Source organism: Mycobacterium angelicum, from assembly GCF_002086155.1.
GTDB classification, from domain to species: Bacteria; Actinomycetota; Actinomycetes; order Mycobacteriales; family Mycobacteriaceae; genus Mycobacterium; species Mycobacterium angelicum.
On the sequence record NZ_MVHE01000030.1, the window covers coordinates 1 to 57671 of the forward strand.

Genomic DNA, 57671 nt, shown 5'->3' on the forward strand with positions numbered 1-57671 from the left:
CGAAGAGATCCCGCCGTATGTTCACTTTCGATGCCGTGAACACACACTCGATCGCCACAACCGCAAGTTACCGCCAGGAGTATTCAGCGCGCAGCCGTGCGGCCACCACATCGAAGACCTCGCGATTGACGACCGCCCCCTCGCGGCGGATGCTCTCCTCGGGCACGTCGAGCACCCGGTCCAAGCGCACCCAGCTGGGTCGGCCCTCGTAATCCCAATCGCCAGAACCGATTCCGACCCAGTCGCGATCATTGGCGTGGCGGTCCTTGCTGGACACCATCAGGCCGAGCAGGACGCTACGGTCCCGGCCGACGACGAGCACCGGACGGTCCTTGCCGCGGGTCGGGTCGTCTTCGTAGACCACCCACGTCCAGACGATCTCCCCGGGATCGGCGCGGCCGTCGAGATCCGGGGCGTAGACGACCCGTCGCGCCCGCTGTGCGGTCGGGAAACTGGTGCTGGTCACCGGGCGGCCCGCGGTGATCTCGGCGGGTGGCGGCGGCACGGCCGACACCATGATGTTGGCGGTGATCTTGACCGCCTGCTGGATGGTCTTCAGCGTGTTCTGTGTGTTCTGTATTTGACGGACTAGCTTGGGCCCCTCGTTGAATACGAGGTTTTCCGCGAAGCGCTGGAACGTCTTCCACTGAGACTTCCGGGGAGGCGCCATGTTCGCAGCATAACCGCGATCTGCGGAGCGCGATTCGATCGCAAGCGCGGTGCACGGATAGGCTGGACACCCGTAAACCCCCGCTCCAGGAGATTCCCATCAGCAGTTTTGCCGACAAAACCTTCACCCCGCCGGCGCAGATTCGGAATTTCTGCATCATCGCTCACATCGACCACGGCAAGTCGACGCTGGCCGACCGGATGCTGCAGCTGACCGGGGTGGTCGACGAGCGCTCGATGCGGGCCCAGTACCTGGACCGGATGGACATCGAGCGGGAACGCGGCATCACCATCAAAGCCCAGAATGTGCGGCTGCCGTGGCAAGTGAACAACGAAAACTATGTCCTGCACCTCATCGACACGCCCGGCCACGTCGACTTCACCTACGAGGTGTCGCGCGCGCTGGAGGCCTGCGAGGGTGCGGTGCTGCTGGTCGACGCCGCGCAGGGCATCGAGGCGCAGACGCTGGCCAACCTGTACCTGGCGCTGGACCGCGACCTGCACATCATCCCGGTGCTCAACAAGATCGACCTGCCGGCCGCCGACCCGGACCGCTACGCCGGCGAGATCGCCCACATCATCGGCTGTGAGCCCAGCGACGTCCTGCGGGTGTCCGGCAAGACCGGCGAAGGCGTGGCCGATCTGCTCGACCACGTGGTGCAAGAGGTCCCGCCGCCCCAGGGCGACGCCGACGCACCCACCCGGGCGATGATCTTCGACTCGGTGTACGACATCTACCGCGGCGTGGTGACCTATGTCAGGGTGGTCGACGGCGCCATCAAACCGCGCGAGCGCATCGCGATGATGTCCACCGGCGCCACCCACGAACTGCTCGAAGTCGGCATCGTCTCACCCGAACCGAAGGCCAGCGAGGGCCTGGGTGTGGGCGAGGTGGGCTACCTGATCACCGGCGTCAAGGACGTCCGCCAGTCCAAGGTAGGCGACACCGTGACGACGGCGCGGCACGGCGCCAAAGAAGCGCTCACGGGATACCGCGAGCCCAAACCGATGGTCTACTCCGGCTTGTATCCCGTCGACGGCTCGGAGTACCCGAACCTGCGCGACGCCCTGGACAAGTTGCAACTCAACGACGCCGCCCTGACCTACGAGCCGGAAACCTCTGTGGCACTTGGCTTTGGCTTCCGGTGTGGCTTCCTGGGCCTGCTGCACATGGAGATCACCCGCGAACGCCTGGAGCGCGAATTCGACTTGGACTTGATCTCGACCTCACCCAACGTCGTGTACCGGGTTATCAAGGATGACGGCACCGAGAGCATCGTGACCAACCCGTCGGACTGGCCGGAGGGCAAGATCGGCACCGTCTACGAACCCGTCGTCAAGACGACCATCATCGCGCCCAGCGAGTTCATCGGCACCATCATGGAGCTGTGCCAATCGCGGCGCGGCGAGCTGGGCGGCATGGACTACCTGTCGCCGGAGCGCGTCGAGCTGCGCTACACAATGCCGTTGGGCGAGATCATCTTTGACTTCTTCGACTCGCTGAAATCGCGCACCCGCGGCTATGCCAGCCTCGACTATGAAGAGTCCGGCGAGCAGGAGGCCCAGCTGGTCAAGGTCGACATTCTGCTGCAAGGCGAAGCCGTCGACGCCTTCAGTGCGATCATCCACAAAGACGGCGCTTCGGCATACGGCAACAAGATGACCACCAAGCTCAAGGAGCTGATTCCGCGCCAACAGTTCGAGGTGCCGGTGCAGGCCGCCATCGGATCGAAAATCATTGCGCGCGAAAACATCCGGGCAATCCGCAAGGACGTGCTGTCGAAATGCTACGGCGGCGACATCACCCGCAAACGCAAACTTCTGGAGAAGCAGAAGGAAGGCAAGAAGCGGATGAAGACCATCGGGCGGGTTGAGGTGCCGCAGGAAGCGTTCGTCGCGGCATTGTCCACCGAGGCGGCCGGGGACAAGGGCAAGAAGTAGCAATGGCCCGAAAAGCCCCATGGTATGCGGTTTTTCCGCTGTTGATGCTCCTGCTGGCCACCGGCTGCGGCGGCATCGAGGGTAGCGCGCGCCCCGCGCCGGGGCTCAAGCCGCGCCCGCTGATGGGCGAGACCATCAAGCAGGTGCTGCTCGATGACGCCGCTTTGGGCAAGATCCTCAACCAGCGATTCAAAGCCGATGCTCACCTGCCGCCGCGGTTCGGCGGACCGGAGAAGTTGCAGACCGGTTTCGGGGTTATCACCCCGGCCGAGTGTGCCGGCGTTACGACAATGACGGTGCGCAGTGCGTACAGCTCCTACGACGTCAAGAACGTCGCACGCGAATCATGGTGGAACGACGGAGATCCCGCGAAGGTGATCAGTGTGGCAGAGGCCGTGGTCGCCTTGCCGACGGCCACCGATGCCGACGCACTGTTCGCCAAGTTCTCCGATCAGTGGGACGGCTGCAATGGCAAGACCGTGACCGTCGAGGGCGGTGGCCTCAATTTCGCCGACGAGATCAGCGACGTCCGGGTGGCCAATTCTGTTCTCGCAGCGACAGTTTCGGTCCAGCTGTCGGGCTCGTCCACCGGCAAGCGACCAGAAGCGCGAGCCGTCGGCGTCCGGGGAAATTGCCTCGTCGAAGTCGAGATCACCTTCTTCAGCACCCAAAGCCCGTCGGATCAGGGGTCGGGCGATCCGCACACCAGCGCGATCGATATCGCCCACATCATGATGGACAAGATCAGCGCCCTGAGCTGACCGGCTTACACTGGCGCGTTGGCGGGCTGGAACGACCCCGAGCCGTCGGCTTCCTCCTCGGCCCGGATCACGTGCACCAGCGCGTTGATCAGCGCCAGATGGGTGAACGCCTGCGGGAAGTTGCCGAGTTGGCGGCCGGTCCGCGGCTCGATCTCCTCGGCGTACAGGTGCAGCGGACTGGCGAAGGACAGCAACCGCTCGCACAGCCGCTTGGCGCGTTTCACCTCGCCGATCTCGACCAGCGCCGAGACCAGCCAGAACGAGCAGATGGTGAACGTGCCTTCCTCGCCGGTCAGCCCGTCGTCGGTCTCGTGCACCCGATACCGCAGCACCAGGCCTTCCTCGGTGAGCTCGTCGGCGATGGCCAGCACGGTGTTGCGCACCCGCGGATCGTCCGGCGGCAGGAACCGGGTCAGCACCACCAGCAGCAGCGACGCATCGAGCGCGTCATCGCCGTAGCGCTGGGTGAACACCCCGCGGGAGTCGACGCCGTGCTCGAGGATGTCGGCCTTGATCTCCTCGGCGATGGCCCGCCACTGTTGGGCGTAGCTTTTCTCGCCTTGCCGCTCGGCCAGTTTGGCGCCGCGGTCCAGGGCCACCCAGCACATCACCTTCGACGAAGTGAAATGCTGTGGCTCGCCGCGCACCTCCCAGATGCCGCGGTCGGGCCCTCGCCAATGCTTGACCGCCTCTTCCACCTGTTTCTTCAGCACCGGCCACAGGTTCTCCGGAATCTGCTCGCGCGACTTCGCGTGCAGGTAGAACGAGTCCAGCACCGAGCCCCAAATGTCATGCTGCACTTGGTCGTAGGCGCCGTTGCCGATCCGTACCGGCCGCGCGTGGTCGTAGCCGGACAGGTGGTGGAGTTCCTCTTCGACCAGGCTGCGCTCGCCACCCACCCCGTACATCACCTGCAGCGGATGGCGTTCATTGTTGTTCGCACCCGACACGTCGGCGATGAACGCGAAGAAGTCGTCGGCCTCGCGGTCCAGCCCCAGGGTGTACAGCCCCCACAACGCGAAGGTGGAGTCGCGAATCCAGGAGTAGCGGTAGTCCCAGTTACGTTCTCCCTGTGGGGTTTCCGGAAGTGAGGTGGTGCTGGCGGCCAGCAACGCGCCGGTGGGGGAGTACGTCAGCCCCTTCAGCGTCAGCGCGCTGCGCTGCAGATACGCCCGCCAGGGGTGGTCGGGGAAATTGCCGATGTTGATCCACTGCCGCCAGCATTCGGTGGTTTGCCACATCTTGTCCGCGGCTTCTTCGTAGGTCTGCGGTGCCGGATGCTTCGTCCAGCTCAGCGCGACGAACACGTCGTCGCCCTCTTTCATCCGGGTGCGGGCGCGGGCTTCGCGTCCCTCTAAGCCGATGTTGAGGTTGGTGGTCAGCCGCAGCGTGGGGTGTGCGTCGGGCTGCTTGCCGGCCCGCGCGATGGCCTCGCCGTACGCATTGGCCGAGTATTCCCACGTCGCGCCGACGCGGTGATAGTCGAACGCCGGCTCGCAACTCATCATCAGCTCGACGGTGCCGCTCACACAGCGCACCGTGCGCAGCAGGATGTGCTCGGCGTCCCAGTCCATCGGGGTGCGACGGTGTGTCCGCGATCGGCGCTCGATGTCGTGCCATGGCCCCATCACCAGCGCGTCGCGCACGATGAGCCAGCCGGTGGGCGTCTGCCAGGTGGTCTCCATGATCAGGCTGCCCGGGAGGTAGCGCCGCGCCGAGGGCACCGAGACTCCGTAGGGACCCAGCCGGAAATGCCCGGCGCTGCGGTCCAGAATCGCGCCGAACACACTCGGCGAGTCGGGCCTGGGGACGCAAAGCCACTCCACCGAACCGGCCGGGGAGATCAGGCACGTGGTCTCCCAGTCGGACAGGAACGCGTAATCGGCAATGGGCGGAAAGGGATTGCGCAGCGGCGACGTGGGGGTGAAGATCGCCGGTGCGCTCAGATCGAAGGGCGCGGCACGGCTTGCCTCGAACGCGTTAATCGCCGTGGTCTCGGGTTCTTTCGGGGGATCTTCTGCGTGTTGGGCGTCCAGGACCATGCCGCCATCATCATGGTTCGACGTGCCCGGCGTCTACCTCCGTTAACCGAGTGTTACCCGGCGCGCCTGGCGTACCCCGGCGCGTGTTCGGGCAGCGGGCCGATGGCCACCAGGTAGCCGATCATTCGGCGCAGCGCCGGTGTTCGGCTGACCAGTTTGATGGCGGGGACCGGCATATCCTCGGTGCCGGTATCGGCACCGGCCACCGCCACGGCAACCACCCTGGCGTGAATCATCCGTTGTACCGCCTGCAGCAGCGCCGTGGGCGCCCAGCGGCGCGCCTGCACCCGCGCCAGCCGCCGCTTGGAGACCGCGCCACGGCGCAGCGGTTCGGCGAGCAGACGCGCGGCGGCTACCGCATCGGCCACCGCGAGGTTGATGCCGACACCGCCCACCGGCGACATCGCATGGGCCGCGTCGCCGATGCACAGCGCGCCATCGGTATACCAGCGACGCAGCCGATTCAGTTGCACGTCAAGCAATTTCACGTCGTCGAAGGAACTCAGCGCGTCAACCCGGTCGGCGAGCCAGGGCACCATGTTCACCAGCGCGCGGTGCAGCGCCGCGATCCCCTCGGACCGCAATCGCGTGTCGGTTCCCTTGGGAATGATGTAGGCGATCTGGTAGTAATCACCGCGGTCGATCATGATCGCTCCGTGCCCGGCCCGGAAAGTGCCGGCCAGGCCGCTCGGATCACCGGAATAGCGGGGCAGCCGGAACCACCACACGTCCATCGGCGCGCCGAAGGCCTGTGGTACCAGCCCCAGCGCCGAGCGCACCGTCGACCCGCGGCCGTCACAGGCCACGGTCAGCAACGCCCGCATCTGTTTGTCATCGCCGTCCGCGTCGCGGTACGTAACGGCGACAACGCGGTCGCGGTCGGGCCCCGAACCGCGCAGCACTCCCGTCGCCTCCGTGCTGCGCAGCAGCCGGAAGGTGGGCTCCGCCTCGGCGCTGGCAGCCAGCAACTCCAGGAAGTCCCACTGCGGCACCAGCGCGATGTGTTGATGTGCGCCCGGCAGGCGACTCAGGTCGAGGTTTACCGGCTGGCCTTGCAGCTCCATCCGGATGGTGTCGATGAGACGGTGCGGCAGCTGGGCGAACCGCGTGCCCAGGCCGAGTTCGTCCAGCAGACGCAGCGTGCTCGCGTGCACGGTGTCGCCGCGGAAGTCCCGCAGAAAGTCGGCGTGCTTTTCCATCACCGTGACTTCAACGCCCGCGCGGGCTAACAGCAGCCCCAGCATCATGCCCGCCGGTCCGCCCCCGACGATGAGACACGTGGTTTCGTCGCTTGCGCCAGGCACCAGCCGATCTTGGCATATTGGTCTGCCGGTGCCGCGGCTGATCGAGGCGAATAGGGTGAGGCCGGTGAACGGGTTCCTGAATTGGTGGGACAGCGTCGAGCTGTGGCTTTCCGGCCTGCCCTTCGTGCTGCAGGCGCTGGCGGTGATGCCGGTGGTGCTGGCCCTGGCCTACTTCACGGCGGCGCTGCTGGACGCACTGCTGGGAAAGGGAATCCGGCTGATGCGCCGTGCCCGCCACTCCGATGAGGCATCGGGGTGATCCCCAATGACCAAGATGCCTAAATCACGCGTCACGCTGGTTCTCGTTGCGCTCGTTGTGCTGGTCATCGTCACCTGGGTTGCGACGCACTGAGACGCCGCTCGAGGTGACAGCACGGCCAACTCTGTTAGGCTTCGCGCCATGCACTCAGCAGCCCATGCAATGCAGCGCGATGCTGTCGCGCTCGGCTGCGCTATCGAGGTCGCGGTGTTGTGCGCCGTGGCCGACGTGCACTGTTGTCGCTGACTCCAAACCCGTGCGCGGTCTGGTGTGGAGTTGGGGCAATTCCCCAGTTGTCATCGACGCCCTCCGACGCCTCTCCGGAGCCACGGGACTAGCCAAAACCACAGGTCCCGCACTGGAAGGTAGCCAATGTCACCCCCCAGGAGCACACCGCGCTGGCGGCATATCCTGGCGCTCCCCCTAATCGCCGGGGTCATCGCGGCGTGCAGCGGCGGCCCCAGCGACGTCGTCGGCAGCGGTGGTTCCGGCAACGCGCACACCAGCATCACCCTGGTTGCCTACTCGGCTCCGGAGCCAGGCTGGAGCAAGGTGATTCCGGCGTTCAGCGCGTCCGAAGAGGGCAAGGGTGTGCAGGTCATCACCTCCTACGGCGCCTCCGGTGACCAATCCCGCGGCGTTGCCGACGGCAAGCCGGCCGATCTGGTGAACTTCTCGGTCGAACCCGACGTCACTCGGTTGGTCAAGTCCGGCAAGGTCGCCAAGGACTGGGACACCGACGCCACCAAGGGGATCCCGTTCGGATCGGTGGTGACCCTGGTGGTGCGCAAGGGCAACCCGAAGAACATCAAGGACTGGGACGACCTGCTGCGGCCGGGCGTGGAGGTGATCACGCCCAGCCCGCTGAGCTCGGGCTCGGCGAAATGGAATCTGCTGGCCCCGTATGCCGTCGAGAGCGAAGGCGGCAGGAATGGCCAGGCGGGTATCGACTTCGTCAGCCGATTGGTGCGCGAACACGTCAAGATGCGCCCGGCATCAGGACGTGAAGCCACCGATGTCTTCGTCCAGGGCAGCGGCGACGTGCTGATCAGCTACGAGAACGAGGCGATCGCCACCGAGCGGGCCGGCAAGCCGGTCGAACACATCACGCCGCCACAGACGTTCAAGATCGAAAATCCGCTGGCGGTGATCAACACCAGCGGCCACCTCAACGTCGCGATCGCATTCAAGAACTTCCAGTACACCGCCCAGGCCCAGTCGTTGTGGGCCCAAGCCGGCTTCCGGCCGGTAGATCCCGCGATCGCCGCCCAGTTCCGCGATCAGTTCCCGGTGCCGCTCAAACTGTGGACCATCACCGACCTGGGGGGTTGGAGCAAGGTCGATCCGCAGCTGTTCGACAAGAGCACCGGCAGCATCACCAAGATCTATACGCAGGCCACCGGATGACGACGTCGATAAGCCGTGACTCCGAGGCGATCGGGCCCGCCTTGGACCAGCCCGGTGAAAGCCGGCCACGCTTTTCCCGCACCATCTCCTTGCGCGTCGGGATGGCCACGCTGTGGCTTTCGGTGATCGTGCTGCTGCCGCTGGCGGCCATCGCCTGGCAGTCGGTCGACGGCGGCTGGCAGGCCTTCCGGCTGGCGGTCACCTCACACGCGGCACTGGAGTCGTTGCGGGTCACGCTGACCATTTCCGCCGGAGTCACCGTGATCAACACGGTCTTCGGGCTGCTGATCGCCTGGGTTCTGGTGCGCGACGACTTTGTGGGCAAACGGCTGGTCGATGCCATCATCGACCTGCCGTTCGCGTTGCCCACGATTGTCGCCAGCCTGGTGATGCTGGCCCTGTACGGGACCAACAGCCCGGTGGGCCTACATCTGCAGCACACCGAGTGGGGTGTGGGGGTGGCGCTGGCGTTCGTCACGCTGCCGTTCGTGGTCCGTGCCGTGCAACCGGTGCTGCTGGAAATCGATCGGGAGACCGAGGAAGCCGCGGCGTCGCTGGGCGCCAACGGCCCGAAGATCTTCACCTCTGTCGTCTTGCCCTCGTTGACACCGGCGTTGTTGTCCGGCGCCGGGCTGGCATTCTCGCGCGCCATCGGCGAGTTCGGATCGGTCGTACTGATCGGTGGTGCGGTGCCGGGCAAGACCGAAGTCTCCTCGCAGTGGATCCGCACCCTGATCGAGAATGACGACCGTACCGGTGCCGCCGCGATATCGATTGTGCTGCTTTCGATTTCGTTCGTGGTGCTGCTGGTGCTGCGCGTCGTCGGCGCGCGGGCGGCCAAGCGCGAGGAGCTGGCCGCGTGACGACGTCGCCGAAAGTTCGCTACCTGCTCCGGTATACCGCGCTGGCGTACGTCTTTGTGCTGCTGATCGTCCCGGTGGCGCTGATCCTGTGGCGCACCTTCCAGCCGGGGTTGGGTCAGTTCTATGCCTGGGTGAGCACACCGGCGGCGATATCCGCGCTGAATCTTTCGCTCCTGGTGGTGGCCATCGTGGTGCCGCTGAATGTGATCTTCGGTATCCCGACCGCGTTGGTGTTGGCGCGCAACAGGTTTCGGGGCAAGGGCATTCTGCAGGCGGTCATCGATCTGCCGTTCGCGGTGTCGCCGGTCATCGTGGGTGTGGCGCTGATCGTCCTCTGGGGATCGGCCGGGGCGCTGGGATTCGTCGAGAAGGATCTCGGGTTCAAGATCATCTTCGGTCTGCCCGGCATCGTGCTGGCCAGTATCTTCGTCACCCTGCCGTTTGTGGTGCGCGAGGTCGAACCGGTCCTGCATGAGTTGGGAACCGACCAGGAGCAGGCGGCGTCCACGTTGGGCGCCGGCTGGTGGCAGACCTTCTGGCGGATCACGCTGCCGTCCATCCGCTGGGGTTTGACTTACGGAATCGTGCTGACAATCGCGCGTACTCTCGGCGAATACGGGGCAGTCATCATGGTGTCGTCCAACCTGCCGGGGGAATCGCAGACGCTCACATTGCTGGTCTCAGATCGCTACAACCGCGGTGCTGAGTATGGCGCGTACGCGCTGTCGACACTGCTCATGGCTGTGGCGGTGGTGGTTTTGATCGTCCAGGTGATCCTGGACGTCCGCCGGGCACGAGCGGCCAACCAGGCCTGACAAGGAGACCGTGACATGACCGCCGCAACCGACCGCAGCAAACCGGGCGACCACGCGATCACCGTGCGCGACGCCAACAAGCGTTACGGCGATTTCGTCGCGCTGGACGAGGTGAATTTCGTGGTTCCCGCCGGGTCGCTGACGGCGCTGCTGGGCCCGAGTGGTTCGGGCAAGTCGACGTTGCTGCGCACCATCGCCGGACTCGACCAGCCCGACACCGGAACCATCACGATCAACGGTCGCGATGTCACCCGGGTGCCACCGCAACGCCGCGGCATTGGTTTCGTGTTTCAGCACTACGCGGCGTTCAAGCACTTGACGGTCCGCGACAATGTTGCGTTCGGGCTGAAGATTCGCAAGCGGCCCAAGGCCGAGATCAAGCAGAAGGTGGACAACCTACTGGAAGTGGTGGGGCTCAGCGGTTTTCAGAACCGCTATCCCAATCAACTGTCCGGCGGGCAGCGTCAGCGGATGGCGCTGGCCCGGGCACTGGCCGTCGACCCCGAAGTGCTGTTGCTGGACGAGCCGTTCGGTGCGCTGGACGCCAAGGTTCGCGAGGATTTGCGCGCCTGGCTGCGCCGCCTGCATGACGAGGTGAACGTCACCACGGTGCTGGTCACCCACGACCAGGCCGAGGCGCTGGATGTGGCCGACCGGATCGCCGTGCTCAACAAGGGACGGATCGAGCAGGTCGGGTCGCCCAGCGACGTCTACGACACCCCGGCCAACGCCTTCGTGATGTCCTTCCTCGGCGCGGTGTCCACCCTGAACGGTGCCCTGGTCCGTCCGCACGACATCCGGGTGGGCCGCAACCCGGCGATGGCCGTTGCCGGCGGTGACGGCTCCGCGGAATCGATCGGGGTGGTACGCGCCACCGTCGACCGGGTGGTGCTGTTGGGTTTCGAGGTGCGGGTGGAACTGACCAGCGCGGCCAGCGGCGCGCCGTTCACCGCCCAGATCACCCGCGGCGACGCCGAGGCGCTGGCCCTGAAAGAGGGCGACACCGTCTACGTCCGTGCTACCCGGGTGCCGCCCGTCAGCGACGATGTTGTGGTGACCGGCGACGAAAGCACGTTGACGCGCGCGTAGGGCGGCTACGGCACGGTGAAGACCAGCGCCACCGCGACGACGACGAACAGCAGCACGAAGACGCCGACCGCGATGAGGCTGATCACCGCCAGTGGAGTCATTCGCCGCTTGGGGCGTGGTTGTTGCTCGGAGAGGCCGGATGTCTGCGCCGAGTCCGGGGGAGTGGAGCCCGGTGGTACGCCGCTGCCGGGCTCGAGGCCCGGCGTTCTCGACGGGTCGGGATCCGGGGGCAGTGCGGTCATGGCTTGGCGGGTACCCCGTCGGGCGCATGTCACACGCTAGGCCGCGATACGCTGCGCCGTCGCCTCATCGAAGCGGTCCAGGACGGTCTCGGCCACCAACCGGTGCGCCCCCAGTGGTGCCGCCATCGGGATGCCGGCGCCGTCGGCGAACCGCTGCACTCGATCGGGCAGCTGCCCAGGTGCCAGGAACCACGGGGCGATAACCACCCGGCGGGCGCCGCGCCTGCGCAACCGATGCACGGCGTCGGCTAGTGAGGGTTCCGGACGGGTGGCGAAGGCCGTCGTCGCGGCCGTCCACCGGGTGCCGTCCAACAGCTTTGGCGCTACCTCTGCGGTGCATGCGTTAGCGGCTGCGTTGGATGATCCGATGGCCACCACGAGCACACCGAGCTGATCGTCTAGCCGGGAAACCCCGAGTTCGGTCACCCGCTGACGCAGCACCGATATCAGTCGGTCGTCCTCGCCGAGCACGGCGGCCTGCCAGACGTCGACGCCACGCTCGGCGGCCCCGCATTCGGTGATCTGGCGGGGAATGTCGATGCGGGCATGGTAGGCATTGGCCAACAGGAACGGGGTCACCACCGCCGCGCCGGACAGCCGGGGCAGCACGTCGACCAGGCTCGGAGAGTTCTTCTCGCAGAACGCAACTCGCACATCCAGGCCCGGGCGCAGCCGCGCCACGTGTTGCGCGACGGCCCTCGCGTTGGCCGCCGATCGGGGGTCCGCACTTCCGTGCGCGGTCAGAACCAGGGAGGTCACGAGGCGTGCAACCCACATTCGGTCTTGGCCAGCCCCTGCCAGCGTCCACTGCGTGGATCGGCGCCCTCGACGGGTTTGGCCGTGCACGGGGCACAGCCAATCGACGGATAGCCTTCGTGCACAAGAGGATTGACCAACACATCGTGCTCGGTGATGTAGTCCTGCATGTCCTCGTCCGACCATGCCGCCAGCGGGTTGATCTTCACCAGCTTGAACGCGTCGTCGAAACTGATCAGCGGGGCGTTGGCACGGGTGGGCGCCTCCACCCGGCGCAACCCGGTCACCCACGCCGAATACCCGCGCAGTGCCTTGCCCAGCGGGACGACCTTGCGCAGCCGGCAGCATTCGCCCGGATCGCGGGAGAACAGGTCTTTGCCCAGCAGTTCGTCCTGCTCGGCAACCGTGTTCTCCGGTGTGACGTTGACAATCCTGATGTCGTAGACGGATTCGATCGCATCCCGGGTGCCGATCGTTTCCACGAAGTGGTAGCCGGTGTCCAGAAACATCACCGGTACGCCGGGGCGCACCTTGGCCGCTAGGTCCACCAGCACGCCGTCCTGCATGTTGGAGGCCACCACGTAGTTACACGTCGCCCAGCCGCGGGGTCCGTTGACGCCGCCGAAGGTTTCCTCGGTCCACTGCAGCAGCTCGGTGGCGCTGGCTCCGTCGAGTTCTGCCGCGCCGCGCGCGGCGAGGTCCCGCAGCTCGGCTTCGGTCAGTCTGGTCGCCTCGCTCATCGCAAGTCGTCCTCCTCGGCGCGAATCGCCCACTGCGCGAAGCGTTCACCCTCGTTACGGTGCTTGAGGAAGTTGCGGGTGACCCGGTCGATGTAGTCGCCGAGCTCGTCGCTGGTGACCTTGTGCTGGCGCAGTTTTCGGCCGAAACCGCTGTCCAGGCCAAGGCTGCCGCCTAGATGTACCTGGAAGCCCTCGACGGATCCGCCTTCGCCGTCGTCGACCATCTGGCCCTTGAACCCGATGTCGGCGACCTGAATTCGGGCGCACGAGTTCGGGCAGCCGTTGATGTTGACGGTGACCGGAACGGCGAGCTGCGAGTTGATGTCGTCGAGCCGGCGCTCCAGCTCGGGCACCAAAGACTGTGCCCGCACCCGGGTTTCGGCGAAGGAGAGCTTGCAGTACTCAATCCCACTGCAAGCCATCAGGTTTCGGCGCCACTGCGAGGGGCGCGCGGTGAGGTCCAGTGCCTCCAGTCCGGCGAGCACCTCGTCGAGCTTGTCGTCGGGTACGTCCAGGATGATGAGCTTCTGGTAGGGCGTGAACCGGATTCGGTCCGAACCGGCGAGTTCGGCCAGCTCTGCGACCGCGGCCAGCGTGGTACCGGAAACCCGCCCGGCGATGGGCGAAACGCCGACGGCGTTGAGCCCGTTCTTCAACCGCTGCACCCCGACGTGGTCGATGGGGTGTGCGAGCGGGGTGGGCGCCGGACCGTCGATCAGCGGACGCTTGAGGTATTCGGTTTCGAGAACTTCCCTGAACTTGTCTACACCCCAGTCCTTGACCAGGAATTTCAGCCGCGCCTTGGACCGCAGCCGCCGGTAGCCGTAGTCGCGGAAGATCGACGTGACCGCTGCCCACACCTCGGGCACCTCAGCGAGCGGCACCCAGACGCCGAGCCGCTGGGCCAGCATCGGGTTGGTTGACAGCCCGCCACCTACCCACAGATCCAGGCCGGGCCCGTGCTCGGGGTGGTTGACGCCGATGAACGCGATGTCGTTGATCTCGTGCGCGACGTCCTGCAGCCCCGAGATCGCGGTCTTGTACTTGCGCGGCAGGTCGGAGAAGTCGGGCTTGCCGATGTAGCGGCGCACGATCTCGTCGACGGCCCAACTCGCGTCGAGTACCTCGTCGAGCGAGTCGCCGGCCAGCGGCGAGCCCAGCACCACACGCGGGCAGTCGCCGCATGCTTCGGTGGTCTGCAATCCCACCTCGTCCAGCCGGCGCCAGATCTCCGGGACGTCCTCGACCCGGATCCAGTGGTACTGCAGGTTCTCCCGGTCGGAGATGTCGGCGGTGTCGCGGGCGAACTCGATGGAAATCTGGGCCAGCGTACGCAGCGCAGCGGTGGACAGCGCCCCGCCGTCGCAGCGCACGCGCATCATGAAGTACTTGGCCTCGAGCAGGTCCATGTTGTCGTCGCCGGTGAATGACCCGTCGTAGCCCTGCTCACGCTGGGTGTAGAGGCCCCACCAGCGGAAGCGCCCGCGGAGGTCGTCCCTTTCGATGCTGTCGAAGCCGTTTTTGGCGTAAATGTTCTCGATGCGCTCCCGCACGTCGAGCGGGTCGCCGGCCTTTTTCATCTCCTCGTTTGGGTTCAGCGGCTCGCGATTCCCCAGCGCCCACTGGCCCTCGTTGCGAGGGGCTTTGGCAGGACGTGCGGTGGTCATTCGACGGTTCTCCTTCGCGAACGTCGTCGGCCCTGGACGCGCAGAACACCGGTTCTTACCGGCGGCGCAGATCCGCAGGCCAGTGGAACTACTGGTGGGCTGGGTCTACGACATCAAGGCAGACAGATACAGCTGCAGACACGCTTGAGGTCGATATGCCGCCGGGTAACGAGCGCGGGCCGAACAGGCGGGCGCAGGCTCGGATTGGCGACGGTCACGCGCCTATTCTGCCATGGATGGCAGCGAGCCGTGCGACCAGGTCAAATTTCTTCTCATGATGATTAAAACTAACCAGCAATCCTGGGTGCTCGGGCAAACTAAACCGGGAATCCCCTGAGAAGCGGGCTCGACGGTCCGTTGCGGTGGCATCATTTGGCATGACCGTTCCCCAGGCTCCGCCTGACCTGCCCGACTTACAGCCGCGGCCCGGAGCGCCGTTCGGTGTATACGTGCACGTCCCGTTCTGCATCACCCGTTGCGGTTATTGCGACTTCAACACCTACACACCGGCCGAGCTGGGTGGCGTCAACCCCGATGCCTGGCTGGTGGCATTGCGGGCGGAACTCGAACTGGCCGCCGCGCGGCTGGGCGCGCCGAAGGTCGACACGGTGTTCGTCGGCGGCGGCACGCCATCGCTGCTCGGGGGTGCGCGCCTGACCACGCTGCTCGACATGGTGCGCGACCACTTCGAGCTGGCGCCCGACGCCGAAATCACCACTGAGGCCAACCCCGAGTCGACCTGGCCGGACTTTTTCGACGCGATCCGGGCGGCCGGGTACACGCGGGTGTCGCTGGGCATGCAATCGGTGGTGCCGCACGTGCTCGGGGTGCTCGACCGGGTGCACACGCCCAATCGGTCAGCGGCCGCGGCCCGCGAGGCGTTGGAAGCCGGCTTTGAACACGTCAGCCTCGATTTGATTTACGGAACGCCCGGCGAGTCCGATGACGACCTGCTGCGCTCCGTGGACACCGCGGTAGCGACCGGCGTCGACCATGTGTCTGCCTATGCCTTGGTCGTCGAGCCGGGCACCGCACTGGCCCGACGGGTCCGCAGCGGTGAGTTGGCCGCACCGGACGACGACGTGCTCGCGCATCGTTACGAGTTGGTCGATGCGCGCCTGTCGGCGGCGGGGCTGGGCTGGTACGAGGTGTCCAACTGGTGCCGCCCGGGTGGCGAATGCCGGCACAACCTGGGTTACTGGGACGGCGGGCAGTGGTGGGGCGCTGGGCCCGGGGCACACGGATATGTGAGCGCGACTCGTTGGTGGAATGTCAAGCACCCCAACACTTATGCCCAGTTACTGGCCGACCGGTCGCTGCCGGTTGCCGACTATGAGCAACTCGGGACCGACGCGCTGCACACCGAAGAGGTATTGCTGAAAATCCGGCTGCGCCAAGGGCTGCCGATGGACCTGCTGGCCACCGCCGAACGCGAGCGCGCCGAACAGGCGGTGACCGACGGTCTGCTGGTATCCGAGGGGGCCATGCTGGTTCTCACCGACCGGGGACGGCTGCTGGCCGACGCGGTGGTGCGAAACCTGTTGGACTGAAGCTCTTTTCAGGTCGTATGGAACAAATCCCCGACGATGCGGGCGATCTCGATGTAGAGCGGGATGCCGATCGTCACGTTGTAGGAGAACGTCAAACCCAGTGATGCGGCCAGCGGCAGCGTGGGGCTGGCCTCCGGGATGGCTAGTCGCTGGACGGCCGGCACGGCGATGTAGGAGGCCGCGCCACAGAGCACCGCGAACAGCACGTAGGTGCCCGGTTTGAAGTCGGTGTTGGTCAGGTAGGCGTAGCTGTGTGCGACGAAGATCCCCAGTGTGGCAAAGAGATTCGGCGCCAACAGGCCAAAGAAGATGAACCCACCGCCGGCTGACCTCAAGTCGCGCAACTTGCGCGACGCGGTCATGCCCATCTCGAGCAGGAACAGCGCGAGCACACCCTGGAAGGCCGTGACGAAGAAGGTGTCGTCGTCGTGGACGACCTTCTCGCCCTGCAGTCCGCTGATGAGGCCGATGATGATGCCGCCGAGCAGCAGGACCAGGCCGGGGTTGAGGAAGACCTCCTGAAAGAGCTCGCGGGAGAACAGCGATTCCTTCTTGGCTTTTTTGGCCGGCTCGGGGTCCCACTCGGGATGCTCGCGTTTTTCCAGCGAGATCTCCAACTCCTGCTCGATCCCGCGTTCGTGCTGAACCTCCAGGCTCTGGCCTTGAGCGGGCCGGGCGGCAGTGCCGGGTCCGAGCTTCGCCGGCGCGGTGTAGCCCGCCTCGTCGGGCATGAAGCCGGACTCGTCCATGCCACGGTGGCGCAGCCGGGCCACCAGGTACAGCGCCACCAGACAGCCGGGGATCTCCATGATGGCCAGCATCACCGGCATGTAGGCGTTGAAGGCGATTCCGACGCTCGTCAGGAAGGCCACGCAGGTGGCGAAGGTGCCTGCGGAGTCCGACCCGTAATAGCCGGCCACGGTTGCCTTGTCGACTCGCCGCATCCCACTCAGCCGGCTCAGCAGGAGATACGCCAGACCTCCGATCAGGAAATTGAGCAGGAAGCCCAAAACCATGAACCCGACGATGGTGCCGATGCTCGACGGCTTGATCTTGGCCAGCTCTTCGCCCCCGTGCCAGCCGATGGCCAGCAGCAGGTACATGGTGAGGCCCTGGTAGATCACATAGGGGAACTCGAACCGCACTTTGAGGATCGGAATGAGAAACCCGAAGTAGAAGAACAGCAGCAGGGGTTTGAACAGATTGTGGGTGAAGTTCTCCCAGAACTCTTGCAGCATTTGGCCCCTCCCGAGCAACATGCAGCTATCAAGGAAGCGACCGTCAGCGGGGCGACCGCGAATCATCCAAGATGACCCTGAGAATTTAACGGGGCTGATCCCAAACCGCTACTCGGACACAGCGCCGAAAAGCCAGGTCTTGGCGACTAAATACGTGCCGTGGAAACCGGGCGAAGGGAGAAACGGCCGGTGATCACCACTGTGCTGGACAATGCGCCGTCAATAGGCGCCCCGTAGGCGTTTTCTGTGAATGTGCTGTCAGTTTGAGCGCGACGTCACTTCGCTGAGCTGACCAGCGACGGACGCACACCGATGTCACGCTTGCGGTGGGTCACCGAGCGCCACGCGGAAGGCGAGTAGTGAGTCGTCGTTTCTTCGAAGCCGTCGACCGTGCATACGGTGAGTACGCCGGTTTCTTGATTGATCGTGAGATCGTCGCAATCGCCTTTGATTTCTTCCCCATCAACAAGCCGGATTACGAACATGTGCTGTCCTTCCTTGTTGCGGTCCCTGGTATCGCCCTGCGGCGAACCCGGGGGCCACTCCATTCCGCGTGCGGACGGAGCTTATCGACCTACCGGGCAACCCGCGCGTCGAGCGGGAACGTCCAGTCACGGTGATGCTAAGAGCGCAGCTGAGATGGCAACAGACCGCTGTGCGACGTGGCGGTAAACGGTTGGGAAACGTTTGGCGTCTCACATGCGAGCCGCCGGTGCCGAGCACCCTGGTAAATCCGGGTCTGCCTGGGAAAACATGCGATGGCAGAGGCGCGCCGGACCGGTGCGACTTATCCATTTGGCCTGAGGTTCACCTGAACCTCAGGTTGGCTCGCGGACCCATTTTTGATGCGGGTGAGGCGCAGCTAAGTAGGTTAGGCTACATTTACTAGCTGTGACCGATGTCGGGGTGGAAACGAGTCCTGCCAGCACTGCATCGCAGTCGATTCCCCTGCCCGCCGACATCGATCCGGCCGATCTGGCCGCCGAGTTGGCCGCCGCGCTGCCCGAGCCGCTGGGCGAGGAATATCTGCTCTACGAGTACGACGGCCAATGGGTCCTGGCCGAGGGCGCGCACGCGATGGTGGAGCTGGACAACGACGAGCTGCGTGTCATCCGTGACGGCGCCGTTCAGCGTCAGCAGTGGTCGGGACCTCCGGGGCCGGTGCTGGGCGAAGCCATCGACCGGCTATTGCTGGAAACCGACCACGCCTTTGGCTGGCTTTCATTCGAATTCGGCGTCTACCGCTATGGGCTGCAGCAGCGGCTTGCTCCGCACACGCCCCTGGCCCGGGTGTTTTGGCCGCGCACCCGAATAGTCGTCACCCGCCAGGAGGTCCGCCTTCATGGGGCGCAGGCTCGCCATCGTGAAGCGGTGCAACGGTTGCTCGATACCGGGCTGCGCGGCGTGCCGGCCCCGCGCCCACTCAGCTTGACCGACGACCCGTCCGGCTATCTGGAGCGGGTGTCGACAGCCGTCGGGGAGATCGCCGGCGGCAGCTATCACAAGGTGATCCTGTCTCGTTGTGTCGATGTTCCTTTCGACCTCGACTTCCCATCGACCTATCGGCTGGGCCGTCGCCACAACACTCCGGTGCGGTCATTCTTGTTGCACCTCGGTGGAATTCGTGCCCTGGGGTACAGCCCGGAGATCGTTGCGGCGGTGCGCCCCGACGGGACGGTGCTGACCGAGCCGCTGGCCGGTACTCGGGCGTTGGGCCGTGGGCTCGCCACCGACCGGCGGGCGCGCCAAGAGCTGGAATCAGATCCGAAAGAGATTGTCGAGCACGCCATTTCGGTTCGCTCGTCGCTCAAGGAGATCACCGAGGTCGCCGAACCGGGAACCGCGGCGATCGTCGATTTCATGCGGGTGCGTGAGCGCGGCAGTGTGCAGCACCTCGGGTCGACGATCAGTGCGCGCCTCGACGCGTCGCGTGACCGCATGCAGGCTCTGGAGGCACTCTTTCCGGCCGTCACCGCGTCGGGAATTCCGAAAGCGGCCGGGGTGGAAGCCATTCTGCGACTCGACGCCAGTCCGCGGGGCCTGTATTCGGGTGCGGTCGTGATGTTTTCCGCAGACGGCGGACTCGACGCGGCGCTGACGCTGCGGGCGGCCTACGCCCGGGAGGGGCGAACCTGGCTGCGGGCCGGCGCCGGCATCATCGAGGCCTCCGAACCCGCGCGTGAGTTCGAGGAGACCTGCGAGAAGCTCTCCACGCTGGCGCCGTATCTGGTTGAACGGCAATAGCTTTCGATTAGCGTCGAGGTCAGCTCGCTCTGGAGGCGGTTGCGCCCGCCGCGGACAACGAAACCGCAATGAATTGCGAGACGTGCGCCATGGCTTTGGGCGCTTCGGGGGAGATGCGCGGCAGCGCCTGGAACACATGCACCTGGTCCGGCCACACCTGCAATTCGCAGTCACCGCCGGCGGCGCGGATGTCAGCGGCGAGTTGGCGAGCGTCTGCCTCGAGCATTTCGGCGCCGCCGGCCTGGATCAAGGCCCGGGGCAGGGGTGGCCCGCCGGCGACATCGAGCTTCAGCCGATGGTGGGTTGGATCGACACCGACGTGGTACAGAGCGACCACTCGGGCCGCGGCGGCGGCCCGAACGGCTGGATCGGGGCGCTGTAGCTCACGCGCGGCGCACAGTTCGAAGGTCAGATCGATCAGCGGAGAGAACAGCACCAGCCCCGCGGGCGGCTTGTCGGCGACCTCCGGTTGCAGCAGCATGTCCACCGCTAAGTGACCGCCGGCCGAATCTCCGGCGATCACAATGCGTTCCGGCGGCAAACCGCTCGCGTGTGGCAGCCAGTCCCAGGCCGCGCGCACGTCGTCGGCCGCGGTGGGGAAGCGGTAGCGCGGCGCCAGCCGGTAGTCGACGCAGAACACCGGCAGTCCGGTCAGGGACGAAAGCCAGGACGTCAGCCGGCGATGTGTTCGGGGCGAACACATGGTGAAGCCGCTGCCGTGCACGTAGTAGATCGCTGCGCTGGTGTTGCGGCTGACCCCGGTCGGTATGTGCGGTCCGTAGACCCATTCGCCGATGACGCGGCGCCCGTCCGGGAGTACCGAGTTGACTTGTTCGACGCGGGTACCTGCCAGCGACCGTCCGAACGTGCCCATCAGCCGGGCGATGAGCTGGCGCGACGCCCAGACGCCCCACGCCCGGTCCGGAGGAATGGCTCCAGTGATCGGCCGTAGCATCATGGAGCTCACTGCGATTGCGCTGCGGGCTCGCAGTGACCCGCGCACTGGAACGCCGTCGTTCATGAAGGTGCAGTGAATACCAAATGGTGACGTTCGTCAATGGCACATTTGCACAGACCACATGTGCATTCAGCAGTCTCATATCGCATTCTAGAGTTGCCTTTTGGTTTGCAGCGCGGCTCAATGCCGATTGGGAACTATAGCGCCGCCCCGAGCTGGGCCGCGATCGCCCGCTTGTCGATCTTTCCGATCGGCGTCGTCGGCAACGTCGACATTGCGACCAGCATGTCCGGCCGGACGTGGGTGGCCACCCCACGCTGGTCGAGGTAGCTATTCAACTCTGGTAGCGTCAGCCGGCCCCCGGTGAAAACCACTGCGGCACAGATCTTTTCACCCAGATGAGGGTCGGGCAGCGGAACCGCTGCTGCCGACCAGATCGACGGATGGCTGAGCAACTGCTCTTCGATTTCCTGCGCGGCAATGGTTTCCCCGCATCGGCAGATCACGTCTTTCACCCGCCCGGTCACCATCAGATAGCCGTCGGGGCGCAACCGCACCAGGTCGCCGCTGCAGTAAAAGCCGTCGGGATCAAAGCTGCGCTCGTTATCGCGCTCGGCGCGAAAGTAACCGTTGATCGTGTAGGGCCCGCGCACCAGGAGCTCGCCTTCGTCGCCCGCCGCCACCGGTGCGCCCGCCCCGTCGACGATGCGCAATTCGTCGGCGGGGGATAGCGGCCGGCCCTGGGTGTGTTCGACCAGTTCCGGCGGATCGCCGATGCGGGTGAAGTTGAGCAGTCCCTCGGCCATCCCGAATACCTGCTGCAGGCCCGGGGTCAGCGCGGTGCGCACCCGGCGAGCGTCCTCGGGTTCCAGCTTGGACCCGCCAACCTGCAACAGCCGCAGTGACTTTGGCGTGACCGGCTCCCAGTCGGATGCCTGCGCCCAGAGTTTGGCCAACGCAGGTACCACAGCGGTGACGGTGACGCGGTGCCGTTCGATGGTGGCAAAAGCCGCCTCCGGGCTCGGGTCGGCGCTGAAAACGACCGTGGCGCTTACCGACATCGCGCCCAGCATGCCGGGGCAGGCCAGCGGAAAGTTGTGTGCGGCCGGCAGCGACACCAGATACACGTCATCGCTTGTCAGTTGACACAGCTGGGCACTCGCCGTGGCGTTGTAGACATAGTCGTCGTGGGTGCGCGGGATCAGCTTCGGTGTGCCGGTGGTGCCCCCGGATACCAGCAGCAGTGCGGGCGACGCGGTGTCGCAGTCGATCTTCGGCGGTTCGCCGGCGGGCAGGTCTGGCCACGACACAAACGGGCCCGGATCCCCGTCGACGATCACGTGACGCAACCGCGGTTGTGCGGCGACCAGCCGCTCGGCCATCGGCCGGTAGTCGAAACCGCCGGCGGTCTCGGCGATGATCAACCCAACCGCGCCACTGAGGTGCGCGAAGTGGCCCAGTTCGGCCAAGCGGTGCCCGGGCAGGCACATCACCGGGATGGCTCCGGCGCGCAGCAGGCCGAACAGCGCCACGGCGAACCGGCTCGAATTCGGGAGTTGGAGCAGCACTCGGTCGCCGGGTGCGATGCCGAGCGCGGCGAACCACGCGGCGGCCCGGTCGCACAGCTCGTCCAGCTCGGCATAGGTGTGTGTGACTGCTGCATCTGCGACACCGGCACGCTGTGGCCAGCTCGCCGCCGCCTGGCGCAAGAGCGAGTCGACGGTGCGGCCGGTCCAGTAGCCGGCCGCCCGATACGCGGCCGCGCGCTGCGGTGTGCAGCCGATGAACCCGTCCAGCGGCGCGGGCGGCCGGCCGGATTCGGGCGGCTGAGCAGGGGTAACAGGCACTCGGTAACTCCCTTGGGGGCGAGAGTGTGCTGCCCCGCCAACATAGGGTAGCGTACACGAAGTTAGGACAGCCTGAGCTAAGCAAGCGGAGTTGGGGGTCTTGGGACGATGAGCCGCACGCTCGCTATCGTCGGGGCCGGAGCGAAAGCCGTCGCGGTGGCCGCCAAGTCCGCGGTACTGCGCGACATGGGAGTCGACACTGCCGAGGTTGTCGCCATCGAACGAACCGAGGTCGCGGCCAACTGGCTGCCCAGTGGCGGCTGGACGGACGGTCGGCAGCGGTTGGGCACCAGTCCGGAAAAAGACGTCGGCTTCCCCTATCGGTCCGCGTTGGTGCCTGGGCGCGACGCCGAAGTCGACGAGCAGATGATTCGGTTCAGCTGGCAGTCGTATCTGGTTGCCACGGACCAATTCGTGGGCTGGGTCGACCGGGGCAGACCGGCCCCCACGCACGAGACCTGGGCCCGCTATTTGCAGTGGGTTGCCGAGGTCGCCGGGCTGAAAGTCGTTCGCGGGGAAGTGCTTCAGATCGGCCTCGAGGATTCGCGCTGGGCGCTGCACACGGCGGAGTCGAGCCTGGCCGCCGACACCTTGATGATCACCGGCCCGGGGCAGCCCGAGCGGTCCATGCTTTCCGGCGACCCGCGGGTTCTGTCGATCGCGCAGTTCTGGCAGCGCGCCGGCCGGCACGACCGGATCGTCGCCGAGAACGTTGCGGTTATCGGCGGTGGCGAGACCGCCGCATCGATTCTCAATGAGCTTTTCCACCATCGGGTTTCGGCGATCACGGCGATCGCCCCGCAAGCGACCCTATTCACCCGCGGTGAGGGCTTCTTCGAGAATTCGCTGTTTTCCGATCCCACCGGCTGGCGCAGCCTCACCCAGGCCGAACGGCGCAACTGCATTGCCCGGACCGATCGCGGGGTGTTCTCCGCACGCGTTCAGGAGTCGCTGCTTGCCGACGAGCGGATCAAGCATCTCCGCGGACGCGTCGCTCGGGTCGCGGACCGAGACAACCGCATTTGGCTCACGTTATCCACCGACAACTGTGGTGAGCCGCTCGAAACCCTGCACCGCTTCGACCTTGTCATCGACGGATCCGGTGCCGATCCGCTGTGGTTTGTGCCGTTATTGCAGCCCGAAGCCGTGGACCTGCTGGAGCTAGGCTTGGGCGGCCCGTTGTCCGGCGAGCGGCTGGAGGAGTCCATCGGTCACGACTTGGCCGTAACGGGCGTCACCCCGAAACTGGTGCTGCCCAACCTTTCCGGTGTCAACGAGGGGCCGGGCTTTCCCAACCTGAGCTGCCTGGGTCTGCTCTCCGACCGGGTGCTGGGCGCCGAGATGGGCATCGAGATCAGCCCCGCCGAGACACCGGTGGGCAGGACCGGCGAGTACCAATCCGTGTGAATCCGGCTGCCGGCCTAAGCGTCCAGCTTGGCCAGCACGTCTGCCACCGACGCACCGCCGAGCAGATCGGCCACCTCCAGATCGTGGTCGAACTCGATTTTGACCTGACGGCGAAACTCCAAGGCCTGCAGGGAATCCAGGCCGATGGCAACCATGGGCACCGTGGTGTCGATCGCCTGAATGCCCTCGACACCGATGGCCTGGGCCAGTAGCCGCACCAATCGGTGCGGCACGCTCGCCGCCGCGGCGGGGCCCGAATCGGCAGCGGGGACGGCCGCCGAATTCAGTTGCGCCAATAGTGTTTCGCGGCCACAGGTTTCGAGCACGGCGCGGGCCCGGTCCAAATCGAACGAGGCGACGATCGCGTTCTCGCCAAGGCAGGTCACGTCGACGGCCAGTGCGTCGGCGGGCCGCATGGGAACGACGCCGAGGCCGCCCAGCATCGCGAGGCCGGAGTCGTCGAGATGGACCTTCCAGTGTCCCCACTGCACCGAAACGCACTCCACGCCTACGGATTTCAGTCGGTGGGCCATGGCGTCGAGCATCCGGTTGGCGGCGGCGTAGAGGGCCAGGCCGCGACCGCCGACGGTCGCCGAAATCGAGGAGCAGAGAATCACCCGGGCGTCGTCGGTGCGGGGGAAGGTTTCCAGCATGCGCGCGATGCCGACGACTTTGGCTTGCAGGGCCTGATCGACGTGTGCGGCGGTGATGTCGTCCAGTTCGACACCCGAATAGGCCACGGCGGCATGAATTATCAGATCCGCCGGCGTGTCTTGGTGTTGCCGCGCCAGTTCGGCTACCGTGGCCTGGTCGCTGAGATCGCATTGGGCCACCCGGATCTGGGTCGCCGTGTCCGAACGGAGCCGCTGCAGTCGATCCGCGACGGCTGGGCTTTCTCCCGATCGATTCACCAGGGTGATGCGCGGGGTGCCGCGGCTTGCGAAGTGCTCGCAGAATTCGAGCCCGAGCTTGCCGGTCCCGCCGATGATGAGCACATGTTCGGGATGTTGAGCATCGGGGGATGGCGCGGCTTGCCGCTCGGAGACCCGCTTTACATACAGGCCACCGCCACGTAGTGCCAGCTCGGATTCACCGCGAGTGTGCAGGGCCGCAACGATTTTGGGCGCGAACTCGGTCGCCGGGCCGGGCGGCAGATCGAGGTGCCGGAATCGCACGCCCGGATACTGCGCGCCGATGCTGCGGAAGCCCGCGCTGGCCGCCGCGTGCACCAGATCCGGCGGGCCGTCGTCGGCGAGCACCGCCTCACTGCGCACCGTCACCAGCCAGCAGTCGGTCACCGCGTCGGTAACTCCAGGCCACCAGGCTCGGTCGGCGAAGAACGTCGCGACCTCGTTCGCCGCCGCGGCGGTGTCCAGGTGCGGTGATTGCGGAAGAAGTATGACGTAGGTGTCCAGATCGCTGCCGGCGCTGCTGTTTTGGGGGTCGACGAGCTTGGCCGTGGCGCCGAGTTGGCTGGCCGCTGCGCAAAGCGCATCGGCCAGCTCCGCGCACGCCGTGGTGTGATCGATGATCCCCAGCGCGCGCGGCGCTACCAGCGAGCGTTGCTGCAACCTCACCCATTCCTCGGTGAGGAGCCGTGGCCTCGTCAAAACTTCGGTGGAGTCCGGCGCCGACACGCAGGGCTCGGCGAATTCGGTACGGCCACGGCGCTGCCCGCCCTGCTCGTAGGGGGCCCAGAGCTTGATTTCGTTCAGCACCGTGTTGGGGAAGTCCGGCAACGGCAGCGGCGCCGGTCCGTCGGACTCCGTTCGCAGGCAGTCCCACGGGTATTCCAGGTCATGCACCGCAAGCTGCGCGAGGTTGCGGCTGAGCTCACCCAGATCGCCGGCCGTCCGGCTGGATGTGCCGACCACCAGGGTCTCGGGTAAGTCCGCCAAGCCGGCGAGATTCTCTTCGATCGCCAGCTGCAGTGTCGGATGCTCGGCCAGCTCGACGAAGGTGTCGACGCCCAGCGGAATGGCGGCCGCGATCGCCTTATCGAACCGAACGGTGTTGCGCAGGTTCCAAAACCAGTACTGGTCGACTGGCAGGTCGCCGGTCAGGGGACCGCCGAGGGTTGCGCCGAGGCAGTCGATATCGGAGTCCAGAAACTTCGGGTTCTCCAGCTCGCGTGCGATCGCGCCGCACACCTTGTCGCCGAGTCCTTGGATCAGACTGGTATGCGCGGGATACCGGACGCGAATGACGCGGGCGAACGTGCCGCGCTCGGTGAGGATGTCCACGATGCCCTGCACCGTGTCCCGGTCACCTGAGATCCCGGTCATGCCGGGGGAATTGACCACCGAGAGCTCGGCCCAGCCCGCGCCTCGCGCGAGCAGGTCCTCACAGGTGTCGCGGTCGGCGGCGACGACGGCCATCGCGTAGTCGCCCGCGTCGAACTCGTCGGCCGCACGTGCCCGGATTCCGACGACGCGCACCGCATCCGGCAGGGTGATCTTGCCGGCTATGTAGGCGGCTGCGATTTCACCCTGGCTGTGCCCGACGGTGACGTGTGGCCGCAGACCGAACGACCGCCACATTGCGGCCAGGCCGGCCATCTGGGTGAACAATGCCGGCTGAACGATGCTGGCACTGTCCGGCGCCGAAAGTTGTTCGTCGAGAAGGTAAGTCAGTGGCGAACCGCCGAGCTGTGTCTGGAACTCGTCGGCGCAGCGATCCACCTCGGTCCGGAAGGCCGGAACCGACTCGTAATAGAGCCGGCCCATCCCGGGCCGCTGGCTGCCCTGGCCGGGAAACACGCAAGCGTGCCGGCGGGCGGTGGCTGCGCTGCCGGTGCGCACCACCGAGGGGTGGTCTCGCTCGTCGGCAACCGCTTGCAGGGCGCTGATCAAGTCCTCGTGGCCAGCCACCATGGCCAGGGCGCGGTACCGGCGGGCGACCCGCGTGCGGAACAACATTGTCGCGATGGCCTGGGCGGTGGCCTCGGGATGGCCGGCGGCGTAGGAAAGTACGGCCGCGGCCTCGTTGCGCACCAGTTCGGCGTTGTCCGACGACAGCAGCACCGGGATAGTGCCGTCGGGGAGCCGGTAGGTAACTGTCACTCGACTCGCTCCTCGGAACCGGCGGGCATGGCAATGATCGCGTGCGCATTGGCGCCGCCCGCGCCGAACGACGAGGCGGCGCCGTAGCGGATCCCGTTTTTGGGTTCCCAGGGGTGCAGCTTGGTGGCCAGCCGTAGGCCGGTCAGATCCCAGTCGAGCTTCTTGGTTGGGTTGTCCGAGAACAGAGTTGGCGGGATGTGGCCGTGTTGACCGGCGAGCAGTAGTTTTATCAGCCCGAGCATTCCGGATGCGGCTTGGGAATGGCCGGCGTTGGACTTGATCGATCCCAGTAGCGCTTCGGATCCGCCGGCGCCGTACGTCTTGAACAGCGCCACCAATTCCATTGGGTCGCCGGCAAGGGTTGCGGTGCCGTGTCCTTCGATCATGCCCACGTCCGCCGGGTCGATTTCGGCCACCTCGAGTGTCTTGCGGACCAGTTGTTCCTGCGCGCGGATGCGGGGCACCAGAATCGGCTTGCCTTTGCCGTTGTGGTTGGTGCGAATGGCCAGGATTCGGCCCAGGATTCGGTGTCCCAGTCGCCGGGCTCGTGACTCACGTTCGACCAGCACCGCTCCGGCGCCCTCGCCCCAGACCGTGCCGGTCGCGTCGTCGGAGTAGGCGCGGCAGTGCCCGTCGTCGGAAAGGGCATTGAGCCGGGCGAATTCATAGAAGGCCGACGGTGCACCGAGAACACATACGCCGCCGGCGATGGCCCATTCGCACTCGTCCAGCGCAATTGCGGTGGCGGCCAGGTGCAGTGCGGTCAGCGACGACGCGCACGCGGTATCAACCGATATCGATGGGCCGGTCAGTCCCAGGAAGTGCGAGATGCGGCCGGCGCCGCCAAGTTGACCCATGCCGACGGTTCGGTGACCGGTATAGGCATCGGCCACCGCGGCGCGGGTTCCGTACTCCGACATGGACATTCCGATGAAACAGCCGGCCTCCTCGCCCTCGACCCCGCCCGGGTTGACGCCGGCGTTTTCCAGCGCCTGCCACGCCACTCGCATCGCAACGCGTTGCTGGGGGTGCATCACGAGGGCCTCGCGGGGGGTGATGCCGAAGAAGTGTGGGTCGAATACCGTTGCGCTGTCCATGAATCCGCCCGCATCGGGCACCTGTCCCCAGCCGTCCAACTCCGAAACCGACAGCAGGTCGTCGACCGGCCAGTTGCGGTCCCGGGGGAACGGTGAGAGCAACTCCCGCGATTCGGCGAGCGCCGACCACAATTGCGCCGGCGTGCCGATTCCGCCCGGAGCTTCGACGGCCATCCCGGAAATGACGATCGGATCGCTGGATGGCGCCAGCGTGGCACCGTATCTGCTCACGCTGTTTGCCCGCAGCGCGCGTAGGACGCGACCAAGTCGGCAACGGCGTCGAGGTGATCGTTCAAGTAGAAGTGTCCGCCGTCGAACATGGTGACTTCGAGGGCGCTGGTGTGTTTGCCCCAGCCGTAGAGATCGGCCAGGGTGACGATCGGGTCTTCGTCGCCGCCGAGCGCCAGAATGGGCGCGGCTATCTTGACGTCCTCGTCGCACAAGTAGGTGTCACAGGCGTGATAGTCGGCCTTGATCACCGGAAGTGCCAGCTTCATCAGCTCGCGGTTGCTGAACACATCCGCGGTGGTGCCTTCCAGCGCTGCCAGATAATCCAGGATTTCGTCGTCATCCTTTGGGTGCGGTGGTTTAGCCGACGAATTGCTCGGGGCCACCGACGCCGAGACATTCAGTCGCCCGACTTTGATTCCCCGGGCCTCGGCGAGCCGGACGAACTCGAAGGCCACCCAACCGCCCATGCTGTGGCCGAACGCGAAGAGCGGAAGCCCGCGATTGTGGGGCGAGTCCGCGAACTCCGCGAGTGCTCCTTCGGCGATCGCGGGCAACTCAGTGAGCGGCGTTTCGGCGGCGCGGTCCTGGCGGCCGGGAAACTGGAAAACGAGGACGGTGAACTTCTTACTCAAGACTTTGGACAGGTTGCGATAGGCCGACGCGCCGGCCCCGGCATGCGGAAAGACCAGCAGAAGCGGGTTGTCGGGCGAATCGGGTTTGTGGAACTCCCTGATCCACCCCAGTGGGCGCCGCATGCACAGATACCTTTCGATTTCCCAGTGGCCCGTATGTGCCGGCATCAGCTCAGCAGGCGCCGCAACAGCCGCAAAAGCTATGCAACTTAGCGAAGGCTAACATAATCTGCTGGACTAGGGACCGGTACCGCGCCGGCGAGGGCCGGCCGCCCGGTCCAGCGTGGTCAACCGTCGAAATTAAGGGGTCACTGCCTGATGCGCGTCGTCTCGTTCGGTTTCCAAACTTGGGGACGGAAGACCCTGCAAGCGTTGCTCGACCTGAATCATGAGGTGGTGCTCGCGGTCACCCACCCGGCCAGTGAACAGTCCTACAAAGCCATCTTCTCGGCATCGGTTGAGGAGCTTGCGCTCGAGCGCGGTATCGCGGTGCATATCACCGAACGTGTGGACTCCGCCACCATCGACGTAGTCAAGCGGTCGGAACCCGATGTCATCGTCGTCAACAGCTGGTATACCTGGATGCCGCCGGAGCTGTACAACCTGCCGCCACACGGCACGCTGAACCTGCATGATTCGCTGCTGCCGAAATTCACCGGCTTCTCTCCGGTGTTGTGGGCGCTGATCAGCGGCGAGACCGAATTCGGGTTGACCATCCACCGCATGGACGACGGCCTGGACACCGGAGACATTTTGGTTCAGCGGCGCCTGCCGATCGGACCCAGCGCGACCGGCACCGAGTTGGTCGAGCAAGGGATGGAGTTGATTCCCGGTGCGTTGCGGGATGCGCTGCACGCCCTGGAAACCGGAACGGCGGTCTGGCGGCCGCAGAACAAGGCCGAACGGACCTACTTCCACAAGCGTGCGCAACGCGACAGCCTGATCGATTGGAATTGGCCGGCCGAAGATCTCGAACGTTTCGTGCGGGCACTATCTGACCCCTACCCTCGAGCGTTCGCGTATTACCGAGGCGAACGCATCGAGGTGCTTGAAGCGGTGGTGTCGCAGGCCCGTTACGGTGGCACGCCGGGCCGGGTGATCGTGCAGGAAGGGGGCGGTGCGGTGGTGTCCGGGCCGCAAACCTATCGCGGCGGTAACCATGCGCTGGTGATTCTTCGCATCCGTACCGCCGACGGCGTCGAGCATCGCGGAGACCAGTTCTTTCTGCGCGGCGGCTATTTGACCAGCCAGAGTTGAACCGGCGAACCTTAGGAGTGAAGACAAGCGATGATTGACGACGCGAGGACCGTGCAGGAACGCCGTCGCGAGTTGCTGCGTCGACGCATCGCCGAAAGCGGCTTAGCGGCAAAGCAAACGGTGTCGATGCCAAGGGTGCGCGCCGGTGAGCGTTACCCGCTGTCGGCAGGCCAGCGCCGGATGTGGTTCCTGCAGACGATGGACCCGGCGGACGCAACCCTGAACATCTGTGTTGCCTATCAGTTGACCGGTGCCCTGGACGAGGCACGGCTACGAGCCGCTTTCGGTGCTTTCGTCGAGCGCCACGCCGTTTTGCGTACCACCTATGGCGTAGACAGCGAGGGTGAGCCCTATCAGATTTATAGCGATGATGCCGAAATCATTTGGAATACAAATGATTTGACCGAATGGCCCGAACTCGGGCGGAATCTGCGAATCGAGTCGCTGGCGCGCGAGGAGTTCGGCAAACCGGTCAATCTCACCAGCGAACTCCCGTTGCGCGTTACGCTGATCCGCACCGGCGCAGGCGAATTCGTGCTGCTTCTGGTGGTGCATCACATCGCGTGGGACGAAGAATGCTGGGAGGTATTCTTCGGCGAGCTCAGCGCCGCGTACAACGGTCAGGATCTGAGTGCACCGGCTCCGCAATTCGTCGCGGTCGAGGTGATGGAAAGCGCGGTGGAGCCCAGCATCTCCGACGTCGGCTACTGGGCTGACCGGTTGCGTCCGCCACCCGAACCGCTGGAGCTCCCGGGTGCGCGGGCCGCGCATCCGTCCAGGCGCTCCGAACGGCGCACGCATGCGCTGCCCGCCGAGCTTTATCGCCGCGTCGAGGATTTCGCCCGCGCTAGTTCGGCCTCACCGTTGATGGTGCTGCTGGCTGCCTTCGGGGTGCTGGTGCGCCGCTACACCGGCGCAACGGATTTCCTCGTCTCCGTGCCGGTGACCGAGCGCAGCGCCGCGGCCGACGGCGCAATCGGCTATTTCGGCAATACGCTGTTGCTGCGGATCACCACGCGATCCGGGGACACCTTCACCTCGTTCGTCGCAGGGGTGCGCGAAATCTGCCTCGACGGCTTCGCCCATCAGTCGGTCGGCATCGATCGGGTGATACGCGAGATCAACCCGGAGCGAATGGGCCACGACGGCATGGACGAGCTCGTCCGGCTGGGCTTCAGTATGCGCAAGAGCGCCAACGGCTTCGCGTTGGACGGCATCACCGTGCGCCAGCTGCGATTGGGCGCGGTAACCGCGGACCTTCCGCTTGCGCTTGCGATCGTGGTGGAACCCGAGGGTGCATTCGTCGAATTCGATCACCAGATCGACGTGCTGAGCGGCGAACTCGCCGATCAAATGCGGACGCATTACTTACAGCTACTCGACAGCGCGCTGGCCGACCCCCAACATCGTCTCGTCAACCTGGACATGCTGGGCGCCGGCGAGCGGAAAAGCGTTCTGGCGCAGTCGCATGGCGAACTCGTCGCCGCTTCGCCCACCACCATGGTGGCGCTGCTCGAAGCCGCCGCCGCCGGCGCGCCCGACGCGGTCGCGCTGGTCTCCGAGACGACCGAGCTGACCTATGCCGAATTGCACGGTCGCGCAAACCGTTTGGCGCGCTGGTTGATCGGACAGGGCTTCGGTGCCGACGACATCATCGGCCTGCGCATGAGCACGTCGATCGAGTTCATCGTCGCGATGCTCGCCGTACTCAAGGCAGGCGCGGCCTACCTGCCGATCGACCCGGCGTACCCCGGCGATCGCATCGAATACCTCGTTAGCGACGCCCGGCCGAAGGCGGTTCTCGGCCACCACGAACTCGATGCCGCCGAACGAAGCGCCGCGCAGCTCTCGGATGGCGCGCTCACCGACTCCGATCGGCTATCCCCGTTGCGTCCCGAGCAATTGGCCTATGTCATCTACACCTCAGGGTCCACTGGCCAGCCCAAGGGCGTGGCGGTCTCACACCAGGCGATCGCCGAACACGTCGAGGGCTTCACCGCCGAGTGGAGCATGACCGCCGAGGACCGGTTGCTGCAATCGTCGTCGGTGAGCTTCGATGCCTCGCTGTTGGACATCTTCGTCACGTTATCGCTTGGGGCGCAGCTGATTGTGCCCAAAGCGGGCAAAGGCGGAGTGTTCAGTGACATCGCCTATCTGGCCGATCTGATCAGCCGCCACGAGGTCACCGTGCTCCACATGGTCCCGTCGATGCTGAGCACTCTGCTGATGCTGCCGCAAGTCAAAGAATGGCGGCAGCTGCGGCACGTGCCGGTGGGTGGCGAAGCGCTGCCCGGAGAGATCGCCGACAAGTTCTCCGGCTATTTCGACGCGAAGTTGCGTAATCACTACGGCCCGACCGAGGCCGTCGTGTGCTCCACCCACATGTCGGTAACGGGCTCGCACGGCTCGCGGGTGGTACCGATCGGCGTGCCGAACCGCAACGTCTATGCCTATGTGCTGGATCAGGAGCTGCAGCCGGTACCCGCGGAAGTGATCGGTGAGCTGTATCTGGGTGGCGCTCAGTTGGCGCGCGGCTACCTGGGCCGCCCGGCGCTGACCGCACAGCGATTCATCGCCGACCCATTCCTTCCTGGCATGCGGCTATACCGGACCGGAGACCTGGTGCGCCGCAACGTCTCTGGTGAGCTGGAATTCGTCGGTCGAGCCGACGAACAGGTCAAGATCCGCGGCTACCGGATCGAGCCGGGCGAAATCGAATCCGTGATCGCGATGCATCCGGCGGTCGCGCACTGTCTCGTCGTCCCGGAAGACACCGCGGCCGGACCCATACTCGCCGCTTACATCGTGCCCGTCACGAACGCCGAAACCGCCTTCACGGAACTGGAACTCGACGAGATCCGCGGACACGCCGCGTCGGTGTTGCCGGATTACATGGTGCCCGGGGCGTACGCGGTGATCCCCGAAATCCCGCTGACGGTGAGCGGAAAGCTGGACCGGCGCGCACTGCCCGCGCCGACCCATATCGCGGCGCATCAATACCGGGAACCGGTGACAGCCACCGAACAACGGATGTGCGCGATTTTCGCCCGGTTGTTCGGCCGGGAGAAAGTGGGAGCCGAAGACTCCTTCTTCGGGCTGGGCGGCCATTCGCTGCTCGCGGCCCGGCTGATCGCGCAGATCCGCGCCGAATTCGGGATGGCACTGGACGTCCGCACCGTCTTCGATGCCCCGACTCCCGCCGGACTGGCGGCGGTGCTGGTTGAGCAGGTGCGGGCCGAGTTCGACATCGATCTCGACGAGCTGGAATTCGAAGAGCCCGTCGACGGGGGTGCCGGCGACGCGCAGGCGCCGGCGTCGACACGCCCGGACCAGGGCCAGACGGTTCGTCCGCAGCGGCCGCCGTTGTCCTACTCGCAGCTGGCCATGTGGTTCCAGCACCGGATGCGGGGCACCAGTGTGTTCTTCAACCTGGCGCTTTCACTCCGGTTCAGCGGCCCTCTCGACACCACCGCACTTGCCGCGGCCCTCAACGACGTGGTGGCCAGGCACGAGGCACTGCGGACGACTTTCCCTGAGCACGAAGGGTTTCCGTATCAGCGCGTGCGGCCCGACCTATCGGTCGACCTCCCGGTCTCGCGGGTCGCCGCTGACCAAGTTGACGAGGCGGTGGCCGAGCTGCGCAGGTATGCCTTCGCGCTGGATTCCGAGCCGTTGATCAGGCCGACGCTGCTGATGGTGGATCCGGAAAACCACCTGCTGCTACTGCTGATCCACCACATCGTTACCGACCACACTTCGCTGGGCGTTATCTTCGAGGATCTCGTCGGCGCTTATCGCGCCCGGGCGGGCGGACAGGCGCCGGGGTGGGATGCGTTGCCACTGCAGTTCGTCGATCATGCTGTGTGGCAACAGAATGCGTTCGATGGCCCGTGGGGGCAGGCCGAGCTTGCGCATTGGCGTGACGTGTTGGCCGGGCTGCCCGACGAGATCTCGATGGGTGCCGACTATTCGCGGCCACCGATTCTGGGCAGCCGCCCGGAGATAGCGTCATTCGTCGTGCCGGCCGAGCGACGCGCGGCCCTTGCGCAGTTTGCCGGGCAATTAGGGGCCAGCGAGTTCATGGTGTATCAGGCCGCACTGGCGGTGGTGTTGCACAAGCTGGGCGCGGGGAGTGACATTGCCATCGGCAGTCCGGTCGCGGCTCGGGTGGAAGCCGCCACTGCACGCGTCACTGGTCCGTTCGCCAACGTGGTGGTGCTACGCAATGACCTGTCGGAGGATCCGAGTCTGCGAACCATGGTAGTGCGCTGCCGCAGCACGGTCCTGGATGCGTTGGCGCACCAGGAGTTTCCCATCGACCGCTTGGTCGAGTCTCTCAATCCGCGACGCTCGACATCGCGAAATCACCCCTTCTTTCAGAGTTCGATCCACCTACGTGGTCCGCGGGACTGGGCGCGCCAGCCGCGCCGGCTCACCCAGACCGGCCGAACCACGGTGGTTCCCGTCCCGATGGAGTTCGAGATCTCGCTACTGGATCTGGAATTGAGCATGGACGTGCTGCCCGACGGGGACCTCGAAGCGCGTCTGGTCGCCAACGCCGATCTGTATAGCCGCGAAACGGTCGCGCTCATCGCCGATGCGCTCGAGGCCGCGTTCGACGCCTATGCGCTGACGCCGGACCTGCGCATCTCGGCGCTGCAGTTGCTGCCCGCTGCCGCGATGGAAAGGCTGCTTGCACCGGCGATCCCGGCAGCCAGGCAGCCATCGCTGCCGGCCGGAGCAGGTTCGGCGGAAACCGAGCGGGCGCTCATCGAGTTGCTCGAGGAGCTGCTCGACATCACCGACGTCGACCGGGAGGACAACTTCTTCGCACTCGGCGGCGACAGCATCATCTCGGTTCAATGGGCGGCACGCGCGGGCGAGCGGGGGCTGGCGCTGACTCCGGTCATGGTCTTCGAGCACCTGACGATCGCAGAACTCGCCGCCGCGGTGGACACGGCCACCAACCACCCTGTGGCCGAAGGCGATTCGATGTCCGCACCGCAGGCCGAGCCGATGAGTGCCTCGGGTCTGGACGCCGATGCGCTGGCGGCGCTCAGCGCGTCCTGGCACAGCCAATCGTGAGGCAATGGTGACCACAGCTCCGGCACAGATCGAGGACGTTCTCGCGCTTACCCCGCTGCAGGAAGGTCTGTTTGCCCTGTACCGATTGGCCGAGGGCAGCTTCGACATCTACACCATGCAGTTCGTCGCCGACATCGACGGTCCGCTCGATGTCGAGCTGCTGCACAGAAGTGCCCAAGCCATGCTCGACCGGCACCCGAACCTGCGGGCGGCGTTCTGGGATCGCGATGTGCCCAAACCCGTCCAGATCGTGCCGGCGTATGCCGAGCTGCCCTGGTCCGAACGCGTAGCGACGCCAACGGAATTCGACGCCATCGCACGATCAGAGCGGCATCGTCCGTTCGATTTGAGCAGAGGCCCGGCGATGCGTGTGGTCGTGCTCAGCGTGCCCGGCGAGGCGAGATGGCGGATGATCTTCACCGCGCATCACATCCTGGTCGACGGCTGGGGACTCGGCGTCTTCTTCACCGAGATGCTCGCGGTATATCGGGCCGGGGGAGCACTCGACGGGCTACCCGCTGCGCGTCCGTACCGCGACTACATCGCCTGGTTGGCTGGCCAAGACAGGGCGGCGGCGGTTGCCAAGTGGACCGACTACCTCAAGGGCGTGACCGCGCCGCTCATGGTGGCCGAGGGCACGTCCGCCGCGGCCGGCGGCGTTCCGGAGCAGGCACAGTCGCTGCTGCCTGCCGGCGAGACCGCTCGGCTTCGGCAATGGGCCGGACGCAACGGACTCACCCTCAACACCGCGGTGCTGTTCGCCTGGATCGTCGTGCTCAGCAGGCTCACCGACCGTCGCGACGTCGTCTTCGGCACCGTCGTGTCGGGCCGTCCGGAGAACGTGCCCGGCATCGAGACGATGGTCGGGATGTTCATCAACAGCGTGCCGGTGGTGCACTACGTCAGCGCCGCCGCACCGGTAGTCGAACAGTGTGTCGCGCTGCAGCGTGAGTCGTCGGCGATGCGTGACATCGGCTACCTGAGCTTGTCGGAGCTACAGCGTGCACACGGCGGCGGCGCCCTGTTCGACAGCATGTTCGTGTTCGAGAACGCACCGATCGAGGACGCGATTCATCCGGTGACCACTCCAGACGGTGCCCGCTTCACTCCCATTGCCGGAGAAAGTCTGACGCACTACCCGTTGACCGTCGTCTCGCACTTGAAGAACGACGCGCTGGTGGTGGTGGCGGAAGCGATTTGCGCGGCGGTGCCCCATCTCCCCGCCGCGCAGATCTGCGAGCGAGTGGTCGCGGTGCTGCGTCAGCTCCCCGACATCGGCGATCGAACCCCCGATGCGCTAGATGTGTTGACCACGGCAGAGCGTGCCGAATTCGCCGGTCTTGGTGCGCGATCCGTGCCGATTCTCGAGGTCACGGTGTGGGAGCTGTTCGAGCGGCAGGTCCGCGCCACCCCGGACGCCGACGCCCTCACCGCGGGCGATGGTGAGCGCTACACCTACGCCGAATTACATGCCGCGGCATGCCGATTGGCGAGTGCGCTGGCCGCCCGGGGCGTGGGGCCGGAAACGGTGGTAGCTCTGGCATTGCCGCGCTCGAGCCAGTCGATCGTCGCGATCCTGGCCGTGCTGGCCGCGGGCGGGGCATACCTGCCGATCGACGTCACCCTGCCCGCCGCGCGGATCGAATCCATTCTTCGCCAGGCGAATCCGATACTGGCGGTCGTCGGGGACGGCGGCGCCGACTTGGTGGGTACGCGCATTCCGAAGTTGGATCCCGCTGTGGCCGGCACTAATTCGGCCTCTAATTCGGTCTCTAATTCGGCCCTAGCGCCGAGGACGCACCGAGACCCTCGGCATAGTGCGTACATCATCTTCACCTCCGGCTCGACCGGTGAACCCAAGGGTGTCGTCGGCACCAACGCCGCACTGCTCAGCTATTTCGCCGACCACCGGGAACGCGTGTACCGGCCGGCCATGGCGCGGCTGGGCCGCCCGCTGCGGATCGCCCACGCCTGGTCGTTGAGCTTCGACGCCTCCTGGCAGCCGATGATCGGCCTGCTCGACGGCCACGCGCTGCATCTGTTCGACGCCGAAGAGATGCGTGATGCGGATCGACTGGTAAAGGGCATGGCCGCAAACCGGATCGACATGATCGACACCACGCCCTCGATGTTCGTCCAGCTGCGCGCCGCCGGGCTGTTGGACCACGAGCTTGCGGTGCTGGCCCTGGGCGGCGAGGCCATCAACAGCGTGCTGTGGGACCAGTTGCGGGCATTGCCGTCGACCTCCGTGTACAACTGCTACGGGCCGACCGAGATGACGGTCGAGGCGGTGGTGGCCCCCGTTCATGACTACCCGGCCCCGACGATCGGCACGGCCAACGCCGGAACCTTCGGTTACGTACTGGATTCGGCGTTGCGGATGGTGCCCAACGGTGTGGTCGGTGAACTCTATCTGTCCGCCGCACAGCTCGCCCGCGGGTACGTCGGCCAATCGGGGATGACCGCCGCTCGCTTCGTGGCCGATCCGCTGCGGCCCGGCCAGCGCATGTACCGCACCGGTGATTTGGTGCGCAGACTGGGGCACGGCGGGTACGCATATCTGGGCCGTGAGGACACCCAAGTCAAGATTCGCGGCTACCGGGTGGAAGTCGGTGAAATCGAGGCCGCCTTGCGCGGCCGGCCCGGTGTTCACGACGCGGCAGTATCCGTGCTGCGCCGGGAGAACGGCACCACTTTGGTGGGTTTTGTTGTGTGGCAGGAGAATACGAACGCCGACCCGGCCTATCTGCGTACCGAGCTCACCGAACGGCTGCCGTCCTACATGGTGCCGGCCCGGATCGTGGCGCTGGATGCGCTGCCGGTGAACGCCAACGGAAAACTGGACGGGCACGCATTGGATCGGCTGGCCGCCGGCGCGCTGTCCGCGGCTGCGGGCGAGGCGCTGGCGTCCAACGAGACCGAACGGGTGCTGTGCGAGCTGTTCGAGGAGCAGTTCAATGGCGTGGTCCCACACCTTGACGACGACTTCTTCACATTCGGTCTGGACAGCATCGTGGCGATCTCGTTGGTGCACAAGGCGCGCCGGCGTGGTCTGACGCTGAGCCCGCGGATGGTGTTCAGTGCCGCGACCATTCGTCAACTCGCCGCCGCGGTCGACGAGGGGCGCGAGTCGGATGCCGGCGTCGCGATCGCCGAATACGGTGAAGTGCCACCGCTTCCCATGGTCTCCTGGCTGTACCAGCACGGGAACTTCCGCCGCTTCACCCACACCGTGCTGCTCCGGCTGCCGTCTGATATCGACCGCTCGGCTATCGAGTTGATGCTGCAATTGCTCCTCGACGGGCACGACACCCTGCGATCGGTGCTGACCGACACCCCCGCAGGGCCGAGGCTGGTGACCCGTGAGCCCGGCGTGGTCAGTGCGGCTGACGTGTTGAGCCGAGTGGAACTGTCGACTGCCGACGAGACCGAATTGATCTGCGCCATACGGCGTTCGGCGCCCGAAGTGATGGACGAGATCGACCCCTACCGGGGTGCGGTGTTGCGGGCCGTCTGGTTCTGTGGAGCCGAACACGGAGATGTGTTGCTGCTCACCGCGCACCACCTGACGGTGGACGTGGTGTCGTGGCACATCATGCTCGGTGACATCGCCGAGGCGTGGCGCTGTGTGCAGGCGGGGACGGCACCTAAGATGTTGCCGGAGTTCACCTCTTACCGCCGGTGGTGTGAGCTGATCTGGCAACGTGCCAACGAGCCGGAGGTGCGGGTTCAGCAGGAGTACTGGGTGGCGCAGGTCGGCGCACCCGATGCCGCATTGGGCACGCGCTATCCGGATCCCGCCCAGGACACCTGGTCCACCCTGCGGGTCACCCAGACGGTCACACCGGCCGACGTCACTGCGCTCGTTTTGGCCAGCGTCGCCAGAGACGAGGGGGTGCGTGAATTCCTTTTGGCCGCAACAACAATGGTTATGGCGAGTTGGCGCCGTCTGCGCGGACAGGATCCGGCAGCGGGCACCCTGCTGGCGCTGGAAGGCCACGGACGCGCCGATGCCACCCTGGACACCGATACCACCAACACCGTCGGCTGGTTCACCAGCGCGTTCCCGGCGCGATTCGGGGTGGGCGCGGATGCGCTCGACGTTGCGCAGGCCGAGCAGGACCCGCGGGCCGCACGGACCCTGCTGGACTCGGTGGTCGCCCATCTCGGCGAAGTGCCCAACGAGGGACTGGACTACGGCCTGCTGCACTACATCGCGCGGCTTCCCGAGCTGGAGACGGGGGCCGAACCGCAGATCCAGTTCAGCTATTTGGGTCGCCTGGATCTCGGTGCTGTCGGCGACCAACCGTGGTCACTGCTCGGTGGGGCCCACCTTGCGGCACTGCCGAACGCACCGGAGCCGGATTTACCGCTTCGTTTTGCGCTGAACGTCAGCGCCTTCGTCGCCCACACACCAGAGGGCACCCAACTGATCAGCAACTGGCGCTGGAGCGATGCGCTGTTCGCCAGCTCGGATATCGACCAGATGATGCAACTGTGGCAGCGCGGCATTGCCGCACTGGCCGGCGGCCTGGACAGAAACCCGGCTTGAGGAAGGACTCGGGATGCAACCGCACGGCCAAGACTGGATCAGCAGAGACGAAATCAGAGCTACCATCGCGACTCAACTCGGGTGTGCCCCAGCAGATCTCGCCGACGACGACGATCTCATCCAGCTGGGCCTCAATTCCATTCTGATGATGACGCTGGCCGGAGGCTGGCGTAAGCGCGGCGCGGACATCGCCTTCGCCCAGCTCGCCGCCAACCCCACCATCGCGTCGTGGTACCACCTGCTGCACGCCGACCAGAACGATAGCGTCGCAACACGCGCCGAGCCCACCGCGCCCGTGGCGGCGCCGGCCGCCGACGAAGCCCCGTACCCACTGGCCACCATGCAGCACGCGTACTGGGTGGGCCGCTCCGACGAGCAACAGCTCGGCGGCGTCGCGGCCCATCTCTATGTCGAATTCGACGGCCACCTCGCCGATCCGGCGCGGCTGGAGCGCGCGGTGGCCGACCTTATTGCCACGCATCCGATGCTGCGGACCCGATTCCTGCCCGACGGGACGCAACAAACCATGGCCGCACCGGGACGGTCGGTGTTCGAGGTGATCGATCTGCGGGGACGCAGCCACGAGGACACCGAAGCCGCATTGACCGATTTGCGGGACCGAAAAACGCACCAGCGCATGGCCATTGAAGACGGGCAGGTCATCGACATCACGTTGACCCTGTTCGATGCGGACCGCAGCCGGCTGCATCTGGACATCGACATGCTGGCGGGCGACGCGATGAGCTACCGCGTGCTGGTATCGGAACTGGCCGAATTGTATTCGGGCGCGCCGGTTTCCCCACCCGGATACAGTTACCGGCGCTACCGCACCGAACGCCGGGACGACGGCACCGCACGCGAACGAGACCGGCAGTGGTGGCAGCAACGGTTGCCCGAGATGTCCGGTGCCCCGGAACTGCCGACGGTTCCGGTGGTCGAACGTGCGGCGCCGTATCGCACAGTCCGCTACCAGCACTGGCTGGCACCGGAGGCCAGGCAGCGGCTGGTGGCCGGAGCCCACCGCCGCGGAATCACTCCGGCCGGCGCCTTGGCGGGTGTGTTCGCCGATACGGTGGGCGGCTGGTCGGCGCAGCCCAGGTTTGTGCTGAATGTGCCGTTGTTCCACCGCGAAGCGGTCCATCCGGACATCGACCGGGTAATCGGCGACTTCACGTCGTCGATCTTGCTCGAGGTCGACGTCAGCGAGAACGTCTCGGTAGCCGACCGGGCCCGCGCGGTCCAGCGCAGTATGTACGAAAGCGGTTCGCACGCAGCGTATTCCGGGCTCGAGGTGCTGCGTGACCTGGGACGCCACCGCGGCGAACCGGTGCTGGCGCCCATCGTCTTCACCAGCGCGCTGGATCTGGGCGAGCTGTTCGCCGACAACGTGATCCAGACCTTCGGTGAACCGGTATGGATCATCTCGCAGGGACCGCAAGTGCTGCTGGACGCGCAGGTCACCGAATTGCGGGGCGGCTTGCTGGTCAACTGGGACGTGCGCGAATCCGCGTTTCCCGCCGGTGTCGTCGACGCGATGTTCGCCACCTTCACCGAGACGGTCCAGTGCCTGGCCGAGGGGGATGCCGGCTGGGATGCCGAGGCGGGGGTGCGGCTACCGAGCGCTCAGGCTCAGGTCCGTGCGGCCGTCAACGCGACCGAGGGGCCGGTCAGCCGTCGGTGTCTACATCAAGGCTTCTTCGAGCACGCTGCGCTGAATCCCGAAGCGCCCGCGGTGACGTGGGGGCTCGGCGAGGGCGTGGGTGCGTGGAGTTATGGCGAGTTGGCCGAGCAGTCCCTTGCGGTGGCCGGCGCGTTGCGGGCGGGCGGCGTGCGGCCCGGCGATGCGGTCGCGGTCCAGCTGCCCAAGGGCCGGGATCAAGTACCGGCCGTGCTGGGGGTGCTCGCCGCCGGGGCAACCTATGTGCCGATCGGATTCGACCAGCCGCAGGCGCGGCTCGCCAATATCCTGCAGACCGCACAGGTCGCCGCGGCGCTGACCGTCGAGGGTGCGCAGCTGGGTGCGGTCGAGTGTCTTTCCATCGAAGCGGCGCGCCGGTTTTCCGAACCGTTGGCGGCGCCGGTGTTTCCCGATACCGCCGAGATCGCCTACGTCATCTTCACCTCGGGTTCGACCGGTATGCCCAAGGGTGTCGACGTCACGCACCGCGCCGCGATGAACACCATTGACTCTGTCAACGACTGGTTTGGCGTCAACAGCACCGATCGCGCACTTGCGCTGTCCGCCCTCGAATTCGACTTATCGGTTTACGACATCTTTGCCATGTTCTCAGTGGGTGGCTCGCTGGTAGTCGTCGATGCCGGCGAGCGCGTCGCCATCGCCACCTGGGTGGAACTGCTTGCCCACCATCGTGTTTCGATCCTCAATTGTGTGCCTAGCATGCTCGACATGATGTTGGAGTTCGGCGGCGACCAATTGGGCGATTCGCTGCGTGCGGTCGTCCTCGGTGGGGACTGGGTGGGCGCCGATCTGGCTCGGAGGCTGGCCAAACAGGTTCCAGGATGCCGGTTCTCCGGTCTTGGCGGCGCCACCGAGACCGCCATCCACAGCACAATTTGTGAAGTGGTTGGAGAACCACCGGCCCACTGGGCCACCGTGCCGTTCGGCGTTCCCTTGCGCAATGTGCGGTGCCGGGTCGTTTCGCCGGCGGGCCGCGATTGCCCTGACTGGGTTGCCGGTGAATTGTGGGTGGGCGGGGCGAATGTCGCGGTGGGCTACCGCAACGACCCGCAGCGTACGGCGCAGCGCTTCGTCGAGCACGACGGTAGGCGCTGGTACAAAACCGGCGACATGGCCAGGTATTGGCCCGATGGCACCATTGAGTTCCTCGGCCGGGCCGACAACCAGGTGCAGATCCGGGGGTATCGGGTGGAACTCGGGGAAGTGGAGAGCGCCCTTCGTACCCTGCCCGGGGTGCGCCAAGCCGTCGCGGCCGTCGTCGGCGCCGGCGCCGACGACGGCGCACCCAAGCTGGTTGCCGCCTTGACGGGCAACCCTGATGAGGCCGGCGACATCGCAACCGAGGCCGCAAAGCTGCTGCCGAGCTACATGGTGCCCACTCGCACAGTCTTTTTGAGCGAATTTCCGTTGACCTCAAACGGCAAGCTGGATCGCCGCGCCGTTGCGGCGTTGCTCGAACCGTCATCCGCGGTAACCCAGCACAGTGCCCCGGCCAATGATGTGGAAGCCGCGCTCGCTGACATCGTCGCCGAGGTGCTGGGCGTGAATTCTATTGGCGTGCAAGATGATTTCTTCGCCCACGGTGGCGACTCGGTGTTGGCCACCACGGTTATCGCCCGAGTACGCGACTGGCTGGACTTAGATCACGCATTGGTGTCGGACCTGTTCGCCGCCCGCACCGTGGCGGCTCTTGCCGAACGGCTTACCAGCCGGGAAGACCAGCGTGGCACACCGCAGCGATTGGCCGTCATCGCACGCCACTACCTCGACATCGCGGCGTTGACCGACGAGGAAGTGCTCGCCGAGGGTTAGTTCGGCGCCGGCGATCCGACGACCATGCTGCCGACGTTGCACTCCTGCAGCTCATTGACTCCGGTGGCCGCGACAAACGCGGCGGTGTCACCGAATCCCTGCGCACATGCCCCCAGTCCCATCGCCGTTGCGGCCAGATAGATGGTCTGCATCAGGACGCCGACGTCCTTGAGGATGGTGGCGTACGCCATCTGTTCGTAGGTCCACATGATACGGCCCCAGCGCGCCGAAATAACCAGCAGCACTTGGGGTTCGGCGCCTCCGGCGAGGGTGGCCGCCGCCGGTTTCAATAGCTGGGCTACCGCCTTGGAATCCGCCGGTGCCACCGGGCGCAAAGCATGGTCGAAGGAGTCGTAGTGGTGCATGCCCGGCGCCAGCCCGGCAACGTTGCGGACCACCAGGTACAGCTCGAGTTCGTAAAGGCCGCCGCTCGACGGGTAGGGCCGCGACGAGAGCTCCTCGCCCTCGCCGATCGGATACGTGGAGCGCGTGCGTGCGGTGCGGTAAAGCAATTCGGCCAGTTGCCCGATGGTGATCGGGTGGGCGTCATCGAAAGTTCTTGTGGAAACCCGGTCTTCGAGAACAACGGTGAGCGGTGGATCCGTTGTCCGTTTGGCGCTCAGGTCGGGGATCGGCAGCGCGATCGCTGTACCCGGATAGTCCTCCCGCCGGGCGGGCGGCTGCGGGAACCGCTCCTTGGCCCATTTGGTGGGACCGAAATGATCCCAGGTGACGGTACGTTCGCCCAGCGTGCTGCGACGGTGAAACCACAGATCGGGTGCGCTCCAGCTCAGTGTGTCGAAGCTGCGTTCTTCGTCGCCGGCCGCAACGCAGAACCCGCACCTATGCAGGTCGTCGACGAAATGCGACGCGACGGGACCCCTGGTGTCCGCGCCGGCTTCGGGTGATCCGTCCAGCAGCGTCAGCAGTTGCGAATCGTGGATGCGCAGATCGCACCACGCCAACGGATGCTCCAGCACGAAATCATCCGAATCCCTATGGAGCACAGCGAATTTCGACAGCATCGCGGATTGCGCCGCTAACGGTTGCGGCGCCGGCGCCGGTTGCCCGTGCGGCTGTATGGAGTACCGGTCCCGCTCGCCGTCGCGCACCGTTACCGCCAGCCAGCCGTCGCCGGCGAGGCGATCGATCAGGGTGGCGACGTCGTCGCCGTCGGCCTGCGAGCCGAGCTCGGACAGTGTCGCCGGACCGGCATTGAGGGTCTTGAGTGCCCGGAGTTGGACAGCGGGCAATCGGGTCAATTTCTGGCTGCGCGGCGGATTCAGCAGCACTGCCGCAACAGGTGTGATCAGACACGTCACGCCCGGCCGGAATGCGAATTTCGTCTGGCCAGGGTAGGTGCCGGGGTAGGTGCTGCCGGACAATCTGCAAACCTTCCCGCTGAAAAATTCATGCCTGCTACACAGCTGGGCCACAGGCTCTTCGGCAAAGGTCACAGTAGCGTGGTTGTAACGCCTGTCCGCTAAAAAACCGAAACACCACTTGCACAGCGCTTTCGTGCCAATTCAAGGGGGAGAACCGTGAAGACCATCAAATCCATCGCCACCGGGGCGGTCGCCGTGGCGGCAATCGGAGCAGCCGCCGCCGGTGTGACGTCGATCGCGTCGTTTGATTCCGGCGCATACGAGCCGGTTGTGTTCAGTACGCCGTTGCCGCTGGATCCGGCGCCCAACCCGGCCCCGGCCGCAAACCTGCCGACCGCCGCACAGCTGACCGGCCTGCTCAACAGCCTGGCCGATCCCAGCGTTTCGTTCACCAACAAGGGCAACCTGGTCGAGGGCGGCATCGGCGGCACCGAGGCCCACCTCGCCGACCACGAACTCAAGAAGGCGGCCAAGAACGGCGACTTGCCGTTGTCGTTCACCGTCACGAATATCCAGCCGGCCGCCGAGGGCTCGGCCACCGCCGACGTCTCCGTTTCCGGTCCCAAGCTGTCGCCGCCCGTCACGCAGAGTGTGACGTTCGTGAACCAGGGCAGCTGGATGCTGTCGCGCAGCTCAGCGATGCAACTGCTGCAGGCTGCCGGGCACTGACCGTCAGCGCCGCAGCGCACTGAGATCCAATCTGGCCAAGCGCTGCGGGTCGGCCAACACGTCGATCGCGGTGATCCGCCCGGCACGCACCACGAATGCCATGACCGCTGCTGCGTGGCCGGACACGAAGACGACCGCGCCGGCGGCGCCGTTGATGGTTGCGTTGCGCACTTCTCGCTCCGGTCCCGCATAACTACGGGCCAGCTTGGCCACCGAGGCCGCACCCTCGGCGCGAAATCCGGCGGCCGGAGGTCCGAAGTCACCCCGCAACACCACGTCGGGATGCAGCACCGACACCAGCCGGTCGAAGTTGCCGCTGCGCCCGGCCGCGAAAAAGGCGTCGACTGCCTCATGCTGGGTCGTCAGGTCACCGTCGGGAAGAGGCCCGGCCTGCTGGATGCGCTGTCGCGCCCGGCTGGCCAGCTTGCGGGTGGTCTCCGGTGATCGCTCGACAATGGGTGCGATTTGGTCAAACGGGACAGCGAAGACGTCGTGCAGGACGAAGGCCAACCGTTCCGCCGGGGCCAACGTGTCCAGCACGACAAATAGCGCCAGGCCCACCGCATCGGCCAGCAGCGCGCGGTGTTCGGGGTCGAATTCGCCCTCGGCTTCCACGATGGGATCGGGCAGCCGCGCGACCAACTCCTCAGGGGCGTGACTGCGGCGTTCACGCAACATGTTCAAGCAGATCCGCGCCACTACCGTGGTGAGCCACGCGTCGAGGTTGGCGATCTTGTCGGCGTCGCTGTGGGTGAGCCGCAGCCAGGCTTCCTGAACCGCGTCCTCGGCGTCGTCGACCGAGCCCAGCATCCGGTACGCAACCGCGCGCAGCTGCGGCCTTACTGCTTCGAAACGCTCGGTCAGCGCGAGGTCGACCGTCATGCGGTGTCGGGCAGCGCGCACACCATGCCTTGGGAGAGCCCCGAAGAACCGATGCCGAGCGCCAGATTGAAGCGGGCCCGCAGGTTGCCCAGTGTGATGACATGGGTGAGTCCGACCAGTTGTGCGGTGTCGAAGTGGGCGCGCAGCGCCTCGAACAACTCGTCGCTGACCCGCACCGGCGTTCGGGTTATCGCGGTGGCGTACTCCAGGATCAATTTGTCGACCGTGGAGAAACATCCGGCGCTCTGGTAGTCCGAGAGCGCGCGCAATTCCTCGTCGGTGATTCCCAGCCCGCGGGCAATCTGCGAGCCGAGGTCGATACAGAACTCGCAGCGCGCGGTCGTCGCCGACTTGAGCTCGGCCAGCGCTCGCTGGCGTGGGCTGAGGATGTCGAGTTTGGTCTCGGCCTGCTCGAGCCGTCCGTACGCCCGCAATAGCCGGGGGATGTGGGCGTACATGCGCAACGGTTCGAGCATGGTGGCGGTTTGGCGTCCGGTCATCTGCTTGAACCGGCGTTTGGTGAAGAAGAAGGCGATCCTGGCGCCAAGGTTCGCGTCGCGGTCAGAAATTCCGGTCAGTCGCGGCATGGGGTCCCTCCTGTCGGTGTCGCTACTGGATCGACACCTGGCGGCGCGCAAACGTGACCGCTAGTACGGCGCGTTCGGCGGCCTGTTCGGGGGCTGGTTCGGGGGCTGGTTGAGCGGCGGCCCCGACGACATGTCCATGTCGAACACCCGTGCGTGCAGCACGGTGCGGTTCCGCAGAGCGGCGCGTACGGCGCGGTGCAGACCGTCCTCGAGGTAGGTGATGCCTCGCCACTTCACGGCGTGCGGGAAAAGGTCGCCGTAAAACGTCGAGTCTTCGGACAGCAGTCGGTCCAGCGCGAGCACGGTGGTCGTGGTGACCAATTCGTCAAGGCGGATCTGCTGCGGCGGAATCTGCGACCAATCCCGATAGGACAGCCCGTGTTCGGGGTACGGCTTGCCTTCGCGCACGCCCTTGAAAATCATCCGCAGTCGCTTTCGCCTGACTCGCCCCGGCTCGACGGGACATGTTGGCAAGGCTAGACGGAAGATGAGCTAATTGCTTCGCAGCCCCGCGGAAATGCCGGTTGCGTGCCCACGGCCTGGCGGTCTGTCGGTGCTGAGACCGTAAAATGATCCGGTCGAGGAGGTGCCGGGAAAGGAGGGGCCGATGGGAAGCGCTGACGAGCGTCGCTTTGAAGTGCTGCGCGCCATCGTCGCCGACTTCGTCGCCACCAAGGAACCCATCGGCTCGAAAACCCTGGTGGAGCGGCATAACCTGGGCGTCTCGTCGGCCACCGTCCGCAACGACATGGCGGTGCTGGAGGCCGAGGGTTACATCACCCAGCCGCACACCAGCTCCGGTCGGGTGCCGACGGAGAAGGGCTACCGCGAATTCGTTGACCGCATCGATGACGTCAAGCCGCTGTCCTCGGCCGAGCGGCGGGCGATCCAGAGCTTCCTGGAATCCGGCGTCGACCTCGACGATGTCCTGCGCCGGGCCGTGAGGCTGCTGGCGCAGCTAACGCGCCAGGTCGCCGTGGTCCAGTACCCGACGCTGTCCACGTCAACCGTTCGCCATCTCGAGGTGATCGCGCTCACGCCGGCCCGGCTGCTGATGGTCGTCATCACCGACTCCGGCCGGGTGGATCAGCGCATCGTGGAACTCGGCGACGTCATCGAGGACCACCAGCTTTCGCAGCTGCGCGAGATCCTCGGCCAGGCACTGGAAGGCAAGAAGCTGTCGGTTGCCTCGGTTGCGGTCGCCGACCTTGCCGGCCAGCTGGGCCGCGTCGGCGGGCTGGGCGATGCGGTGGGCCGCTCGGCCACGGTGTTGCTGGAGTCATTGGTCGAGCACACCGAGGAACGTCTACTGCTGGGCGGCACCGCGAACCTGACCCGCAACGCGGCGGACTTCGGTGGTTCGCTGCGTTCCATTCTGGAGGCCCTGGAAGAACAGGTCGTGGTGTTGCGGCTGCTGGCGGCCCAGCAGGAGGCCGGCAAGGTCACCGTGCGCATCGGCCACGAGACCGAGGCGGAGCAGATAGCCGGCACCGCCATGGTGTCGACCGCCTACGGCACCCTGGACACCGTCTACGGCGGCATGGGTGTGCTGGGGCCAACGCGGATGGACTATCCGGGAACTATGGCGAGTGTCGCCGCGGTTGCCATGTATATCGGCGAAGTGCTGGGTGCTCGATGACTGCGCACCGGCTACAGAGTTTGTGGATAGCCCCATAAGGGGCAGGCTTAACAGGCTGAGAAAGGTTAATCGTGGCACGCGATTACTACGGGCTGCTCGGCGTCAGCAAAGGCGCCAATGATGCAGACATCAAACGCGCCTATCGCAAGCTGGCGCGCGAACTGCATCCCGACGTCAATCCCGATGAGGCCGCCCAGGCGAAATTCAAGGAGATCAGCGTCGCTTACGAGGTGCTGAGCGACCCGGAGAAGCGCCGAATCGTCGACCTGGGCGGGGACCCGCTGGAAAACGCGGGCGCGGCGGCCGGCGGGTTCGGCGGCTTCGGCGGCCTGGGTGACGTCTTCGAGGCATTCTTCGGTGGCGGCTTCGGGGGTGCCGGTGGATCTCGCGGCCCGACCGGCCGGGTTCGGCCGGGGTCGGATTCCTTGTTGCGCATGCGGCTCGATCTCGTCGAGTGCGCGACAGGTGTCACCAAGCAGGTCGCCGTCGACACCGCCGTGTTGTGCGACCGCTGCCAGGGCAAGGGCACCAACGGCGACTCCGCGCCGATGCCCTGTGACACCTGCGCTGGCCGCGGCGAGGTGCAGACCGTGCAGCGGTCGCTGCTGGGTCAGATGCTGACCTCGCGGCCCTGCCCGACCTGCCGCGGTGTTGGCGTGGTCATCCCGGACCCCTGCCACCAGTGCATGGGCGACGGCCGGGTCCGCGCCCGCCGGGACATCAGTGTCAAGATCCCCGCCGGCGTCGGCGACGGAATGCGGGTGCGGCTCGCGGCCCAGGGCGAGGTGGGGCCCGGGGGCGGGCCGGCCGGCGACTTGTACGTCGAGGTCCACGAGCAGGCCCACGACATCTTCGTGCGCCAGGGCGACGACTTGCACTGCACGGTTTCGGTGCCGATGGTCGACGCGGCGCTGGGCGTGACGGTCTCCGTGGACGCCATTCTGGACGGGATGAGCGAGATCGTGATTCCGCCTGGCACACAACCGGGTTCGACGATCACGCTGCGCGGCCGCGGCATGCCGCAGCTGCGTGCCAATGCCCGCGGCGATTTGCATGTCCACGTGGAGGTGGTGGTCCCCACCCGGCTGGACAACCACGACACCGAGCTGCTGCGCGAATTGAAGAGCCGCCGCGGCCGCGACGTCGCCGAGGTTCGCTCGACACACGCCGGCGGCGGGCTATTCAGCAGGCTGCGCGAGACGTTCACCGGGCGATAGCTTTTCGGGACCCCGCATATGGTGGCGACGCTGTTTTATGTCGACGCACTGCCCGACACCGGCGCGCTGGCCGTGGTCGACGGCGACGAGGGTTTTCATGCCGCCACCGTGCGGCGGATCCGCCCCGGTGCAGAGCTGGTGCTCGGCGACGGTGCCGGCGGCTTTGCCAGCTGTGTGGTCGAGCGGGCCGGGCGCGACGGGCTGGCGGCCCGGGTATTGCAGCGCTGGAATGTTGAGCCGGCGCGGCCGGCGGTGACAGTGGTGCAGGCGCTGCCCAAGTCCGAACGCTCCGAGTTGGCAATCGAATTGGCCACCGAAGCCGGTGCCGACGCATTCTTGGCCTGGCAGGCCGCACGATGCGTGGCGCGGTGGGACGGCAACCGGGCCGACAAGGGTCTGCGCCGCTGGCGAGCCGTCGCCCGCTCCGCGGCGCGCCAATCCCGCCGGGCTCATATCCCGCCCGTCGACGGTGTGCTGTCTACCGCGGCGCTTGTCAACCGGATCCGTGCCGAGCAGGGTCTGGTTCTGGCCCTGCACGAGTCGGCGACCGAACGTCTGGCGGATATCCCTGTGGCACAGGCTGATTCGCTGATGCTCGTGGTTGGACCCGAGGGTGGGATTGCGCCGGACGAGATCGCCGCACTGACCGGCGCCGGTGCCGTCGCGGTTCGGCTGGGGCCGACCGTACTGCGGACGTCGACGGCGGCCGCAGTGGCGTTGGGGGCTTTAGGTGTGCTCACGTCGCGATGGGACGATTCGTCGAGCCTGTAGTTTTGCAGGCCTCTACTCGCACTTTCCCTGCAGAATTGCAGTCTCGCGGAAAGGAGTTGCCGGGATGACCTCAGAGCACTCCGAGCAGCTTCAGGTCGGTGGCGTACTTGACGATGATGGGCGCCGTGATCTGTGGGATGTCTTTGGTGGGGCCGATTTTCGCGTGTTGCACCGCAGCGCGGAACCGATCGGTCGGCGCGCTCGATCCGCGGGTGGGCGGTGGAGCGTCGGGGTGTTCGTGCATCATCATCATGAGCGGTAGCAGGGAGCGCTCGCGCTGTTCATCCGGCAGGCTGGCCAAGCTGGTCTCCACCTGCTGCACCCAGTCGCTGTAGTCCCCGACTCGCCGGATCGGTTCGCCTGCCTCGATGAGCCAGTCGACGAATTTGTCGAGGCCGGCGTCGTCGTCGTGCGGGTTCATCACGTGATAGGTCGCGAACCCGTCGGCCGCCTGGGCGCCCAGTGTACTGATTGCTTCGGCGACGAATTCGACGGGCAGACCGTCGAAGTGGGCACGTTGCCGGTGTCCGTTCTCGTCGAGTTGATAGAACGAGTTGGGCGCCATGCCGGTGGCGATCACGCTCATCATCAGCCGGGTGAAGTTGTCCGGCAAGTTGAGTTGGCCGGCGTACGTGGTATCGGCCGTAATGGCGCCGCTGCGGAACACCGCGACGGGCAGGCCGCACAGATCGTTGGCCTCCCGCAGCAGCACCTCGGCGGCCCATTTGCTGTTCGCGTAGCCATTGGCGTAGCTGTGGTCGATGGAGCGAGTAGGGCTGATGATCCGGATGTCGGCGTCCTCGGTGAACGCCGACCGGTCGACCGGCTCGCCCACCGTCGTAGTCGACACGTACAAGTAGGGCTTCAGCCTGGTGGTGAGCGCGAGCCGGATCAGCTCGGCGGTGCCCAGGGTGTTGGGCCCGAACAGCTGGCTGTACGGCAGCAGATGGTGGACTCTGGCGGCAGGGTCGACGATCAGGTCGACAGTGTCGGCCAGCCGCTGCCAGGTCTGCGGTTCCAGACCCAAGTGCGGTTGGCTCTTGTCGCCGGCGATCACTTCCAGATGGTCGGCGGCCAGTTCCCGGTAGTGGGCCAACAACTTTGGATCGGTGTCGAACGTATCGTCGAGGCGCCGCCGCGCGTGTTGGTCGGACTCGGCTCGCACCAAGCAGATCAGGGTGCCGCCGACCAATTCCATCCGCTGCAGCCATTCCAGCGCAAGGTACCGCCCCAGAAATCCGGTGGCGCCGGTCAGCAGTACCGTCTTCACTTCGGCGCTGACGGGGGGCAGCTGGGGCGCGGCCCCCAGCGTCGTGGCGTCGATGAACTTGTCCAACGTGAGTTCACCGGCGTGCACCTCGAATGAATCTTCCCCGGGTGAAAAGCCGTGCACGGACCTAACGCTGGGCTGGCCGAGGTGCTCGACGTCCTGCCGGGTGACGGGATGGGCGGCTAGATCGGGTGTGGCGGTCACCACGCCGACGCCATCATCCGTCCCGGTGTCGTCCTGGTTGGCGAATCGGGCTACCTGGGCCACCCCGGCAACGGTGTGGGCGGTGAAGACGTCGCGTGGTCGGCAGCTGACGCCGGCCTCCTGGGCCCGCGCGGCGACTTGGATCGCCAGGATGCTGTCGCCGCCCAGGTCGAAGAAAGAGTCGTCGACGCCCACCCGGTCCAGGCCGAGTACCTCGGCATAGATGGCGGCCAGGATGCCTTCCATCGGGGTTGAGGGGGCGCGATATGAGTCTGTGTCGCCGTATTGGGGAGCCGGTAGGGCTTCGACGTCGAGTTTGTCGTTAATGGTCAGCGGCAGCGTGTCTAGTGCTACGACGGCGGTCGGCACCATGTACGGCGGGAGTCTCTTGGCCAGCACGGGGCGGATGTCAGCTGGATTGGCGGTACCGGTGAAATAGGCCACCAGCCGTTTGTCACCTGGTTGGTCCTGACGGGCGATCACCACCGCTTGCTCCACGCCGTGGAGTTCGCTCAGGACGGTGGCGATGCCGGCGGGTTCGATGCGGTGTCCGCGGATCTTGACCTGTTCGTCGGCGCGACCGACGTAGTGCAGCTGGCCGTCGGCTTCCCAACGCACCAAGTCCCCGGTCTGATACATCCGCACACCGCTCCCGCCGAAGGGGCAGGCCACAAACCGGGATGCGGTCAACGCCGGTCGGTGCCAATACCCACCGGCCACGCCGCTGCCGGCCACGTACAACTCACCGACCACCCCAACAGGCACCGGCGATAACCACTGATCCAGCACGAACAATGCCGCACCCGCCACCGGGCGCCCGATCGGCGGCGTCCCGGAACCCGGTTTCAGCGGCTCACTCATCGATACGTACATCGTGGTCTCGGTCGGACCGTACTGATTGACCATGACCCGGCCGCCGCCCCACCGATCCACGACCTCGGCGGGGCAGGCTTCGCCGCCGACGACCAATGTCACCGTGTCCAGTCCATGTGTGGGCAAAACCGTTACCGCAGAGGGAGTTTGGACCAACATGTCGACTTCTTCGGCGACCAGCAAATCGTGAAAGTCATTGGGTGAGCGGGTGATTGACTCAGGAATGACCACGAGGCGCGCGCCATGAAGCAGTGGTGCCCACACCTCAAATACGGAGAGATCGAAGGCGTAGGAATGGCATTGGATTGTCGTCTGCCCCGCTGTCGGCACGAAAGCTGTTGGTCCGGTAAGTAGTTGGACGACGTTGCGGTGGGTGACTGCGACCCCTTTGGGTTTTCCCGTGGTGCCAGAGGTGTAGATCATGTAGGCGATGTCGTCGGCAGACGGCAACGGCAGTGCATCTGGCGGGTAGGAAGCTGTGGTCGCCGGGTCGTCGGCCTCGATGATCGCCAGGTCGGGTTTGTGGAGCTGGCTGACGAACCGGGCCTTAGTGATCACCGCCGCCGGTTTGGCGTCGTTGATGATCGAATCGGTGCGATAGTCGGGGCTGCTCGGGTCGATTGGTAGGTACGCAGCGCCGCTTTTCAGCACCGCCACGATCGCGACGATGGCCTCAAGGCAGCGCTCCAGAACCAGTCCAACCAATTCGCCCGGCCCAATGCCCCGGTCGACTAATAGACGTGCAAGACGGTTAGATGCCTCATCGAGTTCGCGGTAGCTCAGCGAATTTCCCTGAAAGGTCAACGCGAGTGCGTCGGGCGTCCGCCTCACCTGAGCGGCAAACAACGCTGGGATCGATAGCGCCGGTTCGGTGTGGGTGTGGTCGAGAACCGTCCGATGCCCCCACTCGTCCGGGCGAGCATGGGCGGCTTGAATCGACGACAACCGTAATTCAGGATCGGCGGTCAGCATGTCGAGCAACTTCAGGTAGTCGCCGACGATAGCGGTGATTGTTTCGCGATCGAACACATCGGTGGCGTACTCGACGTTGGCCGAGAGCGGTTGCAGAGGCTGGCCTGGTGGCTGCTGCGGGGCGACAATCTCGAATCGAAGATCGAATTTGGCGCCTTGGGGATGTGTGCGTATGGACTGCGCCCACAACCCAGGAAACTTCAGCGCCGGTAACGGAGTATTTTGCAGCACGAAACCCACTTGAAAGAGTGGATGATGCGCCATCGAACGGGTGGGGTTGATTCGTTGCACTACGAGTTCGAAGGGAACGTCTTGATGGTTATACGCGGCTAGTGCTTTTTGCCTGACTTGCGCGAGTAATTCGGTGAAACTGGGGTTTCCCGCTATCTGAACGCGCAGTACCCAGGTGTTGATGAAAAACCCGACGAGCTCGGAGAGCGCAGCGTCGGTACGCCCGCTCATGAGACCGCCGATCGTCAGATCATCACCGGCACCCAGTTTGTGCAACAGCACCGCTAACGCGGCCTGATACACCATCGACGCGGTCGCCTCGCAGCTTTGAGCCAACTGCTTGACCTGCTGTTGCAGGCGAGTATCGACGGTGAAGTCGACCACGTCGCCAGCAATGGACTGCTGGGTTGAGCGGGGCCGGTCGAACGGCAACTCCGTTTCCTCGGGCGCCCCTTTCAACTCGGAATGCCAATAGGACAGCTGACCGGCCAGCGCACTGGCTGGGTCATCACGGTTACCGAGAAATTCCTGCTGCCAAAGCGTGTAGTCGGCATATTGCAGTGCCAACGGCGACCATTGGGGTTTACGGCCTTCGCTGCGGTCGGTGTAGGCGCGTACCAGATCGGAAAAGAAAGCAATCATCGAGGCGCCGTCTGCGGCGATGTGATGGATGACCACCACCAACACATGTTCAGTGTTCGACAGCGTCAATAGTTCAGCGCGGATCGGGATTTCGGCTGTGAGATCGAACAGGTAGCTTGCGGCATCGTTTATTTGGTGGGCGACCTGTTCTTCGTTGCTTACGTCGATGACTGCGAAAACCGGTTCAACCTCGTCGACCGCCAGTATTTGCTGATAGGGAGTTCCGTGCTCACCGATGAACCGGGTACGCAAGCTTTCGTGGCGTTCGATAACATCGGCGATCGCTTCCTGAAGTGCCGCCACGTCCAGGTCCCCGGTCAGCCTCACGGCAATGGGGATGTTGTAAATCGGTGTCGAGCCGACGGTCTGGTCGATGAACCACAATCGGCGTTGGGCAAACGACAAGGGCAAACGCTGGGGGCGGACGCGTGGACCCAAGACCGGTGCGGTGGCCCCGGTCTTGGCGCTGAGCATGCTGACCAGGTGGTGCGCGGCCGCGCGCGGGGTGGGATGGTCGAAGGCCAGCGACGCGGGCAGGGGTAGGCCGGTGTGCCGGGTTAACGTGTTGCGGAGTTCCAGAGCACTCAGCGAGTCCATGCCAAGGTCTCTGAACGGTAGGTCGGGATCGAGGGCGCCCGGGTCGGGATGGGCCAACACGGTGGCCGTGGTCGTGACAACCAGCCCGGTGAGGGTGGCCAGTTGTTGCTGCGGGGTCTGGCTGGCCAGCTGTTTGGCCAACGTATCGGCGGCGGGCGCGGTACTGGCCTGCCGTCGCGCGGTCGTCAGGGCCGACAAGATGACCGGCAGGGCGCCCTGCCGTGCTTGGTCGGCGAGCGCGCGGGCGTTGAACGGGGTCGGGATCAGGGTGGGTCGACGGGATGCCAGCGCGGTATCGAACAACGCCAGACCGTGCTCGATGGTGATCGGCGTCAGGTTGTTACGGGTGAACCGGGCTTGGTCCACCGCGTCGAGATGAGCGGTCATCGCGCTGGCGGTTTGCCAGTATCCCCACGCCAAACTGGTTGCCGCTAAACCAATTCGGTGACGTTGTTGAGCCAGCGCGTCCAACACGGCGTTAGCCGCCGCGTAGTTGGCTTGCCCGAGTGCGCCGAGAACTCCAGCCGCCGAGGAGAACATGACAAACGCGTCCAGCTTGGCATCAGCGGTCAGCCGATGCAGATGCCACGCGGCGTCGGCCTTGGTGGTCAACACCGTGGCCAGTTGCTCACTGGTGAGCTCACTGATCACCGCGTCGTCCAGGACCGCGGCAGTGTGTATGACGCCGCATAGCGGGTGTTGGGCAGGGATGCCGGCCAGCAGTGTGGCGAGTTGGGTGGGGTTGCTGGTGTCGCAGGCAGTGATGTCGACCTGGGCGCCCAGCTGCGTTAACCGCTCATGGAGTTCAGCGGCCCCGGCAGCGTCCATACCGCTGCGCGACACCAACAGCAGGTGCCCAACGCCGTAGCCAGTGACCAGATGCTCGGCAAAAACCCCGCCCAACATGCCGGTACCACCGGTAATGAGCACCGTGCCGTCTGGATCGAACGCAACGGACTCGGTTCGGGATTCGGTTCGGGATTCGGTTCGGGATTGTGCGTGTGGCTGGGCCGGGGCGAGTCGGGGGCGATGGACGACGCCGTCGCGCAGGGCGAGTCGAGGTTCCATGCTGGGTCGGCGCGCCGGGTCGGTGAGGGCGGTTAAGACCTTGGCCAGGGTGTCCTCCGTAGCCGACGTGGCGTCGATGTCGATCACACTGATCCGGCCCGGGTGCTCGTTCTGGGCGGTGTGGATCAAGGCCCACGCCGCGGCGTGGGCAAGGTCGGGAGCCTGGTCGTGCGGACTGATGCTGACCGCATGGCGGGTCAGGAGCACCAGGTGAGTCGCTACCGCGTCCGCGCTGTCCAACCAGGTTTGCAACCCAGCCAGAATGCGACGGGTGAAGGCATGCACCTGTTGCAACGGATCGGGCTGATCACCGCCGAGCGGCGGCGCAAAATCCCACACCGCCAATGCCGGCCAGGAGTCCACCGAGGAAGGCTGCTCACTGAACAGCGCCCATGCCGGTGACGCTTCGGCGGCGGGCAACTCGTCAGCGGCTAGCTCCGGCCAGGCCAACTCGAACAAGCCGTCGCGGGCGACCCCGTTTCCGGATTTCAGACTGTCGGTGTCGGGCAGGGCCCCAAGGGTCAACGCGTCGATGGTGATGACCGGGGCGCCGGCGGGGTCGGTGGCGTGCAGTGTGTAGGTGTCGGCGCCGGTGGAGGTGAGCTGGACGTGCAATCGGGTGGCTTCCACGGCGTGCAAGGCAACCCCGGTGAACGCGAACGGAAGTCGCGCCGCTACTAAAGGATGCAAAGCGGCATCCAGCAGCGCGGGGTGGAGGCCGTAGCCGCTGGTGTCAACGCCAGCGGGCAACGCCACTTCGGCGTGAATTGTGTCGGGGCTAGCCGGATCGCTCCCCAGCGCCCGCAACGCGCAAAACGCGCCACCGTACGCCAAGCCGGAGTCGGCCAGCTGCTCATAGAAACTGTCTTGTTCAACGGCCGTGAGTGTCGCTGCGCCAGTTGAAGCTGCACGCAGGGTGGGGTTGGTGTTGCTCAGCGTCCCGCTGGCATGGGCGGTCCAGGGTGCGCGGCGGTTTTGGGCATCGCTGATGCGCGCGTGCACGTCGAAAGCCCGACGGCCCTGCTCGTCGAATGGATGCACGCTGATCTGCAGGTCGGTTGCGTCGCCCGGGGCGAGGACCAAGGGAGCCCGCACAACCAGCTCGTCGATCACGGGGCACTGTGCGTATTCACCTGCTCGCAGGACCAGATCAATAAACCCGGTCGCCGGGAATACCACGCTGTCGCCCATCTGGAGACCGGCCAGCCATTCGTGGGTGGTGGTGGATAACCGTCCGGTCAACACGATCTGGTCTTGGTCGGCCAAATCGGTCAGCGCACCCAACAGGGGATGATCGGGCTTGTCCAAACCGGCAGCGCTGACGTCCACACCGGCCGGCGGGGTTAGCCAGTAAGGGCGGTGCTGGAAGGGATAGGTGGGCAATGCCACGGTGGTCGCGCCGGGATACAGGGTGGTCCAGGTGGGGCTGTGGCCGTGG

39 protein-coding genes (1 of these 39 running past the window's edge) are annotated in these 57671 nt (G+C 65.8%); 18 read left to right on the plus strand and 21 right to left on the minus strand.

Annotated elements, in window-relative coordinates:
• Positions 1-67 precede the first annotated feature (67 nt).
• The gene (locus BST12_RS17450) at positions 68-670 is read right to left on the minus strand and encodes a type II toxin-antitoxin system PemK/MazF family toxin (RefSeq protein ID WP_083114389.1); all 603 of its coding nucleotides are present in this window, start codon (positions 668-670) and stop codon (positions 68-70) included.
• 20 nt (positions 671-690) lie between these two features.
• Here BST12_RS17450 and lepA point away from each other — a divergent pair, with 20 nt between their 5' ends.
• On the plus strand, positions 691-2610 hold the full coding sequence (gene lepA / locus BST12_RS17455) for a translation elongation factor 4 (RefSeq protein WP_083114390.1): 1920 nt from the start codon (positions 691-693) through the stop codon (positions 2608-2610).
• 2 nt (positions 2611-2612) lie between these two features.
• Complete coding sequence (locus BST12_RS17460; protein WP_083114391.1) at positions 2613-3371, plus strand: sensor domain-containing protein; 759 nt, start codon at positions 2613-2615, stop codon at positions 3369-3371.
• A gap of 5 nt (positions 3372-3376) precedes the next feature.
• On the opposite strand, the gene BST12_RS17465 is transcribed toward BST12_RS17460, so the two are convergent.
• Together BST12_RS17465 and BST12_RS17470 are read right to left on the minus strand one after the other, a co-directional pair.
• Positions 3377-5413 (minus strand): glycoside hydrolase family 15 protein, encoded by a 2037-nt coding sequence (locus tag BST12_RS17465; RefSeq protein ID WP_083114392.1) that lies wholly within the window; start codon positions 5411-5413, stop codon positions 3377-3379.
• A gap of 53 nt (positions 5414-5466) precedes the next feature.
• On the minus strand, positions 5467-6717 hold the full coding sequence (locus BST12_RS17470; RefSeq protein ID WP_083114393.1) for an FAD-dependent oxidoreductase: 1251 nt from the start codon (positions 6715-6717) through the stop codon (positions 5467-5469).
• Positions 6718-6772: 55 nt separating this feature from the next.
• Between BST12_RS17470 and BST12_RS17475 the strand changes: the two genes are divergently transcribed.
• Positions 6773-6976, plus strand: coding sequence for a hypothetical protein (locus BST12_RS17475; RefSeq protein ID WP_139801741.1), 204 nt, complete (start codon positions 6773-6775; stop codon positions 6974-6976).
• Between the two features lie 147 nt (positions 6977-7123).
• On the opposite strand, the gene BST12_RS32035 is transcribed toward BST12_RS17475, so the two are convergent.
• Positions 7124-7276 carry a hypothetical protein gene (locus BST12_RS32035; RefSeq protein WP_170062141.1) on the minus strand — a complete coding sequence of 51 codons (153 nt, stop codon included), beginning with the start codon at positions 7274-7276 and terminating at the stop codon, positions 7124-7126.
• A 72-nt stretch (positions 7277-7348) separates the two neighbouring features.
• On the opposite strand from BST12_RS32035, the gene BST12_RS17480 reads away from it, so the two are divergent.
• The 4 genes from BST12_RS17480 to BST12_RS17495 are packed head-to-tail and all read left to right on the plus strand — an operon-like array spanning position 7349 to position 11150.
• Positions 7349-8383, plus strand: coding sequence for a sulfate ABC transporter substrate-binding protein (locus BST12_RS17480; protein WP_083114395.1), 1035 nt, complete (start codon positions 7349-7351; stop codon positions 8381-8383).
• Entirely contained in the window at positions 8380-9246 is an 867-nt protein-coding gene (gene cysT, locus BST12_RS17485; RefSeq protein WP_083114396.1) for a sulfate ABC transporter permease subunit CysT, read from the plus strand. The genes BST12_RS17480 and cysT overlap by 4 nt, the downstream gene beginning before the upstream one ends.
• Positions 9243-10061 (plus strand): sulfate ABC transporter permease subunit CysW, encoded by an 819-nt coding sequence (gene cysW, locus BST12_RS17490; RefSeq protein WP_083114397.1) that lies wholly within the window; start codon positions 9243-9245, stop codon positions 10059-10061. The genes cysT and cysW overlap by 4 nt, the downstream gene beginning before the upstream one ends.
• A gap of 15 nt (positions 10062-10076) precedes the next feature.
• On the plus strand, positions 10077-11150 hold the full coding sequence (locus BST12_RS17495; protein ID WP_083114398.1) for a sulfate/molybdate ABC transporter ATP-binding protein: 1074 nt from the start codon (positions 10077-10079) through the stop codon (positions 11148-11150).
• A 5-nt stretch (positions 11151-11155) separates the two neighbouring features.
• Here BST12_RS17495 and BST12_RS17500 read toward each other — a convergent pair whose 3' ends face one another.
• From BST12_RS17500 to BST12_RS34910, 5 genes are all read right to left on the minus strand, one after another.
• Positions 11156-11392 (minus strand): DUF6480 family protein, encoded by a 237-nt coding sequence (locus BST12_RS17500; RefSeq protein ID WP_083114399.1) that lies wholly within the window; start codon positions 11390-11392, stop codon positions 11156-11158.
• 36 nt (positions 11393-11428) lie between these two features.
• Complete coding sequence (locus tag BST12_RS17505; protein ID WP_083114400.1) at positions 11429-12169, minus strand: sirohydrochlorin chelatase; 741 nt, start codon at positions 12167-12169, stop codon at positions 11429-11431.
• Positions 12148-12888, minus strand: coding sequence for a phosphoadenylyl-sulfate reductase (locus BST12_RS17510; RefSeq protein ID WP_083114401.1), 741 nt, complete (start codon positions 12886-12888; stop codon positions 12148-12150). The genes BST12_RS17505 and BST12_RS17510 overlap by 22 nt, the downstream gene beginning before the upstream one ends.
• Positions 12885-14555, minus strand: a complete 1671-nt coding sequence (locus BST12_RS17515) for a nitrite/sulfite reductase (protein ID WP_083114402.1) — start codon at positions 14553-14555, stop codon at positions 12885-12887. Before BST12_RS17515 ends, BST12_RS17510 begins: the two co-directional genes overlap by 4 nt.
• A 113-nt stretch (positions 14556-14668) precedes the next feature.
• Positions 14669-14773: an Ms4527A family Cys-rich leader peptide gene (locus BST12_RS34910; RefSeq protein ID WP_372511082.1), complete on the minus strand. Its 105-nt coding sequence runs from the start codon at positions 14771-14773 to the stop codon at positions 14669-14671.
• 159 nt (positions 14774-14932) lie between these two features.
• On the opposite strand from BST12_RS34910, the gene hemW reads away from it, so the two are divergent.
• The gene (hemW, locus tag BST12_RS17525) at positions 14933-16105 is read left to right on the plus strand and encodes a radical SAM family heme chaperone HemW (protein WP_083114404.1); all 1173 of its coding nucleotides are present in this window, start codon (positions 14933-14935) and stop codon (positions 16103-16105) included.
• Positions 16106-16113: 8 nt separating this feature from the next.
• Here hemW and BST12_RS17530 read toward each other — a convergent pair whose 3' ends face one another.
• Both BST12_RS17530 and BST12_RS17535 read right to left on the minus strand, forming a co-directional pair.
• On the minus strand, positions 16114-17343 hold the full coding sequence (locus BST12_RS17530; RefSeq protein ID WP_083114405.1) for a sodium-dependent bicarbonate transport family permease: 1230 nt from the start codon (positions 17341-17343) through the stop codon (positions 16114-16116).
• A gap of 275 nt (positions 17344-17618) precedes the next feature.
• Positions 17619-17828 carry a hypothetical protein gene (locus BST12_RS17535; protein WP_083114420.1) on the minus strand — a complete coding sequence of 70 codons (210 nt, stop codon included), beginning with the start codon at positions 17826-17828 and terminating at the stop codon, positions 17619-17621.
• A gap of 406 nt (positions 17829-18234) precedes the next feature.
• Between BST12_RS17535 and BST12_RS17540 the strand changes: the two genes are divergently transcribed.
• A complete protein-coding gene (locus BST12_RS17540) occupies positions 18235-19587 on the plus strand; it encodes a salicylate synthase (RefSeq protein WP_083114406.1) in 1353 nt (450 codons plus the stop codon).
• Between the two features lie 19 nt (positions 19588-19606).
• On the opposite strand, the gene BST12_RS17545 is transcribed toward BST12_RS17540, so the two are convergent.
• Positions 19607-20608: an alpha/beta hydrolase gene (locus BST12_RS17545; RefSeq protein WP_083114407.1), complete on the minus strand. Its 1002-nt coding sequence runs from the start codon at positions 20606-20608 to the stop codon at positions 19607-19609.
• Between the two features lie 134 nt (positions 20609-20742).
• Positions 20743-22392: a (2,3-dihydroxybenzoyl)adenylate synthase gene (locus BST12_RS17550; RefSeq protein ID WP_245850386.1), complete on the minus strand. Its 1650-nt coding sequence runs from the start codon at positions 22390-22392 to the stop codon at positions 20743-20745.
• Positions 22393-22500: 108 nt separating this feature from the next.
• Between BST12_RS17550 and mbtG the strand changes: the two genes are divergently transcribed.
• The gene (gene mbtG, locus BST12_RS17555) at positions 22501-23799 is read left to right on the plus strand and encodes an NADPH-dependent L-lysine N(6)-monooxygenase MbtG (protein ID WP_083114408.1); all 1299 of its coding nucleotides are present in this window, start codon (positions 22501-22503) and stop codon (positions 23797-23799) included.
• A gap of 14 nt (positions 23800-23813) precedes the next feature.
• Here mbtG and nbtC read toward each other — a convergent pair whose 3' ends face one another.
• From nbtC to BST12_RS17570, 3 genes are read right to left on the minus strand one after another with little or no spacing between them, the layout of a single operon-like run.
• The gene (gene nbtC, locus BST12_RS17560) at positions 23814-26861 is read right to left on the minus strand and encodes a nocobactin polyketide synthase NbtC (protein WP_170062142.1); all 3048 of its coding nucleotides are present in this window, start codon (positions 26859-26861) and stop codon (positions 23814-23816) included.
• Entirely contained in the window at positions 26858-28168 is a 1311-nt protein-coding gene (locus BST12_RS17565; RefSeq protein ID WP_276030228.1) for a beta-ketoacyl [acyl carrier protein] synthase domain-containing protein, read from the minus strand. The genes nbtC and BST12_RS17565 overlap by 4 nt, the downstream gene beginning before the upstream one ends.
• A 17-nt stretch (positions 28169-28185) precedes the next feature.
• The gene (locus BST12_RS17570) at positions 28186-28944 is read right to left on the minus strand and encodes a thioesterase II family protein (RefSeq protein WP_083114410.1); all 759 of its coding nucleotides are present in this window, start codon (positions 28942-28944) and stop codon (positions 28186-28188) included.
• A 195-nt stretch (positions 28945-29139) separates the two neighbouring features.
• On the opposite strand from BST12_RS17570, the gene BST12_RS17575 reads away from it, so the two are divergent.
• The 4 genes from BST12_RS17575 to BST12_RS17590 are packed head-to-tail and all read left to right on the plus strand — an operon-like array spanning position 29140 to position 43226.
• Positions 29140-30078 carry a methionyl-tRNA formyltransferase gene (locus BST12_RS17575; RefSeq protein ID WP_083114411.1) on the plus strand — a complete coding sequence of 313 codons (939 nt, stop codon included), beginning with the start codon at positions 29140-29142 and terminating at the stop codon, positions 30076-30078.
• 30 nt (positions 30079-30108) lie between these two features.
• Positions 30109-35163 (plus strand): non-ribosomal peptide synthetase, encoded by a 5055-nt coding sequence (locus BST12_RS17580; RefSeq protein WP_083114412.1) that lies wholly within the window; start codon positions 30109-30111, stop codon positions 35161-35163.
• A gap of 4 nt (positions 35164-35167) precedes the next feature.
• Positions 35168-39715 (plus strand): non-ribosomal peptide synthetase, encoded by a 4548-nt coding sequence (locus BST12_RS17585; RefSeq protein ID WP_211281293.1) that lies wholly within the window; start codon positions 35168-35170, stop codon positions 39713-39715.
• Positions 39716-39728: 13 nt separating this feature from the next.
• Positions 39729-43226 (plus strand): non-ribosomal peptide synthetase, encoded by a 3498-nt coding sequence (locus BST12_RS17590; protein ID WP_083114424.1) that lies wholly within the window; start codon positions 39729-39731, stop codon positions 43224-43226.
• On the opposite strand, the gene BST12_RS17595 is transcribed toward BST12_RS17590, so the two are convergent.
• Positions 43223-44611, minus strand: coding sequence for a SagB family peptide dehydrogenase (locus BST12_RS17595; RefSeq protein ID WP_245850388.1), 1389 nt, complete (start codon positions 44609-44611; stop codon positions 43223-43225). The two genes, BST12_RS17590 and BST12_RS17595, sit on opposite strands and share 4 nt — an antisense overlap.
• Before the next feature lie 156 nt (positions 44612-44767).
• Between BST12_RS17595 and BST12_RS17600 the strand changes: the two genes are divergently transcribed.
• Complete coding sequence (locus BST12_RS17600; protein WP_083114413.1) at positions 44768-45280, plus strand: MTB12 family secreted protein; 513 nt, start codon at positions 44768-44770, stop codon at positions 45278-45280.
• Between the two features lie 3 nt (positions 45281-45283).
• Here BST12_RS17600 and BST12_RS17605 read toward each other — a convergent pair whose 3' ends face one another.
• From BST12_RS17605 to BST12_RS17615, 3 genes are read right to left on the minus strand one after another with little or no spacing between them, the layout of a single operon-like run.
• Entirely contained in the window at positions 45284-46162 is an 879-nt protein-coding gene (locus BST12_RS17605) for a sigma-70 family RNA polymerase sigma factor (RefSeq protein WP_083114426.1), read from the minus strand.
• Positions 46159-46749 (minus strand): carboxymuconolactone decarboxylase family protein, encoded by a 591-nt coding sequence (locus BST12_RS17610; RefSeq protein ID WP_083114414.1) that lies wholly within the window; start codon positions 46747-46749, stop codon positions 46159-46161. Before BST12_RS17610 ends, BST12_RS17605 begins: the two co-directional genes overlap by 4 nt.
• A gap of 60 nt (positions 46750-46809) precedes the next feature.
• Complete coding sequence (locus BST12_RS17615; RefSeq protein WP_083114415.1) at positions 46810-47172, minus strand: type II toxin-antitoxin system VapB family antitoxin; 363 nt, start codon at positions 47170-47172, stop codon at positions 46810-46812.
• Between the two features lie 184 nt (positions 47173-47356).
• Between BST12_RS17615 and hrcA the strand changes: the two genes are divergently transcribed.
• From hrcA to BST12_RS17630, 3 genes are all read left to right on the plus strand, one after another.
• Positions 47357-48388 (plus strand): heat-inducible transcriptional repressor HrcA, encoded by a 1032-nt coding sequence (hrcA, locus tag BST12_RS17620; RefSeq protein ID WP_083114416.1) that lies wholly within the window; start codon positions 47357-47359, stop codon positions 48386-48388.
• A gap of 71 nt (positions 48389-48459) precedes the next feature.
• Positions 48460-49605, plus strand: coding sequence for a molecular chaperone DnaJ (dnaJ, locus tag BST12_RS17625; protein WP_083114417.1), 1146 nt, complete (start codon positions 48460-48462; stop codon positions 49603-49605).
• 18 nt (positions 49606-49623) lie between these two features.
• Positions 49624-50376 carry a 16S rRNA (uracil(1498)-N(3))-methyltransferase gene (locus tag BST12_RS17630; RefSeq protein WP_083114418.1) on the plus strand — a complete coding sequence of 251 codons (753 nt, stop codon included), beginning with the start codon at positions 49624-49626 and terminating at the stop codon, positions 50374-50376.
• 70 nt (positions 50377-50446) lie between these two features.
• On the opposite strand, the gene BST12_RS34300 is transcribed toward BST12_RS17630, so the two are convergent.
• A protein-coding gene (locus BST12_RS34300) for a non-ribosomal peptide synthetase/type I polyketide synthase (protein ID WP_276030213.1) crosses the window boundary here: on the minus strand, positions 50447-57671 show its 3' portion. Its footprint extends 2588 nt past the window's final position; only the last 7225 of its 9813 coding nucleotides appear in the window; its start codon lies beyond the right edge, outside the window; its stop codon occupies positions 50447-50449.

What these genes read in the sequence shown, in the direction of transcription:
- BST12_RS17515 (WP_083114402.1), bottom strand. Translation starts at nt 14,555, where the DNA reads ATGACCACCGCACGTCCTGCCAAAGCCCCTCGCAACGAGGGCCAGTGG.
- BST12_RS17450 (WP_083114389.1), bottom strand. Translation starts at nt 670, where the DNA reads ATGGCGCCTCCCCGGAAGTCTCAGTGGAAGACGTTCCAGCGCTTCGCG.
- BST12_RS17500 (WP_083114399.1), bottom strand. Translation starts at nt 11,392, where the DNA reads ATGACCGCACTGCCCCCGGATCCCGACCCGTCGAGAACGCCGGGCCTC.
- BST12_RS17585 (WP_211281293.1), top strand. Translation starts at nt 35,168, where the DNA reads ATGGTGACCACAGCTCCGGCACAGATCGAGGACGTTCTCGCGCTTACC.
- hrcA (WP_083114416.1), top strand. Translation starts at nt 47,357, where the DNA reads ATGGGAAGCGCTGACGAGCGTCGCTTTGAAGTGCTGCGCGCCATCGTC.
- BST12_RS17575 (WP_083114411.1), top strand. Translation starts at nt 29,140, where the DNA reads ATGCGCGTCGTCTCGTTCGGTTTCCAAACTTGGGGACGGAAGACCCTG.
- hemW (WP_083114404.1), top strand. Translation starts at nt 14,933, where the DNA reads ATGACCGTTCCCCAGGCTCCGCCTGACCTGCCCGACTTACAGCCGCGG.
- BST12_RS17545 (WP_083114407.1), bottom strand. Translation starts at nt 20,608, where the DNA reads ATGAACGACGGCGTTCCAGTGCGCGGGTCACTGCGAGCCCGCAGCGCA.
- BST12_RS17615 (WP_083114415.1), bottom strand. Translation starts at nt 47,172, where the DNA reads ATGATTTTCAAGGGCGTGCGCGAAGGCAAGCCGTACCCCGAACACGGG.
- BST12_RS17460 (WP_083114391.1), top strand. Translation starts at nt 2,613, where the DNA reads ATGGCCCGAAAAGCCCCATGGTATGCGGTTTTTCCGCTGTTGATGCTC.
- BST12_RS17495 (WP_083114398.1), top strand. Translation starts at nt 10,077, where the DNA reads ATGACCGCCGCAACCGACCGCAGCAAACCGGGCGACCACGCGATCACC.
- BST12_RS17505 (WP_083114400.1), bottom strand. Translation starts at nt 12,169, where the DNA reads ATGTGGGTTGCACGCCTCGTGACCTCCCTGGTTCTGACCGCGCACGGA.
- BST12_RS17605 (WP_083114426.1), bottom strand. Translation starts at nt 46,162, where the DNA reads ATGACGGTCGACCTCGCGCTGACCGAGCGTTTCGAAGCAGTAAGGCCG.
- BST12_RS17630 (WP_083114418.1), top strand. Translation starts at nt 49,624, where the DNA reads ATGGTGGCGACGCTGTTTTATGTCGACGCACTGCCCGACACCGGCGCG.
- BST12_RS17480 (WP_083114395.1), top strand. Translation starts at nt 7,349, where the DNA reads ATGTCACCCCCCAGGAGCACACCGCGCTGGCGGCATATCCTGGCGCTC.
- BST12_RS17590 (WP_083114424.1), top strand. Translation starts at nt 39,729, where the DNA reads ATGCAACCGCACGGCCAAGACTGGATCAGCAGAGACGAAATCAGAGCT.
- BST12_RS17580 (WP_083114412.1), top strand. Translation starts at nt 30,109, where the DNA reads ATGATTGACGACGCGAGGACCGTGCAGGAACGCCGTCGCGAGTTGCTG.
- mbtG (WP_083114408.1), top strand. Translation starts at nt 22,501, where the DNA reads ATGAGCCGCACGCTCGCTATCGTCGGGGCCGGAGCGAAAGCCGTCGCG.
- BST12_RS17465 (WP_083114392.1), bottom strand. Translation starts at nt 5,413, where the DNA reads ATGGTCCTGGACGCCCAACACGCAGAAGATCCCCCGAAAGAACCCGAG.
- BST12_RS17610 (WP_083114414.1), bottom strand. Translation starts at nt 46,749, where the DNA reads ATGCCGCGACTGACCGGAATTTCTGACCGCGACGCGAACCTTGGCGCC.
- BST12_RS17510 (WP_083114401.1), bottom strand. Translation starts at nt 12,888, where the DNA reads ATGAGCGAGGCGACCAGACTGACCGAAGCCGAGCTGCGGGACCTCGCC.
- BST12_RS17535 (WP_083114420.1), bottom strand. Translation starts at nt 17,828, where the DNA reads ATGTTCGTAATCCGGCTTGTTGATGGGGAAGAAATCAAAGGCGATTGC.
- BST12_RS17570 (WP_083114410.1), bottom strand. Translation starts at nt 28,944, where the DNA reads ATGCGGCGCCCACTGGGGTGGATCAGGGAGTTCCACAAACCCGATTCG.
- BST12_RS17530 (WP_083114405.1), bottom strand. Translation starts at nt 17,343, where the DNA reads ATGCTGCAAGAGTTCTGGGAGAACTTCACCCACAATCTGTTCAAACCC.
- cysT (WP_083114396.1), top strand. Translation starts at nt 8,380, where the DNA reads ATGACGACGTCGATAAGCCGTGACTCCGAGGCGATCGGGCCCGCCTTG.
- BST12_RS32035 (WP_170062141.1), bottom strand. Translation starts at nt 7,276, where the DNA reads ATGACAACTGGGGAATTGCCCCAACTCCACACCAGACCGCGCACGGGT.